This is a genomic window from Xenorhabdus indica, assembly GCF_014467235.1.
GTDB classification, from domain to species: Bacteria; Pseudomonadota; Gammaproteobacteria; order Enterobacterales; family Enterobacteriaceae; genus Xenorhabdus; species Xenorhabdus indica.
The window spans coordinates 234,869-292,539 of the sequence record NZ_NKHP01000002.1; the positions used below are offsets into that span (position 1 = coordinate 234,869).

The following is a 57,671-nucleotide window of genomic DNA, read 5'->3' on the forward strand; positions in this document are numbered from 1 at the left end:
AACAAAGGCCGCAGACTGGCGCGATGATAAACGCTCTTTGGTCTGTCCAGCAAATTGTGGGTCCTGCATTTTGAGGGATAACACGTAGGCACAGCGATCCCAGATATCATCTGCGGAAAGTTTAACACCGCGAGGCAGTATATTGCGGAATTCACAGAACTCACGCATTGCATCCAACAACCCTTGACGCAAGCCATTGACATGGGTTCCACCTTGTATCGTCGGGATCAGGTTAACATAGCTTTCTCCCAACAACTCGCCACCTTCAGGCAGCCAGAGCAATGCCCAGTCAACCGCTTCAGTTTCACCGCTGAGAGTGCCCACAAATGGCGATTGTGGTAATGTCACCAGCCCATTGACGGCTTCCAGCAAGTAATCTGTCAGACCATCGGCATAACACCATTTTTGTGCTGTTCCTGACAGATTGTCCTTAAAGACAATCTCCACGCCCGGACACAAGACCGCCTTTGCTTTCAGAAGGTGGGTCAAGCGCGAAGTCGAGAAGCGAGGAGTATCGAAATAACTTTCATCCGGCCAGAAATGAACACTGGTGCCTGTATTACGTTTTCCGCAGCTCCCGATAACTTCCAGCTCCTGTACCTTATCGCCATTTTCAAAAGCGATCTGATGAACCTGGCTGTTACGACGAACGGTCACTTCGACTCGTTTGGACAGAGCATTAACTACTGAAATCCCCACGCCATGCAATCCACCGGAAAATTGGTAGTTTTTATTGGAAAATTTGCCACCTGCATGCAGACGGGTCAGGATCAACTCAACTGCGGATACTTTTTCTTCAGGATGGATATCAACCGGCATACCACGGCCATCATCTATCACTTCCAGAGACTGATCGCTGTGGAGGATCACTTCAATATGCTTCGCGTGACCAGCTAGCGCTTCGTCCACACTATTATCGATCACTTCCTGTGCCAGATGATTCGGGCGGGCTGTGTCGGTATACATTCCTGGACGACGACGAACTGGCTCCAGGCCACTGAGGACTTCAATGGCCTCTGCGTTATAACTAGATTGAGTCATGTTGTAATTCTGTCGGTTGCTTCATGATTTAAAGAGGGTCAATCAGTATTGATTACCCTGCGTTTCCTGGGTTACCGATTTATGGGTTGCGGCCTCACCCGAAAATCCATTGGGTAGATACTGTTGATAATACCAGTCACTTACTTGTTTTTGGCAATTTTTTTACTATCGCCACTGGTTAGCCCCAAGAAGTCAATAATTTGAGGAAAATAGTATTCGAAACCAATAAAAGCATGATTCCCACCTGATTCGACCGTCTGCCTGCACTGCATCAGGTATGCAACTGCCTGACGGTAATCCAGCACTTCATCCCCGGTTTGTTGCAATAACCAGATAAGATCCGGTGACTCCAACGGGTCAATGTGCATCACTTTGAGATCATAGATGTGGCTTTGTTCAAGAGCATACCGCTCTTTGGTATAGGGGTTTACGTTTTCCCCGAGATACTCCTGAAGAATATCGAATGGACGAACCGCAGGATTGACGACTACGGCTGGCAGGCCAAAACATTGTGAAAGCCAAATAGCCAGATAGCCACCGAGTGAAGAACCGACCAAACCAATCTGTTCCCCGGCACGACTTATTACCAGTTCTTCCAGCAAGGCGGCTGCATCTTCAGGATAAGGGGGTAATTGTGGCACCAACATATCTATTTCAGGATGCTGTTGGTGCAGCCATGTTTTCAGCGTATTGGCTTTCTCTGATTGTGGCGAACTGTTAAAACCATGTAGATAAAGTAACGTTGACATTAATACCCGTCCGAATCTAAATCCGGGCAAAATGCATTATTCTTGAGCCTGTGAAGCTGCGTTTGCAATTTCGCTTCTCCCTCGCCAGTCACAGACAATTCAAGATAACGCCAACCCGGGGCCACTGTATCAAGCATAAAATTAGTACAATGTGGTTTAAATTGCACACAAGTTGATGGCGTCGCCATAACACGAATACCATTCCACATCTCATCCAGCTCCTGATGAATATGCCCACACAGTATTGTTTTCACCTGCGGTTTATTTTTCAAGAATTCTGCTAATGCAGGAGCATTACGTAAACAGTGTTGATCCAACCAGGTGCAACCCGATAGTACAGGATGGTGGTGCAACATGACAATCGCATAACGATCACTGTGCTCATCCAGACATTTTGTCATCCACTCAAGCTGGTAATCCGTTAATTCACCATGAGGAACTCCCTGCACTTGACTATCCAGCATGATTAATTGCCAGTGTTGACCAATGAATATTTGCTTAGAAAGAGGGAGCCCCGCTGCTGTCAGTACATCAACCATCGCAGGCTGATAATCATGATTACCAGGTAACCAAACGCAAGGGGCAGGCAAACGGGCAACGCCTTCAACAAAATGTTGATAAGCACCGATAGTTTGATCCTGAACCAAATCACCTGTAACAACTACCAAATCGAGATCGAGATTCTGCTCAAGGATCGCATCCAGCACAGCATGATAACTGCGATAGGTATTAACGCCTAGCAGTGAGTCACCTTTATTGGCGAAAAGGTGCATGTCGGTGATTTGCAATATTCTTGCTGTGGCGCCTTTTGCCACAGGTATTTCAAGCAGGCTTTCCAAATGGTTTCCTTTTCCTGTCGATCATAGGGGATTATTCTAACGTGCTTTTTCACATAAGATCTGCTGACTGGGGCACACTTCGCGTTTCCCAAGACAAATGAGAGATTATCTCTCCAACCACGCTTTTTTGAGTTTTTCATGGTGCAACGTCAGCCACTGTATTGCAATAACGGAAGCCGCATTATCGATAATTCCCTCTTCTACCCATTGGTAAGCCTGTTCACGACTGACAGTCAGCACCCGGATATCTTCATTTTCACCTTCCAGACCATGAATACCAAAAGCAGTAGAAGAATCGACCTCCCCAACAAAAATATGCATACGCTCTGTTGTTCCTCCGGGGCTTGAAAGGTAACTCAATGCTGGTTGACAACGTTTGACCTCAATACCCGCTTCCTCCATCGCCTCACGGCGAACAACCTGTTCGGCAACTTCCCCTTCTTCGATCATGCCTGCAATCACTTCCAGTAACCACGGCGTTTGACTGGTTTCAATTGCCGGAATGCGGATTTGTTCAATCAGAACCACTTCATCACGTATCGGATCATAAGGTAACAAAACGCCTGCATGCCCTCGCTCAAACACTTCACGTTTAATGGGTTCACTCCATCCTCCACAAAACAGACGGTGTCTGAATTGATATTCCGTCATTTTAAAAAAACCACGATAGAGCGGCTTGCGGGAAATAACTTCAACATCTTGTTTTGTAAAAGTACGTGGTTTTTTAGACGATAGGGATTTTGCAGAAACAAGCGGTGAGGCAAAATCTTCACGCATAAAGACTCCTGATTGTTATCTTTTATTTATCTATTATTAAAATGTATTTTGTCATATTGGTCTAAATAAATTCGTTTTGAAGATACAAACAGACCAGAAAATAAGGCAATATGGCACAAACAGCCACCCTATCCTGCAAGTATTCTCTGCTAGAATCTGTAATATTGTTTTTTATGCAGAGGCAAATTAGGCAAAATAGCTGCACAACAAGGAACGCAAATGAAAAAATTGCTATCTCTTTTTATCGCTATAAATCTGGTAGGTTTCAGTACCTCAAGCCATGCAGAAGATCTATTGCAAATTTACAAACAGGCAAAAGAAACTAATCCTGAATTGCTTAAGGCACTGGCTGACCGCAATTCGGTTTTTGAAGGAATTAATATAGCCCGTAGTCCTTTGTTACCTCAATTAGAACTGGGGGCGGGAGTTAACTATGGCAAAAATTTTCGCAAGAACAAACAAGAAAACTATGGTACTAATGCAGACTTAACTCTGAGCCAGACAATTTTTAATATGTCCACATGGAACAAACTGAGTCAGGCTGAAAAGAATGCAGGAATTGCCGATATTACTTACCAAAAAACCCAGCAACAATTAATTCTGGATACTGCCAACGCCTATTTTGATGTTCTGAGTAAGATTGATTCTCTGACTTATACCGACGCCCAGAAAGCCTCACTGTATCGACAATTAGATCAAACAACTCAACGCTTCAATGTAGGGCTGGCCGCCATTACTGACGTGCAGAACTCCCGTGCCCAATATGACACCATTCTGGCACAGGAAGTTTCTGATCGTAACGACCTGGACAATTCTCTGGAAAAATTACGTCTGATTACCGGAGTTTATTATCCACAGTTGGCTTCATTAAATGTTGAACGCTTCAAGACAAATAAGCCAGAACCTGCCGAAGTTATACTAAAAGAAGCTGAAGCCCGCAATCTGAGCTTGTTATCCGCACGTTTGACGCAAGATTTGAAACGCGAGCAAATTAAAGACGCACAGACTGGCTACATGCCAACCATCAAATTAACGGCAAGTACAGGGGTCGGTAATAAACATTACCGTAATGGAGAATACAGCAATCAATATTCTGGAAGCAATTCTGTCGGTGTATCCTTAAATCTGCCACTTTATAATGGCGGAGCAACCCGTTCTCAAGTTGAACAGGCCAAATACGATTTTGTCGCCAGTAGCCAAGAACTGGAAAATACTTACCGCAAAGTAATTCAGGATGTACGTTCTTCTACCAATAATATTGCGGCCTCTATCAGTAGTATTGAAGCTAACAAACAAGCTGTGCTCTCTGCCGAAAGCTCATTACACTCCACAGAGGCCGGTTATCATGTAGGAACCCGTACCATCGTTGATGTACTGAATTCCACCTCTAAGCTGTACGAGACAAAGCGGAGACTCTCTAAAGTACGTTATGATTATCTGCTCAATCTGTTAATTAATCAGCAGGCCCGCGGTACTTTAAGTGAAGAGGATCTGGCGGCACTGAATAACCTGTTAGGTGCACAGGTTCCAACTTCCGCTAGCAGTATTATTAAAGAGATGAAAACGCCATCAATTCGATGAATTAATGCGCTATCGTTTTCAATTAAAAAACGTTATATTAAAGACGCTATACTAATAAAGCAGCCCGCCGTTGTGTGGGCTATTTTTTAATAAGATCCCCAGGAGCCGTCCCATTGCGCATCATTGGTGGGATTCGCTCTTAATCTGATACCTTTAAGATGGATGCCCCCTATGACAATGAAACGGACAAAAGAGATTAACCGTGATAATTTTCGTAAAGCATGGCGAAATTATCGTCTTGCACCTGTGGCACTCGCTGTCAGTGCGGTTTTCATGCTTTCTGCCTGTGAACAGAACGATGAAACGGTATCGCTTTATACCAATGCCGATGAGTGTTCCAAGGCAAATCCTTCTCAAAGTGAACAATGCACTATCGCTTATAACAACGCCCTGAAAGAAGCGGAAAAAACGGCACCGAAATACGCAACCCGTGAAGACTGTGTTGCTGAGTTTGGTGAACAACAATGTACTCAGGCCCCCGCACAGGCCGGTGTTGGTAATCAGGCTCAGGCACAAAGCAGCAGCGGTAGCTTCTGGATGCCGTTGATGGCAGGCTACATGATGGGTCGTTTGATGGGCGGAAACTCAGCTCCTTCACAACCGCTGTTCTCATCAAAATCTGCCAGTAGCCCGGCTAATGGCAAGTTTGTTGATGCAACAGGTAAGAGTTATGGCCCGGCTACGGCTGGCGGTCGTACCATGTCTGTACCCAAAACAGCAATGGCACCAAAACCAGCAACCACATCGACCATTACGCGTGGTGGGTTCGGTGATACAGTAGCAAAACAATCCAGTATGCAGCGTTCATCTGCTGGTTCAAGCTCCAGCTCTTCCCGTTCAATGGGCGGTTAAGTCAAGGTGAGTGATTAAATAAAGATGAAACGCATTAATATTAATGAGCGCCCGGACTGGCGCGAAAAAGCAACAGAATATGGTTTCAATTTCCACACCATGTATGGTCAACCCTACTGGAGTGAAGAGGCTTATTATCAATTCAGTCTGAGCCAGATTGAAGAAATTGAAGGCGTCACCGAAGAACTGCATCAGATGTGTTTGCAGGTTGTGGAAAAAGTCGTCAACAATGAAGAACTGCTGACTAAATTTCAGATCCCTAAGCATTGTTGGGAATTTGTCCGTTCTTCATGGGTAACCAGCCAACCTTCACTCTATTCCCGCCTGGATTTAGTCTATGATGGCCAGAATCCACCAAAATTACTGGAAAACAATGCAGATACCCCGACATCGCTGTATGAGTCTGCTTTCTTCCAATGGATCTGGCTGGAAGACCAGATGAATGCCGGCAATCTGCCCTCAAATGCAGATCAGTTCAATAGCTTGCAAGAAAAATTGATTGAGCGTTTTGAACTGTTACGTGAAAAACACGGGTTTGGCCTGCTGCATATGGCCTGTTGTCAGGATAGTGAAGAGGATCGTGGCACAATCCAATATCTACAGGATTGTGCTTCAGAAGCGGGTATGGCAACGGAATTCCTGTTTATTGAGGAAATTGGGCTTGGCGAAAAGGGGCAGTTTACGGATTTGCAGGATCAAGTGATCAGCAATCTGTTTAAGCTGTATCCGTGGGAATTCATGCTGCGTGAAATCTTCTCGACCAAATTGGCTGATGCGGGAGTCCGTTGGCTAGAGCCTGCATGGAAGAGCATTATTTCCAACAAGGCGTTACTGCCAATGCTGTGGAAAATGTTCCCAGATCACCCAAATCTGTTGCCTGCTTATTTTGCCGATGAACGTCCGGCAGAGATGAACAGCTATGTAATTAAGCCTTTCTTCTCCCGTGAAGGAGCCAATATTCGTATTATCGAAAATGGCCGGGAAATTGCCAACGCCGATGGCCCATATGGTGAAGAAGGTATGATCGTTCAGCAGTTCCATTCCCTGCCGAAATTCGGCGATAGTCATGCGCTGGTAGGTAGCTGGTTAGTCAATGATCAAGCGGCGGGTATCTGTATTCGTGAAGATCGTGAATTAATCACACAAGATCTGTCCCGTTTCTACCCGCACATTATTCTGGATTAAGTTATTTATCCAAATTGGATTGTCAACATACTCAAAGAGCCGTCTTCAATACCTTCAACAGGCGTCGAAATTGGCTCTTTTTTATCCCATGTTCCCAACACATAGAAAAGTGGCAGAAAGTGTTCTGATGTCGGGTGAGATAACTTACCATCTTCTCTGTCCAGAGCCTGCAATAAAGGATGTGGTTCCTCAAGGCTGGTCAAATTTTCGCGCACAAACTGTTCAAAAGACAGAGCCCACGAATAAGGCTCAGCTCCCAACTGCTCTGCAAGCTGATTATGCACGACATTCCCGCTTCCTATGATCATAACGCCTTCATCACGGAGCATAGATAATTTCTTACCCATCTCATAATAGAAAGAAGTGGATTGATTACGATCTATACTCAGTTGGATAACAGGAATAGCCGCATCAGGATACATTTTAGCTAATATTCCCCAGGAGCCGTGATCTAAACCCCATTCTTCAAAATCCGTTTCGACCTCAATGGGTTCAAGAATATCCTGTACCAATACAGCCAGTTCAGGAAAACCTTTCGCTGGATATTGTTTCTCATGTAACTCTCTGGGAAAGTTGCCAAAATCATGGATAGTTCTTGGTTGGGCCATTGCTGTCACAGCAGTGCCATTTGTATACCAATGCGCAGAAATCACCAGAATTGCCCTTGGTGTGGGTAACTTTTGTCCCAATTCGAACCAGGAACGTGAATAACAGTTGTCTTCAATGGCATTCACTGGACTACCATGACCAATGAATAATGCGGGTATTCTCAGGAGACTCATTTTCGTCCCTCATGCGGCAAATCAAACATGATAGTTATGATAATGACAAAAAAATTATGGCAAGATTATGAAGCTTCGTCCTTGAATGTGACCAATCAAAAAATAATGGAGCACTTCAAAAATACTGAAAGGCCACAGGGTGTGGACTGCGGCCTTACAAGCGTACATGCGATATAACTGATATATTCTACCCCGTCCGACCCTTTATGCCGAACTATTTTTACCCCTCATCCGTCAATTTGCAGTTTTATTGGCTGTGTATTGAGAATTATGGGGTATTCCATGCTAGTTGGAAGGCAATTTCAGTAGAAAAAAACAACTATGCTGAGTCAGCTAACCGCTTTTTCCATCTTAATACGATAATCAACCAGATCGTCAATGGTGACCACTGGCATATCGTGCTGTTTTGCAAACTTAATAACCTCAGGCGCTCTGGCCATTGAGCCATCATCGTTTGTCAGTTCACACAGCACCCCGGCTGGTTTGAAACCCGCGAGTTTCATCAAATCAATCGTCGCTTCGGTATGGCCACGGCGGGTTAACACCCCCCCATTCTGTGCCCGCAGAGGGAAAACATGCCCAGGGCGATTCAGATCATTCGGTTGCGCGCCATCAGCTATGGCTGCACGAATGGTAGTAATACGATCTGCGGCAGAAACGCCGGTTGTTACTCCCTGTGCAGCTTCAATAGTGACAGTGAAAGCTGTCTGATATTGGCTGGAGTTGTTTTCGACCATCATAGGTAACTGCAATTGCTGACGGCGTTTTTCCGTCATACAAAGACACACAATCCCGCTGCCATGACGGATAGTTAATGCCATTTGTTCCACAGTCATAGTTTCGGCAACGAAAATCATATCACCTTCATTTTCACGATTTTCATCGTCCAGTACCATTACACCATGGCCTGCACGCAAAGCAGCTATCGCACGTTCGACACGTTCAAATGGCGTACCATAAGAAGAAAGTAGCGTCTGATTCATGGTAAAAAAACCTCTTTTAAAATGTATGGATTACCAGAATCAGGGCGATTTTGAGGAGTTGATATTGCTTAAAAATACAGCAATAAAAACAACAGACGAGCGCAAGCGCCCGGTTGATACTGTTATTCTCTCCCATCCGGACTATCACCGTCGGCTCCAGAATCACACTGGATCTGCTGACCTCTGTTTTATCCTCAGTTGTTATGATAATCAGTTACGAAAATTAGTTTCTGACAACCAATTTTTGACAACACGTTTCTATCAAAAAAGGATAATGACAAACAGAGCGCTCGCGGGCTTCATGAAATCACCAAAAGTCATTTCACTTTACCGCCGGTAGGGACTTTCACCCTGCCCTGAGATAAACAATTTGACTATAACGTTTATAATTCATCAGAGCAATCGACAAAAGCAAATATAAAACCGATCTCTCAATCAATTGTGCTTTTGTCATCAGGTATTAAAATAGCAACAACACACTGTTTTGTTATTCATTTAACAGCCCTGTCATTTAAACAGCGCAGCCATTAAAAGGATGATCATCATGCTCGATCCCAAAAAAATTGAACAAATTGCCCGCCAGATCCACAGTGCTATGCCGAAAGGCGTAAAAGAGTTCGGTGATGATGTAGAGAAGAAATTGCGTACTATATTGCAATCCCAACTGAGTAAACTGGATCTCGTCAATCGTGAAGAGTTTGATATCCAGACTCAGGTATTACTGCGTACTCGTGAAAAATTGGTTAGTATGGAACAGCGCCTGAGTGAACTGGAAGCCCGTCTCGAAAGCCAACAACCAAGTGCTGAAAAGAAAGCGGAATAACGGTATTGAGGAGAATTGCTACAAGAGACAATTCTCCTGCTTATTCAGGCAATGCCGTTTATGTCATAAATTAAATAACGAAAGGAACATAACGGCATTATGATGCGGGTAATCTTACTGATTTTTAATTATTTTGATGATGTTGGTCGTTGAGATCCCATCTTCAAAGTTTAATACCTTCACTTCTCCACCAGCAGCCCAGACTTCTTTGCTACCGGCAATCTCTTCTGGCTTATAATCCCCGCCTTTGACCAGAATATCAGGCAAAATTCCCGCAATTAAGCGCTGTGGTGTATCTTCTTCAAATGCCACGACCCAATCCACCGATTCCAGCGCAGACAATACGAGCATCCGTTGTTCCAGTGGATTCACTGGACGTGTTTTCCCTTTCAGGCGCTTGGTTGAAGCATCACTGTTCACTGCCACGATCAGACGATCGCCCAGTTTACGAGCATTGGACAAATAAGATACATGACCCGCATGAAGAATATCAAAACAACCATTAGTCATCACAATACGCTCACCGCGCTGACGCGCCTGTTCGACGACTTCTTTCAGACGTGATTCATCCATCACACCAAAGCCCGTTTCTGCACGACCGCGTACTGCGTTTTCCAGCTCTACCTGAGACACAGTAGATGTTCCCAATTTTCCAACCACGACCCCGGCGGCTGCGTTAGCAAGATAACAGGCCTCCGCCAATGGCTTTCCTGCTGCGATTGCCGCTGCCAAAACACCAATCACTGTGTCACCAGCCCCCGTTACATCAAAAACTTCTTGTGCCTGCGTTGGTAAATGCAGCGGTGGCTGTCCCACACATAGCAGGCTCATGCCTCGTTCAGAGCGGGTGATCAACAGGGCTTTCAGCTCCAGATCCTGCACCAGTTGCGTGCCTTTCTGTACCAGCTCGTCATCATCTTTGCAATGACCAACCACAGCTTCAAATTCTGACATATTTGGTGTCAATAATGTTGCACCACGGTAACGTTCAAAGTCGTTGCCTTTGGGGTCGATCAAAACAGGAACACCTGCTTCATTCGCCAATTTAATCATTGCCTGAACCTGATTCAACGCTCCCTTGGCATAATCTGAAAGCACCAGCGCTCCGATATTTGGCAAGGATTGCTGGATTTTTTCCAACATTGGCTGTGCGTCTACGTTCTGGAACCCTTCTTCAAAATCCAGACGGATCAGTTGCTGATTACGGGATAAAATACGTAGCTTCGTGATGGTTGGATGCGTTGCCACAGGAACAAAATCACACTGAACTTTTACGCTGCTGAGTTTTTCGCTCAATGCCCGCGCAGCATCATCAATACCCGTCAATCCCACTAAATGTGAGTGGGCACCCAGTGACGCGATATTCATGGCGACGTTAGCCGCTCCTCCCGGACGCTCCTCAATGGTATCGACCTTAACGACAGGAACCGGAGCTTCCGGTGAAATGCGGCTGGTTGGGCCGTACCAATAACGATCTAACATGACATCGCCAACAACCAAAACACCTGCGCGGTGAAAATCAGGGAGTGCTACGTTCATCCCATGCTCCAAATATCAAAATAAATTGTTGCGGATATTACCATAACCAACCTAAATACCAGCAAGAACCTCAGAAAAAGCCTATTCCTCTCTGGTTTATTCTGCCCGATTAGCACCAAGCCACTTCTGCCAGCTATTGTGTACCCGTGTTTTCTGCTGGCTGAAACGTTCAACAGAGACACGATTGGATAACGCCTGCAAAGTAAGATGATGCAGTTCATTGCGCAAACTGATATAAGCCTGTGTTAATGCCACTGCTTCCTGTTTATCCATAATATTGTGTTCAGCCATGAGTTCAAAAATGCGAACATTATCAGACCAGCGGGTCAATTTGGCATTTTCCTGTGCATAACGCAGTACCTGATATTGAGCGATAAATTCAATATCAGTGATCCCACCGGGATCGGCTTTAATATCAAACTGGTCATGTTGATGACTTCCCAAATGTCGGTACATTTTTTCGCGCATCTCACGTACCTGCTGACGCAGTAGATCAGGATCACGCGGCATACATAAGGTTTCCCGACGAATGCGTTCAAAATCCGCCCGCATTTTTTCATCGCCAAATACCATACGGGCCCGAATCAGTGCCTGATGTTCCCACGTCCACGCTTCGTTTTTCTGATAATCATCAAAAGCCTCAAGAGTACTGACCAACATCCCTGATTCACCGGACGGACGCAAACGGGCATCAACTTCATACAACACACCCGACGCTGTTCGGGTACTGAACAAGTGAATAATGCGCTGAGCAAGACGCAAATAGAATTGACGGGCATCAATAGAACGAGCACCATCAGTCATTACACCCATCGGACAATCCAGTAAAAATACCAGATCCAAATCAGAACCATAACCCAGTTCCCAACCGCCCAATTTACCATAACCAATAATGGCAAAACCAAGCCCCTGACGCTGAGATAAATGCGTCGGTACACCATAACGTTTTACCATCTGATGCCAGGCCTGTTGGACTACCGCACCGATAATCGCTTCTGCCAGATAAGTCAGGTGATCACTGACTTTCATAATCGGCAGAGCTCCTGCTATATCTTCTGCGGCTATCCGTAATAATTGCGCCTGTTTGAATTGCCTCAACGCCTCCAGCAATTGTTCTTCATCATCTTCCGGGATGCGCAATAAATATTGATACAGTTCATCCCGATAAGCCTCCAGGGGCAAAGGCTCGTACAGCGAGGTAGGATCGAGTAATTCATCTAATAATAAAGGATGACGACTAAGCTGGCTGGCAATCATCGGAGAAGCGGCACACAGACGGATAACGTGGGTCATCACCTGTTCTGATTCCAGCATCAGCTCCAGATAAGTGGTTCGGCTGACAATACTGAGCAGCAAAGGAATAACCCGCTCCAACACAGTATTTGTATCTTCCCTTGCCCCCCTTTTCTTTGTCGCGATCTTTACCAAAAGGCGTGGCATCAAATGATCCAGCACATCACGCCCCCGTGGGCCAATGGTGCGTTTACTGATGTCGTGACGTAACAATGCAACCATATCGAGCATTTTTTGGGCTTCAGACTCATTCAGATGAGGAACAAGCACCATCAGTTCATCCCTGTTCAGGCTTTCCTGCCATAAACTTTTAAACGGTACATGTGCAGCTTCCTCATTATTTTCTTCCGCTTCATCTCCTATCAGGTGCTGAAAAATGTCCCGGACAGCAGACATTTTTTTTGCTGCTTCCACGACTAATTCATTCCAGTCAGCAAATCCCATGCCCCAGGATAAACGGGCACGATCCAGTTCATTTTCCGGTAAAGTTTGTGTCTGTTGATCACGAATAGATTGCAGCAGATTCTCCAACCGACGCAAAAACAGGTAACTTTCTTCCAGTTTCCTGACCTGCTCTGGCGTCAATAACGCCAATGTTTCGATGGATTTCAGTGTCAGTAATAATGAGCGGGATTGCAGGCTGGGTTCTCGACCTCCACGAATCAATTGAAATACCTGCGTGATAAATTCAATTTCCCGTATCCCTCCCGCCCCCAGTTTAATATTGTCTTTTAAACCCCGTCGGCGCACTTCCCGTTCAATCATGCCTTTCATATTGCGTAAAGATTGGATCACGCTGAAATCAATGTAACGACGAAATATAAATGGCCTCAACATTTGACGTAGTTCATAACAATATGCCTGATCATCAGGCCCCAAAATCCGGGCCTTTATCAAAGCGTAACGCTCCCAGTCCCGTCCCTGTTCCTGATAATAATCCTCCAGCGCCGGAAAGCTGAACACCAATGGCCCACTGTCACCAAACGGACGTAATCGCATATCAACACGATAAACAAAACCATCCACCGTCTGTTGATCCAATACCTTGATAAGTTTCTGACCCAATCGGGTAAAAAACTGGGAGTTATCCATCTCGCGGCGACCACCTTGTGTCACCCCATTTTCTGGATACGCAAAAATCAGATCGATATCAGAGGAAAAATTAAGTTCTCCTCCTCCCAATTTCCCCATGCCAAGGATCAACAACGGCTGCGTTACACCCGCTTGATCAGTCGGTGTTCCCCAATCCTGACAACAATGCCGATACAACCAATCGCGGGCAGCGATAATCAAACTTTCAGCTAACACACTTAACTGTTGCAGCGTTTGCTCTGTCGTGCTTATTTGCAGCGCTTGCAACCATGCGATTCTCACCAGCATCTTGTGACGAAAAAGACGCAGAGCCCGCATCAGTGAATTTTCATCACCAACCACTGACAAAGTCTGATTCAACCAATCTGCGTAGTGTTGCCACTCATCAGGCTGAGGGGGATTCTGACGCATTTCAACCAACCATGCAGGATGTGACAGTATGTTTTCTGCGACAAAATCACTCAGTATCAATGCTGCCTGTTCATGAGGTGCAAAGACTTCTGTTGTTTCTGTCGCTTGCTGGAAATTCGCAATAACCTGTTGTAATCGTTGAGTTAAAATTGATGAAAGTGGCAACATAAGTCAGGTTTCCCTTTTTTAATTGTTATTGAGCCATCAACCACTGAGTCAACGCCAATTTGCATTGCAACCATTTTGCGCTGTAACACAATACTTCTGCATCATCGGTAGAAAGCGCCTCTTTTAATTCAGATAATAAACCCAGTGCCGGAACCGTTGCTCCTTGCTTTTCAGTCAGAAGTTTTACCCATTCCAGAGTCTGTTCTAATCCTGTTTTTCCTGCGGCTATTCCTGCCAGCCACTCTTCTTCCTGCGCCTGCCACTGCTCCAGAATTCCGGCAAGAAGAACAGATAACGGTTGCTGCCATTCGAGTGTTTCAGTTGTTTTTCCTTCCTCCCACTTGGCAGGAGATTTATGACTGGCAAGAGCATATCCCCGCGCAGCTTTACTCTTGTTCGCCAACCGCAAGCCACCCTGTATTGCCAGTTCATCTGCTAATAACAACACATCTGACACATTGCCTGTTTTCAACTCCAGTTCAAACTCACAAATTGGCGAGGTTCTCTCTCCAGCCCGGATTTCCCCCTGATCCAACACAACTTCAATTTCACTCTGGCCATAATTCACAACCCATTTTTCACGGCAAAAATTTGTACTGAACAACTCAGTCAATTGAGCCTGCAATCGGGTAAGGTCAGTATTCTCAGGCCAGATTTCAGCAGGAAAGCGAGCTAAATCCAGTTCTGGCTGCGGAAGAGGAACATTAAATTCCGGCCGCTGATGGAGACCTCCGATAACTCGCCCCGCTGTTTTGATAGTCATCTCATACTGTTCATCAAAACCACGGATACGTAATCCCATATCCCAACGGCGCAATTGATTATTCTGTGTTTCAAAGTAAATATTAGTTAAATGTTGTGGTGACGTGTAATGATTAGGAAGCTGAAACAACTGGTGACGAATTGCCAATATCGTTTCGGGTTTTACAGACAGTTTCAACTCTACCTCTATAGAACGCATATTTTTTCTCTCTCAATTAACACAGGGCGGATCATGTTTAATCCTAACCACCACTTTTTCAGGAACAGGAAAAATAAACCACAACTGTGTGTTATCTCAACAATGATTGTGTTATTTCAACAATGGCTGTGTTATCTCAATAAGAATTGTGTGACATCGCCAAGTAATCGTATTACTCCGGCAAAAAAACGCTAACAATGCCTGTATTCGGTCAGTTAAATGAGGATTCATTCTGGTTTACTGATTGCACCCGCAAACTTTACTCTTTACTATCAGTTTGCAACCCTATCAGTTTGTAACCCATACACCAAAAACAGTAGAAGACAGAATGCAAAAATTACATCGATTACTTATTTTATTACTCGGTCTTACACTTCCATTATCCGTGTATGCTGAGGAAAAACGTTACGTCTCTGATGAATTATCAGCTTACATTCGCAGCGGCCCCAGTAATCAACATCGCATTATGGGTTCATTAAATGCCGGTGCTGAGGTTATTCTGGTCAATCCAAAATCAGAGAATGGCTATTCACAAGTAAGGGATAACAAAGGGCGTACAAGCTGGATCTTAACCAGTGAGCTCAGCGCTATTCCTAGCCTGCGTGAACGCATTCCCGCCATGGAGCAGAAGATCAAAACTCTGACCGAACAATTGGCTAATATTGATAATAGCTGGAATCAACGCACCGCAGAAATGCAGAACAAAGTGGCGGCCAGCGATAAAATCATCAATGATTTAAAAACAGAGAATGCAAAGCTCCAGAGCAAGTTGACTGTAGCGGAGAAAAAAGTCGAAATTGCCAACTTACAACTGGATGATAAGCAAAGAGCCATTATTTTGCAGTGGTTCATGTATGGGGGTGCAGTTGCAGGTATTGGCTTATTGTTAGGTCTTGTACTGCCACATATCGTTCCACGTCGTAAACGCAAAGATCGTTGGATGAGCTGATTTAAAGGCGGTAAGTTTAAGGACACTAGAGTGAAAGTTTATTTGGTTGGTGGTGCCGTTCGTGATCAACTGCTGGATCTGCCGATTACAGAAAGAGACTGGGTTGTCGTTGGTGGCAGCCCGCAAGAGCTGTTATCTCAGGGATACCAACAGGTTGGAAAAGATTTTCCGGTTTTTCTGCATCCCAATACGCATGAAGAATATGCGCTGGCACGGACAGAGAGAAAATCCGGTCAGGGGTATACCGGCTTTACCTGTTACTCGGCTCCCGATGTTACTTTGGAAGAAGATCTGTTACGTCGGGATCTGACCATTAATGCCATTGCACAAACTCCTGAAGGCGAATTGATCGACCCTTATCACGGTACAGAAGATCTTAAATATCGTATCCTGCGTCATGTTTCGGAAGCGTTTTCAGAAGACCCACTACGTGTACTGCGTCTGGCACGTTTTGCTGCCCGATTTGCTCATTTAGGCTTTTCCATTGCGAAAGAAACGCAAACACTGATCTCTGCAATGACAGCGAGCGGTGAGTTATCATCGTTAACCCCTGAACGGGTTTGGCGGGAAACTGAAAAAGCACTCGCCTCACAATCTCCCCACGTTTATTTCCAGGTCTTACGTGATTGTGGTGCTCTGGCGCTTCTTTTCCCTGAAATCGATAATCTGTTTGGTGTGACTTCTATGACGAAGGATATGGGGATTCATTCTCTGAATATCCTGCAAATATCCACTCAACTGAGCACTGATATCGATATCCGCTTCGCCTCACTTTGCACTCACACCGGAAACAAACAGATTAAGCAGATGTGCGAACGGTTACGCATACCTAATTCAGCACGTGACCTTGCCGGTATCGTGGCGCAATATTATGACTGGGTACATACTGCTGAACAATTATCGGCAGAAAAATTGCTAATACTGTTCAATACCATTGACGCGTGGCGAAAACCTCAACGTATCGAGCAATTAGCTGTCTGTAGCAAAGCCGATGCTTTTGCCTGTACAGGGCTAAAAACGTCTGTTTATCCACCTGAAAAATATTTGCGGGAAGCCTTTGCGATTGCCAGTCAGGTTAATGTTCAACAGATCATTGCCCGTGGTTTTCAGGGGGCTGAAATCCGTACAGAGTTAGAGCGACAACGCCAACTCGCCATTACTAACTGGCAACAAAATCAGCATTAATTCGCTCTGCGTTCAATCATGACACCCACACTTTTTGCTTGTGCTACTGCGCCTGGTTTACTGACTTTAATTCTGACCCACGGCGCCTTAAACTGCTCCAGCAAAATATCAGCCACTTCTTCTGCCACACGTTCAACTAAAGCAAATCGCTGATTTTCCACATGCCGGATCACTGTTTCACTGACTTTGGCATAGTCCAGACAGTACTCAACATCATCACTGGAAGCTGCACGTTTATTGTCCCAACCTATTTCGATATCAAACACCAGCTTTTGCTTAATTGTTTGTTCCCAATCATATACGCCAATGGTAGTAATGACGCTTAATTGTTCAATAAATACGATATCCATCACGCCGTTTCTCCGTTTTTCGGTTCACCGGATACCACTTCCGGCTAAATGTGCGTATTATCCATTGTTATAGTAAAGAAAACGACCTTTATTCATTGGAGATATCTTATGAGTGCTATCGCGCTTGGTATGATCATCTTCGCGTATCTGTGTGGCTCTATATCCAGCGCGATATTGATCTGTCGTCTGGCAGGATTACCCGATCCCCGCCAGCATGGTTCCGGTAATCCGGGAGCAACAAATGTCCTGCGTATTGGCGGCAAAGCTGCCGCGCTGGCAGTACTGATCTGCGATGTATTGAAAGGCATGATCCCTGTTTGGCTGGCATATAAACTCGATGTTCAACCTTTTTATTTAGGCATTATCGCCATCGCTGCCTGTTTAGGACATATTTACCCAATCTTTTTCCATTTCAAAGGAGGCAAAGGTGTCGCCACCGCATTCGGCTCTATTGCTGCCATTGGTTGGGATTTAATGGGATTGGTTGCCGGGACATGGGTACTGACCGTATTATTGAGCGGCTACTCCTCATTAGGTGCAATCATTGGTGCCCTCGTCGTGCCTTTCTACGTCTGGTGGTTCAAACCGGAATTCACCTTTCCTGTCGCAATGCTTTCATGTCTGATACTTATGCGACACCATGATAATATCCAACGTCTCTGGCGAGGTCAGGAAAGCCGCATCTGGCAAAAACTGAAAAAGAAACAGGAAATGACAGATAAAGAGAAACTCCAGGCAGCTAAAGAAAAAGAAGAACAACAAGATGAGTGATACATACAGCCCCAACAAGGGGCTGTTTCTATCCTGTTTCACGCCTTCCAGAGATAACAAACCCCAAGGGCCAACTTGTGTATATTTGGCTCAGAGAACACCCTCGAAGACCGAAAACGTTATATATCTGCTAAACTTCAAACAACTAATAACATAAGTGACAACTATCACCTGTGAAGGGGGTTATATGAAAGCACTTGTTTATCACGGAGCCGGAAAAAAACTCTGGGAAGAAAAAGCGCCACCCCAACTCATCGAACCAACAGATGCTATCATCCGCATCGTCAAAACAACAATCTGTGGCACAGATCTGCATATCCTCAAAGGAGACGTTCCTACTGTCGAGCAAGGCCGGACATTAGGACATGAAGGTATTGGGATCGTTGAGTCAGTTGGAGAATCCGTCCGCAATATCAAGGTCGGTGATAAAGTGATTATTTCCTGTATCACCGTCTGCGGTAGTTGTATTCATTGTAAACGTCAGCTTTATGCGCACTGTAAAGATGGAGGCTGGATCCTGGGGCATAAGATTGATGGCACACAGGCAGAAAAAGTACGTATTCCCCATGCTGATAATAGTCTTCATCGCCTGCCGGATGGTGTCGATGAAGAAGCGGCCTTAATGCTGAGTGACATTCTGCCAACAGGCTTTGAAATTGGTGTTATTAATGGCAGAGTTCAACCCGGAAATACTATCGCCTTGATTGGTGCAGGGCCTGTCGGACTATCGGCACTACTGGCATCACAATTCTACTCTCCGGCACACATCATCATGATCGATAATGATGATAACCGTCTTAGCGTCGCTCAGCAGCTCGGCGCTAACACAATTATCAATCCGACACGACAAAATGTAGCAGAAATCATCAACAAACTGACTGGTGGCTTTGGTGTAGACGTTGCCATTGAGTGTGTGGGTATCCCTGCAACTTTCAAGATATGTCAGGACATCATTGCTGCGGGTGGGTTTATTGCTAATGTGGGAGTCCACGGTAAATCCGTCGATTTACATCTGGAAAATCTCTGGATCAAAAACATCACTATTACCACTGGACTGGTCAATACAAGCAGTACTCCCATGCTACTGAAAAGCATTCAATCCGGCCGAATCGCACCTGAAAAGCTGGTCACTCATTATTATCCATTGAATGAAATAGAAACCGCTTATGACGTATTTAGTCATGCGGCCCAAGAAAAAGCATTGAAAATCGTCTTGTCAGCATAATTGATATAATTGATATAGCAGGAGTGTAGTTAAGCTACACTCCTGCTCAATCCCCGCTTTGAGGTCGTCCAAAATTGGCTTTTAGGTATTACAGTTGCTTGAGAATTAGTATTTAACCTTATCTAGTCGTTATCTAGTCGGGAGATAAAACATAAACAGCTATTTATTATTCAACAACTGTTTCATGTCCTGTTTTTCAGCTTTTTCCGCCAGCATTGGAAAATCTTTCACTGTCCAATAGCGTTGTGGCACAGGTAGGTTTTTCATCTTATCCGTTGGCCATAACTGGAATTCTGCTAACTTATCCAGCGAGAAATGTTGATAATACTCAGGCAAAGAGAGACGTAAAGCAGACTTTTCTTTATCAAATGGCATTAATGGATAACGATCATCCTGGGTTTCATAGTTCCTGCGCAGCAACAGAAATTTTTTAGAAACACGCCGATAACTGTTCCACCATATACCATCAACCTCATCAAACATCTTTTTTGTACCTGCTCTATTGTAAGTACCCAGTTCATGTAATGCGATTGGCAGGATATTTGCGATAGCAACAGAGAATTGACTTACAGAAGATGCCTGACCTTGCAAAATCAGCGTCAGTGCCAATCTCGCGCCCAACAGATTGGAATAGAGATCTTCTGGGGAAAACGCCGAAACAGCTTCTGAGAATCCGGGAATAGACTGATAGCCGTACCATTGGGCAATTTCATGCCAGGCGGCTAACTGAAAAGCGAGTTTCGCGGCCAGGTAAGCACTCAGAGTATAACGTTCAGTGGTATCTTCCGGCGGTGTGAATGCAAAAAAGTGGATTTTACGCGCTGCAAGTTCATTATCCAGCGTCAACACCCACTCTTGCCCAAGATGAGCATAAATCTGGCTAAAGAAATAAAGGGTATAGTCTGCGGTATCTCTTACATGAGCAATATCAATAAACCCGCCTTTCTCGGTATATAGCAAACCGATTTTTTCATTACTGAACCCCAATAACGCAGCACTCGCTCCCAAAACACTATCGTTATAGTGGTGTTCTCCCAATTTTTCAGCTTCAACAATATTGTCGATACTATAGAGAGGAATAGGGATCCCCAATGCTTCTGCTTTCAGGTTGTAACCGAATACACAGCACGCTCTTAACCCCTCAGGAGGATCAAGAGGGCTCAGAACTGGCCAATCGGTTTCCGCCTGTTCTTGTGTGTCACTTCTGAGCATCGGCTCGACAGGCGTAGGTGTAACGGGGGCTGATTTACTTTGGCACGCTATCAACAGAAAACTTAAAAACAATGTTGCTAGAAACAGTGTTACCAATTGCTTCAAAATGCTTCTCCAACCTGAAAATAGAACCCGGTACTGTCTTTTCCGATACCAAAATCTAACCTGACGTTCATACGTGGTTTAAACTCAAAACGATAGCCCACGCCAATTGAAGGGAGCCAATGCCTGTTACCCAATTTTGAAGGGGTATCACTCAATGTTCCCGTACCTATCCAACCAACAATACCGTGGCGCCAGTCCAGCTTATGCCTTAACTCCAATTGAGTGGTGAAGATGTTTTTGTCACGATAGCGCCCTTCATAGTAGCCACGCATACGCCGACTATTTCCCAGCAGGGATAACTGGTTCCACGGTACATCACCTGCACTAAAACGGGCATAATTATCAAAGGCTAGCACAGTTTTTTCAGATAGCTGGTGATAAGTCGAAAACTGTAATTGAGTGATATGAAAATGATGATCTGCCCCTAATTCAGGGGAAAAATAGGTATAAATAAGCTCAATAGTTTGACCATGTTGAGGGTTAGGCAAAAAATCCCGTGTGTCATAACTAAAATATGCACTGACACCAGAACTTATGACAGAAGAACCACCAACGGACTGTGCAAAATATTTCTTCGCCTTAGCATCGGTGTCATTGGCATTGACGGATGAGAAATTCCAGCCTAATCCCATGTAGGTTGCATCAGCAACGCGATAAAGCACACGGGGGCGAATATCAAACTCCTGCGAGCGATAGCTTTCTTTATTGCGATTCTCCTTCCCGACACGATAACCTTGCCCCCAATAATAGGTAGGGATGTTATTGAGCGTACCGGAAATAAATAACCTCCATTGATCATTGGCAAGAAAATTGTAATTGGTAAAATTCAGGCCAAATGCACCCGTGGATGATCCAAAACCACTAAGCCCCAGAGAAGAATTTTGACTGATATGATCGCTACTGTCAGGGCGATAAAGCCCAACCACCGCCACGCCTATCCCCACACCCATTTCAGGCGTATAAAATGGGCCGGGCAACACCCCCCAGTCAATCTTCTTGCTGGCATCGAATTGATTACTGCCACCTAACTCTTCAAGCCAGCCATCAATTTTTTGCCGATCAGGCAAGATATCTGCGTAAACTGATGTGGCTGTAAAAAGAAGAAGGCTGGATATCACCAGCCTTTTGAGCGTCATAAGGTTCAACATTAAAAACGAAACTCACCAGAAACGTAGAAGCTGTTTCGGTTACCGAAGCCAACTTCAGATAATATATTGAAATTACGGGTGACTTCGAAACGAGCACCGACAGTGTTATTCCATTTATGGGCAAGATGTTGTTTGACGTCGAATTTGATGTCGGTCATGCCAGAAACCAAACTAAATGCTTCTGACAACTGAGGCGGGAGATCTAGATTACTGACATCACCTTTAAAACGTTGAGTAATGTCCTGATACATAGCACCAACCCATACCTGAACTTTGCTATTACCCTGACCAGTGAATAATGGTTTGAAAACAAATTCATAACCAATACGAGGTGTGACGACAAATGCACTGATATCACCGTCTAAAACATCCAGATTAGTACGTGTATAGTTAGCATCTAATGTGGCAAAGAACTGGTTATATCCACCAGCAACCGTTGCACCTCCGCCATAAGTTTTCCCTCTAAAATTCAGTTCGAAAGGAATATCTTTATAGGTATCAGCATCACCAAGGACAATAACTCTGTCCAAATTTGTGTGAGATTTACCTTTAGTTTTCCCATAAACACCATATACATTCAAAAAAGGTAAAACCCAAGTATCCAGTTTCAGTAAATGGGTTTCATTTCTGCTCCGAGTATCACCAGCATTAACAACAGTATTTTTTTCAAAAACTTTGAATATTGGATTAGTAAATCCAAACTTAATACTATCCACAATAACATTCTGGCGCAGGTTCATATAACCATAACTGACACCAAATGGCTCAGGAAGATCATAGCCTTTGGCACGAGCTTCATCCCCCCAAATCGGCAGAATACGCGATTCTGATTTTGCAGAGCGGGACAAACTACCATCGCTATTCGTTTGCGGTACACCAGATTCAGTCATCGTCAATGAAAACAGTGGGCGCTCATTTTCTGCATAACTGTATGAAGTTACAAGACAGAATGTAGCGGCTAACAATTTGCTGAAGTTAGTTAAGGTCATAATACACTCAAAGGAAAATGAAAGACTCGGCAGACTAGCATAAGCCATCTTATCCATTCTTAACTAAAAATGCTTATAAATTAATAAATTACTGAAAATATTTTAATGAGTGACTTTTATACAAATAATTTCAGACTGGTTATTTTTTACTCTGATAATTCTATCTGCTCTCAATAAATTGACTGGATCTGGGTAAGTAACTATTCCTGATATCTATACCAATCTAACTTCAAGATGCGTGTGATTTCTCCCCGCTTCGCGGGGAGAAATCAGGTTTCCGAAGCCTTAGGGAAACGGATTGCTGCGGCTTTGGATCAACTGGGTTACATTCCTAACCGTGTGCCGGATATTCTCTCCAATTCCACCAGCCGGACAATCGGGGTGCTACTTCCTTCATTAACCAACCAGGTATTCGCCGAAGTTATCCGCGGTATTGAACATGTGACAAACTGTCATGGCTATCAGACGATGCTCGCGCATTATGGCTACTCAGCACAGAAAGAAGAAGAGCGTCTGCTCTCCCTGCTTTCCTATAATATTGATGGCCTGATCTTGGCCGAACGAACACATACTCCCAAGACCCTGAAAATATTGGAAACCACGGGTATCCCCGTTGTAGAACTGATGGACAGTGTATCGCCTTGTCTTGATGTTGCTGTTGGTATTGATAATTTTGAAGCAGCACGTCAGATGACAGAATCCATGCTCGGACGTGGTTGCCAGAATGTTGTCTACCTCGGCGCCCGACAAAATGAAAGAACGTTGATCCGTTTAGAAGGATATGAAATGGCAATGCGCAGTGCAGGATTACAACCAAGAAAAGTGATGACACCTGCCAGCTCATCATACTCATTGGGAGCCCGACTCTTACAGGAAACTTACCTGAAATACCCAGATGTCGACGGCCTGTTCTGTACCAATGACGATATCGCAATTGGAGCAATATTTGAATGTCAGCGTCAGGGGATCAAAGTACCGGGAGACATCGCTGTAGCGGGTTTCCATGGACATGATGTCGGTCAGGTAATGACCCCCAAACTTGCCAGCGTATTGACCCCCCGTAACCAAATAGGACGCAAGGCAGCAGAGGCATTGCTTGCCCGTCTGAAGGGCGAAAAACCAGAACAAACCCTTATTGACGTTGGCTTTACACTTTCATTAGGTGAAAGTGTTTAATTTTTGTAGCTTAAAATGATATTTTCCCATCTTCAATTGCGATAGGCCTCACATTTTCCTTTTTTAGCAATCTTGATTGATTGCTCCCTGTCCTTTGCTACTGATAATGTTGCTAATAAATAGTTACCGGTAACATTTCACGGGTAATATTTCACAAAGAAAATATTGCAGTTCAATCACAAGGACGACCAATTGACAAAATCTGCACAAAGGAGTTTGATGATGAGCGATATCCAGCAGCCAAACCATGTTTTTATATTGATGGGGGTATCCGGCAGTGGTAAATCTGCCGTTGCCAATGGTATTACCCGTAAACTGGATGCTGCATTTTTAGATGGAGATTTCCTTCATCCCCGCGCCAATATTAAGAAGATGGCAGAAGGCCATGCCTTGAATGACGATGATCGTCAACCGTGGCTGGAAGCGCTTAATGATGCCATTTTTGCCATGCAACGTACCAATAACATCTCTTTGCTGGTCTGTTCTGCCCTGAAAAAACGCTACCGGGATATTCTGCGTAACGGTAACAAAAACTTGTCATTCCTGTATATGCAGGGGGATTTTGAATTAATTGAAAGCCGCCTGAAAGCACGCAAAGGACATTTTTTCAAACCACAAATGTTGATCTCCCAATTTGAAGCATTAGAAGAACCGACAATTGATGAGAAAGATATCCATCTTATTGATATCAAACCAGCTCTTGATGAAGTAATTAAAAACACAATTAAAACAATCCACCATATTACCGAGGCGTATTAATGAGTACATTAACGCTGGTGCTGACATCTGTCGGCTCTGTTCTTCTGCTGCTGTTTTTGGTGATGAAAGCCCGAATGCACGCCTTTATCGCTTTGATGTTGGTTTCAATGGGAGCCGGTATTTTTTCCGGGATGCCAGTAGAAAAAATCGCTCAAACTATGCAAAACGGTATGTCAGGCACATTGGGCTTCCTTGCTATTGTAGTCGCACTAGGGGCCATGTTTGGCAAAATCCTGCATGAAACTGGCGCACTAGATCAAATCGCCGTGAAGTTACTAGGCAGCTTCGGTGAAAAACGGGCTAATTATGCGCTAGGTATTGCAGGCCTTATCTGTGCATTACCCCTGTTTTTTGATGTAGCGATTGTACTGTTGATCGGCGTGGTTTTTGCTGTTGCACGTCGGACTGGCGGTAATGTGGTAAAACTGGCAGTTCCATTATTTGCCGGTGTGGCAGCAGCGGCGGCGTTTCTGGTGCCGGGGCCAACTCCAATGATGCTGGCGTCTCAAATGGGAGCAGATTTTGGCTGGATGATCCTGATTGGCCTGAGCGCAGCAATTCCCGGTATGTTACTGGCTGGCCCCGCATACGGTAATTTCATCAGCAAATATGTCACTCTGGATTTACCCAAAGATCTGGGCACACCAAGCATTGGTAAGAACCAAATGCCTTCTTTTGCCTTCAGTTTGGTGCTGGTACTATTTCCATTAGTATTAGTCGGATTGAAAACCATTGGTGCCCGTTTTGTTGATCAACAATCTGCACTGTATCAGTGGCTGGAATTTATCGGTCATCCTTTCACCGCGATTTTAATTGCTTGTCTGGTGGCAATTTATGGCCTGGCAATTCGTCGTGGCATGAGCAAAGAAAAAGTAATGGATGTCTGCTCTGCGGCAATCCAACCAGCGGGAATTATCTTACTGGTTACAGGTGCGGGCGGTGTCTTCAAACAAGTGTTGATTGATTCCGGTGTAGGGCCGGCGTTGGGTAACGCATTGGTTGGTGCCGGCCTGCCAATCGCATTGGCATGTTTTATTCTGGCAGGCGCTGTACGTGTGATACAGGGTTCAGCCACTGTCGCCTGTCTGACCACTGTCGGCCTGATATTACCTGTTATCGGTGAACTGGGTTATTCCGGCGCACAAATGGCAGCACTCTCTGTATGTATCGCTGGAGGCTCATTAATCTTCAGCCATGTCAATGATTCTGGTTTCTGGTTGTTCGGTAAATTTACCGGAGCAACAGAAGGACAGACCTTAAAAACATGGACAATCATGGAAACTATCTTAGGTACAACAGGAGCAATTGTCGGCATGATCTATTTCGCGATGCTATGATGTGCTAACGGTTTTTTAGACTATCATGATAAAAAATAATCCACATTGTAATTAATACAGTGCGGATTATTTAAGAGTAACCATATTACTCGTATTTATTGGCAATCACTTCCCGTATTCCTGTACTTGTGAAATCAATTCCTTATTGCCATTAAATACTTTATGTAAATAACGATTATAGCCAGCACCTAATTCGGAATAACCTTTAAGATGATCGATCAGTTTGCCGGTATTAAGTGGCATCTGTGCTATTCTCTGCCTTGCACGTGAAGTACGCAGTGACTCATAAGCACGATGCGTATTCATATTTTTCATATAGGCGACAACAGAAGCTTCAATCGAATCATAAACTGAATAACCTTTAATTTTCCCTTTAGCATTGCCGCATGAGCGACAACGCATTCCAAACAGGTTATTGTTTTTCTGCGCCAGTTCTGATGTTCCCCAGCCTGATTCTGCGGCAGCCTGAGTCACAACAAAATGGGTCGGAATAATATCAACTCTACTCAATAAATTATGCCAATCGACCCATTTTAGTGAGGTACAAGTCATTTTGTAATCCATGCAGATCTTCTGCAATCGCCTGATATCCTGTGCAGACCAGTTATGTGATTTATGGTGCGACAGGAGCCATGTGCGGTCTTGCATAATCTGTTGATTATGCTTATCAATTACAGGGACAACAATATTTAAAAACGCTTTCTTCCTGGGCGTACCTGAAGGGTATTTCCGTAAATCAGGCAAATGATGCTTTATGCCACTGTGAGAATACTCTTTCACTTTTGAGCTATTGGTTGAAGCATTGCTCAATCCAGTAAAGATTAAAGAGAGAAAGAAAGCGAAGACCGCAGTTGTCCTCATCATCATTCGAGAGGGCATTTGCTTCTCCTCGTTTTATTACTCTGGATAAAAAACACACGAATATTAACAAAGCAATCAATATATAGCTATCTTTATTCGTGGTTCGTAAGGTTAATTACGTAACGAATATTAGCACGTTACTGACAATAATCTATATTTTTTACTTAATACCGTAAATAAGTGTAATAATTATTGGGATTTTATCTGGCAAATAGTGTTATTTATTACATGTTTCCCTACTATTTTACATCTAAAATAAAGAATATTTGATTCACAATATTATGATTAACTCATTTATTTTTAATAAAAAAATCATTTCGCACCCATCTTAAATTATCAATGCAGAAATTAATTTAGTTATGTGAATCATTAGATATAATTTTATCTATTTTTAGTTATCTATTTTAGTGGTTAATCATGTTTTAATAGTGAGATTAAATAAATAAGGACACAATATTAAGAATAATATCACGCTCACAATAACGGATATATTAAGCGTAAAAATAAAAAAATAAATTCTTATTGGAAAGTAATCAGGGGGCCTAAGCCCCCTGATTAGACATAATGAAAAGTCACCGTAAAACTATAACCATTTGTCTACACCACCGTGGCGTGAGCATGCGCCTTTACGCGATTTACTCTTACTATAAGTTCCGTCTTTACAAAGCGCAGTATTCACACCTTTTTTAGCTTTAGTTTTTCCTTTCTTCGTTGATTTCTTACTGTTTTCACCGGCTTTCTTTTCTAACGAACTCATTTTACTTTTGGTCGTTTTGACACTCTTTTCCACTGTTGTGCCCGTTTTGGTCGTGTGATCTGTTGATACCGTGGGCGCTGCAATTACTGCACTTGAAAACAACACCAGTAATGCTGCAACTGATAACTTCAAGCTTTTCATAATATGTATCCTCTGGTTAGAGTATTTAACCCGAAATCAACTCTTGTAGTTTGGAGTATAACGTTGAATGATGCGTTTACAAATTTGATATAAACAACGATTATCATTTTAAGGCTCATAAAAACAGTTCTCTAATTATGCTGTATTTAGTAAGAATACTCCTTAAACCAATTTCATTGAATCATAAAATTTAAAATTGATATCAGTTCAATTTTATTTCTACCAGAAAAATCTATTGATTAAATGAAAATAATAAAAATAAAAGAATAATATGCTCGAATCTCCATAATGTATTCACTTCTCGACCAACGGGTTAAAACAGCCCAAAATGGAGCTTGGTATATATTTTATTTAAACAGATAAATACTGTGAAGGATTACCACAATAAAGCCAAAGCCAAGGACTAAGATGTTTCTTTTTTGCTAACACAGCGCGAACCTGAACAGTATGAGCAACCGCATCAAAACCATAGATCATAACTTCTAAACGTGCTGCGAACTCCTCAATAATATCCAGATTCTTTTGGGGTTTCGTCTATCTTTCAGCACCATAAATTAATTTTATCAATATTACAGAGTTGATACATAATTGACCGTAATGTTGATAAAAGCTTCCCTGACCTGTTCACCTGGTTGTTCTCTATTGATTCATAAAATCAGAAGTAACATCTTCACCATCAAACCAGCTCTCTCAAAATAGAAAGCCTCCTGATTAAGTTCATTGGAATGAATAGATTTCTTATGGGATAAGTCAATGGGATATATATTGCTTGATTTGTCTTAGTTCCATCGGAATACCAGATAGTATTACTCTTTCAACCAACACCTTGCCAACACCTTGCCCTTCACCACTTTTGCGAGCATGATCGCAATACCTTTATACCTATACCTTTATCCCTTAATCAAACAACTTACATGCCTACAATCAAAGAACTACAAGTTGCGATCTCAAACCTTTCTGTATGGCGCAAGGGTGATCAACGTGCGCCACATAAGCCGTTATTGTTGTTGTATGTACTCTCTCAATACCAGAAAGGTCATGAACGACTGTTTGATTATGGAGAGGAGATCCACCAGCCATTACTGAATCTCCTTAATCATTTTGGCCCAAGACGTAAAAATCACTATCCCACCTTACCTTTCTGGCGACTGCGTAGTGATGGTTTTTGGGAGTTGCAAAATACAGAACTTTGCACACCACAAAAAGGCAGCAAAGAGCCACCAAAACGCGAGCTGATTGAATTCAACGTCAAAGGTGGTTTCGATCAACAAAGCTATCAGTTGTTACGCAATAAACCCGCCTTAATCGATAAATTAGCGCAACAAATCCTTAGTGAACATTTCCCTGATAGCGTACAGGAATTACTCGCCAATCAATTGGATTTCTCTTTAAGTGATATCCGTAAAATGCGCGATCCCCATTTCCGCCAGCAGATACTGCGCGCCTATATATTGCTTCCTCAAAACAGAGACTATTACCCTTTGGAAGGCTTTATTAACTGGCATCGTAGCCAGGTCTTTAAACAGTAATTCGCAAGAATTAAAAAGGGAGCCAAACACTCCCTTTCATTCTAATTAAATCCCGGATCACTGACCCGCTTTCAGTTTTTGGAAATAGTTTTCATACAGGACATTAACACCGCCAACGTCGCTCTGCCATTCCCCTTTTTGGATCATGGCTTCATCAGGATACAGTGATTTATCCCCTGACACAGCCGCTGGCAGCAGTTTCTTCGCGGCCAGATTTGGTGTCGGGTAGCCAATTTTTTCGGCAACCTGCGCCGCAATTTCAGGACGCAGCAGGAAATTAATCAGCTTCATCGCTCCATCGACATTCTTAGCATTTGCCGGAATAGCCAGGCTATCCATCCAAAAAATTCCGCCTTCTTTTGGCCAGATAATATCGATAGGTGTTCCAGCCTGGCGCGCAACATAAGCAGAGCCCGTCCACATCATGCCGACATCAACTTCACCTTCCATAAATGGATTAGCAGGGTTATCAGAATTGAATGCCAGTACATTTGGCATTAGCTTTTGCAGTTCATTATACGCCGCTTCAATCTCTTTCGGATCGGTTGTATTACCGGAGTAGCCCAGTTTTAACAGCGCGATCTGGAAAACTTCACGTGCATCATCCGTCAATACCAAACTATTTTTATACTCAGGTTTCCAGAAATCAGCCCAGGAAGTAATGGTTTTGAGATCGATACTGTCGCTGTTGACACCAATAGCAGTCGCTCCCCAAATATAAGGGATGGAATATTCGTTTTTCGGATCAAAAGACTTATGCAGCAGATTAGGATCAAGATTGTGGAAGTTGCTGAGTTTGCTTGTATCGATTTTTTGCAACATTCCTTCTTTACTCATTTTGGAGATAAAGTAAGTGGATGGCACAACTAAATCATAAGCCCCATCTTTATAGGTTTTCAGCTTGGTATACATACTCTCATTAGATTCATAGGTGGAATAAATCACCTTGATCCCAGTTTCTTTAGTGAACTGGTTGAGCAAACCAGGCGGAACATATTCAGTCCAGTTGTAGAAATAGAGTGTCTTGCCATCATCAGCGGCAGCTGCATTCACCGAACCAATGCTTAATGCCATCATCCCAGCGGCTAACAGATAGAACCACTTTTTCATGCTGTTTTTCATGTAGTGTTTCCCCCGCAGTTAGTGCGTAATTATCGCGTTATTACCGTATATAGCAGGTTCGACATGAACCTACCCCAAAAAAACGGCTATTATAAGAGCGTCATTTCATGGGGTAAAGCCACTTATTCCTTGTTAAATCAGAGATTGAGAAAGAAACTCTGGTTAATTGGGATAAAAATGATGTTATTAGTGAAGTAAAAGCGCAGCCAACTTGTGACTACGCTTAAATTAAAGTTAAGACTTACCCGTACGATCACGCATCACAAATTGGCTAATCAGCACTAATACCAGTGACATAGCCAATAAAATAGCAGCTAATGCGTTTACTTCCGGTGAAACTCCCACTTTTACCATTGAATAGATCTTAAGTGGCAGGATTTCATAACTCGGCCCCGTCACAAATGAAGAAACAACGACATCATCCATCGACAGGGTAAAACTCAGCAACCATCCCGCCATGACTGCCGGCATCGCCAGCGGCAGGATAATCTTACGCAAGATAGTCAGTTCACTCGCCCCCAAATCGCGGGCTGCTTCCAGCATTTTGACATCAAAATCTTTCAGGCGGGAATAGACAGTTACCACCACAAACGGTAAACAAAAAGTGATGTGAGAAAACAGTAGTGACCAGAATCCCAGTGAAACGCCCAGCAGCATGAACAGCACCAGCAATGAAATCGCCATCACAATATCCGGCGACATCATCACCACAAACAGCATACCGCTAACAAACTTTTTGCCACGGAATGAATAACGATACAGGGCAACCGCGGTTAATGAACCAATCATCGTGGCGAATGTGGCGGAAACAACTGCCATTGTCAGAGAATGCCCTGCGGCTTGCAACAGGCTGTCATTACTAAATAACAGGCTGTACCATTCTGTCGTGAACCCCTGCCAGCTAATACCAAAGCGTGACTGGTTAAACGAACTTACCAGCAGAATAATAATCGGGATATACAGGTAAGCGTAAACGATAGTCATAAAACCACCGCGCAACAGGCGTCCGATCATTCCAGTTCCACCTTCTTGTTCAGCAGCTTAGCCGCACGATAGTAAATCCATAACATCAGCCCCATAACCAGCGTCAGACAGATACTGGTTGCCGCACCAAACGGCCAGTCGCGAATGTTGAGGAACTGACTTTTAATCACATTACCGATCAACAGGTTTTTCGCCCCCCCCATCAAATCAGCCACATAGAACAGCCCCATCGCAGGCAACAACACTAACAGGCAGCCAGCAATAATACCCGGCATAGTCAGCGGAATGATGATACGGACAAAAGTCTGCAATTTCCCTGCGCCCAGATCACGTGCCGCTTCCAGACAAGATTTATCCAGCTTCTCAATACTGGAATAGAGAGGCATTACCATAAATGGCAGCAAAATATAAACCAGACCCAACACCACAGCTTCGGGGGTATACATAAGGCGCAGCGGTTTATCGATAATCCCAGTCCACAGCAGAAAATCATTCATATAACCGCGGGTACTGAGAAACATCTTCAAACCATAAATACGAATTAAAGAGTTCGTCCAGAATGGCAGGATAAGCAGGAACAATAGCAGCGGGCGCAGCTTTTTCGGCATCCGCGCCATAAAAAAGGCAAATGGATAACCAATCACCAGACAACACAACGTTGCAACGATAGCCATATTCAGCGAGTGTATCAGCACCTCGGCGTATAGCGGATCGAACAAGCGGGTATAGTTATCCAGCGAAAAGACCATCTGTACCAGATTAGCATCATCACGAGTCAGAAAGCTGGTTCCGATAATCATCAAGTTCGGCAGAAAAACAAACAATATCAGCCAAAAAACCATGCCTGTAATGACAATATTCTGGAATAGTTTACGCGTCTTCTTCATCGACCAGCACAACCTCCCAGCTTTCTACCCAAGTGACAGCAATCTTCTGGTTCAGGGAATGGTCAACATCGGGATCATCTTCATTGAAGAACTCACTCACCATAACCATTTTACCGTTTTCCATCTCGACCACGGAGTCCAGCGTCATACCTTTGTAATTACGTTCACGTACATAACCAATCAGACCTGACACCTGCTCACCATTGTTGATCTCCTCTACACGCAAATCTTCCGGGCGTAGCAGTACCTTCAATGTTTGTCCGGCGGTTACTGGCAGAGGCGTGAAGATGTCACATTCATGACCTTCCACGTCAGCGCGTATGCGTTGCTCATCAACACGATACAACACGTTGGCATCAAAGATATTGATTTCACCGATAAAACGGGCAACAAACAGATTCTTTGGCTCTTCATAGATCTCTCTGGGTGTGCCATCCTGTTCAATATGTCCATCACGCATAACCACAATACGGTCAGACATCACCAGTGCTTCTTCCTGATCATGCGTCACGAAGATAAAGGTGATACCAAGTTTACGCTGGAGCGCTTTCAACTCGTTCTGCATCTGCTTACGCAGCTTATAATCGAGCGCTGACAGCGATTCATCCAGCAGAAGAACCTTCGGTTTGTTAACAACCGCGCGGGCAATCGCCACTCGTTGCTGCTGCCCGCCGGAAAGCTGAGCGGGCTTACGCTGAGCAAACTCTTCAAGCTGTACCATGCGTAATGCTTCTTCAACACGCGGAGCAATCTCTTTTTCCGGTGTTTTTTGCATACGTAGCCCAAAGGCAACATTTTCAAATACGGTCATGTGGGGGAACAGGGCATAACTCTGGAAGACCGTATTCACGTGACGGTGCTCCGCCGGAATATCGGTAATATCCTGCCCTTCCAGTAAAATTTTGCCACTATCGGCATCTTCCAGCCCGGCAATCAGACGAAGTACTGTGGTTTTACCACAACCGGATGGCCCAAGAATGGTTAAGAACTCGCCATCATTGATTGTCAGATCGAGCTGTGAAATAACTTGTTTGCCGTCGAAGCCCTTACTCAAGGCTTTTAGTTCAACGAGCGGTATCAGAGAGGTATTCTCAGTCATTTATGCTATCATCTATCCCTTGGAATAATGCAGATAGAACCGCCACGGGAAAAGACTGTGTCAGCTAGCAGGAGGCATCATTTCTCCGCTGAAGCTCAAAGCCAGTGGCGCCGGTTGAAATTACGAAGCGCGCATAATAAACGCAGTACGCCGAAATTGAAAGCTGAAATAATGGCAATAAGCCATTTTTTATTAACATTTCATAAATGACGACATTTCATGCCATTCTGAACCCAAATTACCCAGTTGGAAATGATTTCTTATTGATTAGTTTTTAAACTAAAAATATTTTTTCTTTCAATAAATTACCCAAACCATCAAAACCTTCCTTCACCTCAATCGTTTCATTACCCTGCTCACTAAAGCCACCAACCGATGCCGATATCCTCCTTTCGTCACAACATCCTGATGCCTTTTTCATATCAATGATTGTCATACAAAAACAAAACGCTTTTCTGATAATATAAGATATTCATTTATTAGAGTTATTTTTTATTATTTTAATAATGCATTTTATAATTAATTATTTTTACTAAAATTCTAATCATTAAGATCGCTATCACCCTCTATGAGAATAATCAAAAACCTTACTTTATTCTTTAATACCTTAAAGATACTTTCCAAACAATACAGATAATTAGCAATATCTGTCTGCATTGTTAAAAATCAAAAAACCAAGTCCTTCACTACTTTCTCTTATTTCAATAGAGACATATTGTTCATAGTTTGTTGTTATCCTTGCTAATTTAGGAAATATTAATGTAATTTCATAACAAAATTTAAAATACCTTCCATAATAAACCTCCATTAAATATTATCAGGAAGTATATAATTTATGTTATCTCTATTAATTTGATCGGTTAACTCCTGAATTTTGATGCATCCACTACAATAAAATATAGAAATTATTCATGACTAGAAGATATCAGGTATAGAGATGAGAACTATCCAGAAATATATTCAGAAATCCAAGAAATTAAAGACATTCAATCTATAGATTTCAAACCTCAAATTGAACGATATTACCAATAATAATAGTGTAGAAACGATACTTAATAAAATTCATCTCCGATTTCGTTCGAATTAAAAAAACTAGCGGTAATCCCTTGTGTCACTGTCTGCGGAATAATCGCGCCTTTATGTTGGATCACAACCCCTGCGAGCTGATGCCCCATTAATGCTGAATCATGAATCGATTTCCCATTTAACAGCCCCGCGATAAAACCCGCATTAAACGCATCACCTGCCGAAGTGGTATCAACAACAGGTGTAACAGGTTGAGTCTTAATATGTTGTGTGGCATAGCAGCCACTTAAGTCACGATAAAAACAACCCTGTTCACCCGCTTTGATAATGGCTTGTTTAACCCCCATGCTCTTCAGGCGATGAAAACTTTCTTCAGTTGACATATCGCCCCATAGACTCGCTTCATCATCGTCAGTGACTAACGCAATATCAGTGATAACATACATTTGCTGATAACACTCACGGGCTTGTGTTTTATTTCCCCATAAGGCCGGACGATAGTTACTGTCAAAGAAAATCACTTTTCCTTCAGAAGATAACTTTTTCAAATCAATGAGCAGCAATTGGCGATCATGTTCGGGCAAAATAGCCAGGCTGATCCCACTGAGGTAGAGCACATCCATGTACTGTAATTGCTGACGCAATCTGGGATAATCAGGATTCTGCAAGAGATAACGTGCCGCCGAGTTATTACGCCAGTAAAGAAACGTGCGCTCACCTTTTTCATCAAGCTGGATCAGGTATAAACCGGGCTGATGTGCATTATCACGCAACACTAACGATGTATTAATTCCCTCTTGCTGCCAAGATGAGATCATGCCTTCGCTCAAGGGATCAGTACCCATCACCGTGACGAAATGGACATCAAACTTCTTGCCCCCAGCACGAGCCAGATAAACTGCACTATTCAGCACATCACCGCCATAACTCTGTGTCATAGCACCAAATGGGATGCCATTTAGCTCAATCATACATTCGCCAATCAGAGCAATTTTCCGCCTCTGCATCTTTTAATCCTTCACAGCCTGAAAATAACGTTCCGCATTATTGAAGCAGATATCCCGAACTATCTGCCCCAACATTTTTTCATCATGGGGAATTTCGCCATTTTCGACCCAGTTCCCTAACATACTACAGAGAATACGACGAAAGTATTCATGGCGGGTATAGGATAAGAAACTGCGTGAATCTGTCAGCATACCGACAAACTGGCTTAATAAGCCTAATTGGGAGAGTTGCTCTAATTGACGCTGCATACCGTCTTTTTGATCGTTAAACCACCAGCCCGATCCAAATTGGATTTTACCACCAGGATTTTTCCCACCTTGCGCAAGGCTTCCGCCCTGAAAGTTGCCCGTCATCGTTGCGATCACTTCATTATCGCGAGGATTTAAGCAATAAAGGATGGTCTTCGGTAATTGGTCTGTTTTATCCATCTCATCCAGCAAGCGTGATAATGGGTAAGCGATAGGATTATCCCCGATAGAATCAAAGCCGCTGTCTGGCCCTAACCGATTAAACATACGTGTGTTGTTATTACGCAAGGCGCCAATATGTATTTGCATCACCCAACCGCGTTTTGCGTATTGCTTGCCTAACCAGACCAACACCGCTGTTGTGAATTGTGCTACTTCTAATTCACTGAGTAATTGCTCTTGTCTGCGCTTTTGCAAAATAATATCTAACACTTTTTCGTCAGGTATCGGTGCATAACGCAATTGTTCAATCCCATGATCCGATGCTACACAACCGTGATCCTGAAAGTGTTTGAGACGACGCTCTAATGCCTGCAATAAATCAGCAAAACGCCCGATAGCGACATCTGCGGCTTCTTCTAACCGTTCGAGATAGTCACAAAAATCTGGCAACTCAATTTTAAAGACTTTATCCGGGCGCCAGCTTGGCAATATTTTGATGGTAAAGTCTTTATCTTTGACGATCTGTTGATGATATTCGAGAGAATCAATGGGATCATCCGTTGTTCCTGCCATTCGTACCTGCATTTGCTGCATAATGCCGCGGGCTGAAAATTCACCTTGAGAAAGTTTCTCGTTCGCCTCATGCCAGATAGCCTCTGCGGTATCAGGCCCAAATAATTTTCCGTTAATGCCAAATGGGCGTCGCAACTCCAGATGTGTCCAGTGATAAAGTGGATTGCCGATCGTCAGGGGAACCGTGTTCGCCCATGCGAGGTATTTTTCGTAATCACTGCTTTCCGTACCGGTAATGAGCACTTCTTCAATTCCTGCCGCACGCATCGCACGCCATTTATAATGATCGTCCTCCAGCCAGATTTGACCAAGATTATGGAAACTGCGGTTTTGCGCAATCTCTTTTGGGTTGAGATGACAGTGATAATCATAGATAGGCATCGACGCAGCGTAATCATGATAAAGGCGGCGGGCAACGTCATTATTTAACAGAAAATCTTCACACATAAAGGTTTTCATTACATTTCCTCTATGGTCAAAGGGCTGCAACCGCTTGGCGGGCGCCAACATTGAGTAAGTTCTGGTAGGCTTTGGTGACGTTATCGATAAAGTCACGGTTTTTGGCTAATTCCTTACCGAAGATCGATTCAATTGCCAGTAGCTCTTTCACCACATCTTCCGCCACAGCAACAGAATAATCGTATTTGGCAAAAATCGCCGCAAAGGTCTCTTTTAATGGATCACGCACATCAATGGGTTGACCTTGCTCATCCACGCCGCTGATATAACGCATCCAACCTGCTACACCGAGCGCTAAACAGCGATAATCACTTCCCCTCAAAAGGTGCCATTCAATGGAATCAATCATGCGCTGTGGCAATTTCTGGCTGCCATCGGTCGCAATTTGCCTTGTCTGGTGTTTTAACGCAGGGTTAGTGAACCGTTCAATCAATTTATCCGCGTAAGCCATTAAGTCGCTATCTTCTGGCATCGACAGTGTTGGCGCTTGTTCGTTTAGCATCAGTGCGTACACTGCCTGACGATAATCAGCATTTTTCATGGTATCGGAGATATACGCATAGCCGCCCAAATAGCCCAGATAGGCCAGAAATGAATGAGCACCATTTAACATGCGCAATTTCATCATTTCAAATGGCGCCACATCATCCACAAATTGTGCACCAGCCCGATCCCAATCTGGACGCCCATTCACGAAGTTATCCTCAATCACCCATTGACGGAAAGGTTCACAGGCAATAGCACACGGATCTTCAACACCTAGCTGTTGGGCAATTTCGGTTAACGTTTCTGGTGTAGCAGCCGGCACAATGCGATCCACCATCGTGCAGGGAAATGTCACTTGCTTTTCTATCCATTGTGCCAATTTTTTGTCCTGCAAACGTGCCAGACCTAACACGGCCTCACGGGCAACATGCCCATTTTCCCGGACGTTATCGCACGATAAAATCGTCACGGCAGGCAGGCTTCGTTCAAAACGCAATTTTAATGCCGCCGTGATATATCCTATGGCTGATCTCGGCACAGCAGGATTAGCAATATCTTTAATAATCCATTCATTATTTGGATCCAAACGCCCTGTTGTAGCATCGGTACAATAGCCTTTTTCAGTGATTGTTAAAGAGATGATTGCGACATCAGGGTTCGCCATTTTTTCGATAATTGCCTGAGTACCATCAATTAACGGGTGCATCCCTTCTTTCATTGAGCCAATAATTTTTAATGTGGTTTTTCCCTGCCCTTTCTCTGAGACGGTATAGCGCATGGATTGTTTTTTAAGATTTTCGATCAGTGAAACACCGTTTAGCGTCAGGTTCACTTCACAGTATCCCCAATCACTGTCCGTTTGTTCTAATACGTGATGGGTATAAAGCGCCTGATGCGCACGATGGAATGCACCGCAGCCTAAATGCACAATACGGGAAGTCAGGCGTTCGGTTGTCCAGTGAGGGCATGGGACTGAGGTTATCGCAGTGACAAGATTTTTTTCCATCATGGCACGATGGATACCCAGCTCAAGGCCACGAATTTCAGCCAGCCCTTTCAGACGGCCGATTGCGGAATAGCCGGGGTTAATTTTCTTTTTCAAATCATCAAGTATTTGATGACCGTGATCAGGCCGCATTGGAATAAGGTGATTTTCACTCATTGCCAACCTGCGATGCTCTTCTTCCGCAACCGCTTTGATCACTTCATACATATCTACATCACCAGCAAGATGTGCCGCTTCGTGGAACGTGAATGGGTTTTCTTCACGTACAGTTGAACGCAAGTGGAGGAAATAGATACGGGAAGCAAATGATTTGATCATCTTCACCAAATCATTATCCGCGCGCACACCGTAAGATCCGGTGCACATCGTATAACCATTGGCATCACTGTCTATCGTTTCGGCTATCCAACGCATATCCTCTATTGTAGAAATAATGCGTGGCAGGCCTAAGATCTCACGAGGGGGATCATCAGGATGAACGGCCATTTTGATGCCGATTTCCTCCGCAACCGGAATGATCTTTTGCAAGAAATAAGCAAAATGTTCACGCAATTTGGCCTTATCAATTCCTTTATAACGTTTTAAGTGTTGGCGAAATTGTTCTAAGGTATAACCTTCCTCTGCACCAGGCAGACCAGCGATGATCGTATTTGTCAGTTTTTGTTTTTCTTCTTCCGTCATTGAAGTGAAGCGTGATTGTGCTTGCACAATTTCATCATCGGAATACGCCTTCTCTGCGCCATGACGTTGCAAAATATGGATATCAAAAACAGCAAATTCGATTTGATCAAAGCGCAATGCTTTTGAGCCATCAGGTAATTCATATTCAAGATCAGTACGTGTCCAATCCAGAACAGGCATAAAGTTGTAGCATATTGTTTTGACCCCGCAAGTAGCGAGGTTACGCAAGGTTTGTTGATAGTTTTCGATCCATCGATCGTACTCCCCGGTATGCGTCTTGATATCTTCATGAATGGGAACACTTTCTACAACTGTCCACTCAAGTTGACAGGCTTCAATCAGTGCCTTACGCTGTTTTATCTCCTTGATAGGCCAGATTTCACCATTAGGAATATGGTGTAATGCCGTCACAATCCCTGTTGCTCCCGCCTGACGGATATCCGCTAATGAAACAGGATCTTCAGGCCCATACCAACGCCAGGTTTGTTTCATCATTCCCCCTATAACTAATTCAAGACTAATTCAGGTAACCATAAACTCAATTGCGGCAGATATGTCACCAGCGCCAGCGCCGAGATCAGCGCAACATACATCGGGAGCAGTGGCTTCAGTACCTTATCAATGCTCACATCCCCCACAGAGCAACCCACAAATAAGGCACTGCCTACGGGCGGAGTACAAATTCCAATGGCCAGATTAAACGTCATAATGATGCCAAAATGAACAGGATCGATCCCCATGTTCATCGCAACAGGCAAGAAAATCGGTGTGAAGATCAAAATGGCAGGTGTCATATCCATAAAGGTCCCCACAATTAGCAGGATGATATTAATGACCAGCAAGATGGTCAGCGGATTATCAGACACCATCATCAACGCATCCGCAATCAGATACGGCAGATCAGCATTGGCCATCGCCCAGGACATGCCCATTGATACACCAATCAGCAGTAAAACAATCGATGTGGTCACGGCAGAATCAAGAATAATTTTGGGCAGTTGTTTGAAACTCACTTCACGATAGATAATCACTGCGAGAATAAAACTGTAGAGAACGGCAATAGCTGATGCCTCTGTCGCCGTGAAGATCCCGGCAATAATCCCGCCCATAATCACCACAATGAGCATTAATGACGGTATTGCTTGCCACGCTGTAGCAAAAAATTCTCTCCAGGTTGGCCGGGGTGAAACAGGATAGCGCTTCCTCTTGGCAATAATGGCAGACACGGCCATGAGTGAAATCCCCATAATAATGCCGGGGATATAACCTGCCAGGAACAAGGCAGCAATAGAGGTTCCCCCCGAAACCAGCGAGTACACAATCAAGGTATTGCTAGGCGGGATCAGCAAACCAGAAGGACAAGAAGCGATATTTACAGCAGCAGACAACTCAGGATCGTAGCCTTCTTTTCTCTGCATCGGCGCCATTGTTCCCCCGACCGCAGCCGCGGATGCTACGGCCGAGCCTGAAATTGCCCCGAACAACATGTTCGCCATGATATTGACGTGCATTAATGATCCCGGCAAACGGCCGCCTATCACTTTAGCCAGATTGATCAAACGTGCAGCTATCCCGCCTTGATTCATCATATTTCCAGCAAGGATAAAGAACGGGATCGCCAATAAAGAGAAGTTATCGACTCCCGCAGCCATACGCTGTGCGACAACCGTGATCGCAGATTCCAGCGGCAATGTCATCGTAATGGCGACTAACGAAGATAAGCCGATTGCAAAAGAAACGGGGACACTCAATGCCAGTAATAGTGCAAATGTGCCAAAGAGTGCGGCAATGACAGACCAATCCATACTCTAACCTCTTATCTACCCTTCATCTTTCAAGTGAATGATTCTCAGACATAACGGGTGGTTGACCAGAAAAATGCTGAACAATTGAGATCACATCAACAAGCGCATAGAAAATCATCAATATTCCGCTAACAGGCAAACATAAATAGATGTATCCCATCTGCCAGCCTAATACAGGTGTGATTTGACCATTTTCCAGTGTCGATAAAACAAGCAGGCTGCCACCATAAAGCAGCACAATGGAAGAAAATGAAATAATTGCTGCCTGAATAATCAGGCCAATAATACTTTTCTTTATTCCTGTTAATTTCATCATCAACAGTTCGATAGCAAGATGACGATGTTGCCCGGTGGTATATGCAGCGCCAATCATTGCGACCCACATAAAAAGATAACGTGCTAATTCATCTGTCTCAGTGCTCGGTGCATCTAAGACATAACGTGAAATCACCTGCCATGACACACATAAAACCAGAAAGGCCAGCAGGCAGATGGTAAAAAACGCCAAACTTTTATTGGTCATCTCTACAAAGTTTTTCATTTATCCCATTCCTGTCATTTTGGTTTACCAACTAAAAGACCACATAGAAATTATAATCTATACTGATCGCACTAAAGACATTGAAATAAGTATCTGAAAAAGAGAGTAATAGATCACAAAACAAAAAAGGTAAACCAATAACATCTATTTTTGTGATATTGGAATACCAATTTTGATCTTTGCCTAACATGTGAAAAACTGATTATTATTTACCCAAATGAGAAAATAACAAAAACCTATCTTCATCTCTGGAGAACCAATCATGCAGAACAACAAACGACAGGTTTTAGGTATAGTCAGTATGGCGACTGGCGTAATGCTTATGCTGAGCGCATCTCAGGCTTTCGCCGTGACGACACTGAAACTTAGCCATAACCAGAACCGAGACCATGCCGTCCATAAAGCCATGACCGAGTTCGCTAATGAAGTGAAAGAAAAAACCAACGGGGAAGTCCGTATTCGCATCTATTCTGATTCTCAATTGGGCAACCAACGTGAATCCATCGAGTTGATGCAAAACGGCGCTTTAGATATTGCTAAATCCAATGCGGCAGAATTAGAAGCCTTCTCTCCGGCTTATTCCATTTTTAACCTGCCCTATTTATTCCGTGATAAAGCGCACTATCAACACGTCATCAATAGTGATATCGGTAAAGAAATCCTCGATTCAAGTCAAAATATCGGGTTTATTGGCCTCACTTACTATGATGCAGGTGCACGCAGTTTTTATGCGAAAAAACCGATTAGAACGCCTGAAGATCTAAAAGGCTTGAAAATTCGCGTACAACCTAGTCCGACGGCCATTACAATGGTGAAAAGGTTAAAAGCGAGTCCAACACCATTAGCTTATGGTGAACTCTATACCGCATTGCAACAAGGGGTTGTGGATGCGGCTGAGAACAACATGACTTCTTTCACGTTAAGCCGCCATAGTGAAGTGACAAAATTCTTTTCCCTGGATGAACATACGATGATCCCTGATGTTCTGTTAATATCAAACAACTCGTTGAATAAATTAACCACTGAACAGCAAGAGATTGTAAAAAAAGCAGCGCTGAACTCCTCAAAATACATGATTCAACTTTGGGAGAAATCAGAACAGGAACAGCGTGCAAAAGCAGAAAAACAAGGTGTTGAGTTTATTGTCGTGGATAAGACCCTTTTTCAAAAGGCGGTTAACCCCATGTATGACGATATTGCTAAAACTCAACCGAAATTATTCGAAATGGTAAATAGAGTGCGTAAAATAGAATGATTTTCTCTCAAGACCCGCTGTTGCAACAAGAATAGGTGGTTATATTTCTGGCATTGATGTCTTAGAATAACATCATTTTTAGTCGTTCCACTTAAGTACATTACCTTACGGCGGCATTAATGATGAACTTTGCAGACCCCAAGCGTCCCTATCATGAAGTAGCTCAATCATTACGTCAGATGATTATAGATATGGATTATTCTCCCGGTGATCGTTTACCTACAGAACGTGAAATTGCAGAAAAGTTCGGCGTTTCTCGTACCCTTATTCGTGAAGCGTTAATTGTACTGGAATTGGAAAACCTCATTGAAGTACGCAAAAGCTCAGGTATTTATCTCATCCAACTGCCATGCTCTTATCCAAGCGATACGACTATCAATGCCGCCGGGCCTTTTGAGTTATTACAAGCGCGACAATTATTGGAAAGTAATATCGCTGAGTTTGCAGCGCTTCAGGTGACTCCGGTCGATATTGCCAATATGCGCAATGCATTAGAAAAAGAGAAAAAAGATCTGATTTCGGGAGCAAGTGAATCCGGTGATAGGGAATTTCATTTAGCCATCGCGCAGGCAACGCATAACAGTATGCTGGTTGAATTACTTAAGCAATCTTGGGAATGGCGTGAGAATAACCCTATGTGGATGAAACTACATAGCCGAATTACCAATACTGACTATCGTAAAGCGTGGCTGAGTGATCATCAGGCAATTTTGGCGGCTATGATCAAAAAAGATCCCGCGGCAGCGAAGCAAACAATGTGGCAACATTTAGAAAATGTGAAACAGAGTTTGCTTGAGTTATCCGATGTGGATGATCCTAATTTTGATGGGTATTTGTTTGCGTCGTATCCGGTGGGGATTGGGAAATGAATTTTTGACGCTGAGCTGACTGAAAATCTCAAGACCTCGGAAGATCTGAGCCAGCTTTTCCGCTTCTTTAAAAATGACCGTTTTGAAACCACTTTTCAGGCTGAATTCTGGCTGCTTATCTGGGGTATGAAAAGTAACAGCCTAAATCTGGTTCTAATCCCTGAATACCATTTCCTTTAATTGAAATACTCCTTCGGTTAACATTATTTTTATTATTAATAAGTTGCATTGGAATTAAAATAACCAAGATCGCCATCACCATTTCATAAAATAACCCAAGTCCTCACTTTACATGCTAACTCTTTGGCGATACATTCCCAATAATACAGATAATTGACATTATTTACCCTCATCACAAAAAATAATTAATAGCTATAAAACAATCTGGTAATAAAAATCATATTAGTTCGCTTTATTACCAAGATTAAATTATTCCGGTAAAGATTTAATATTAAAAAACCCAATTAATTGGCTTATTAAATAATAAAAATAACATAAATTCATTTGATGTTATTTTTTTACTTAAAAAGCTGAATCGTAATGGTATTGCCATCCCACATGGCCCCCATACAACCCGCAACAACGTACTGAAAACCGGCGTACAAGTGATACAATTTCCGAACGGGATCGACTGGGGCGATAACCAAACCGTCTACCTTGTTATCGGCATTGCGGCAAAATCCGACGAACACCTTAATCTGCTGCATCAGTTGATCCCGATCATTGGTGATGAAAACCGCGCCAGCCGGATGGCAAAAACCACCGATGTAAATGAACTCTATCATTTATTAACGAACACCAAATCCGCCTATGTTCTGGATAACTCCACGCTCACATTGGATATTGACGCACATGACCTGACAACCTTGCAGGCAATAAACATCGCTCGGCTACAACAAGCCAATGCAGTGAATGAAAAATTTATGGCCGATGTCTTTACCAAGCCACCCATACACCTTGGCCAAGGTATCTGGCTCAGTGACAGTTCGCAGGGCAATTTGCACAATGCAATTGCTATCTCCCGCCCCAAAACGCCTTTTACTGTTGATAAACAACCCGTTGGATTGTTATTAACCATCGCTTGCGCAGACGATCAACTGCACGGTTTTCTAGATAATCTCAGCACCCTGCTACAACAAGGTAAAGGTGAGTACCTGTTGCGTGCCAAAAATAGCACAGCCATCGTAGAACGACTGACAATGGATGTAGCACAAGAAACGATACTGCCTCAAAAAAACGCACTGACTGCGGATTTTATCCTACCCAATAAACATGGCCTGCATACCCGTCCCAGCGCACTTCTGGTTAACACCATCAAACAATTCCATAGCCAAATCACCATCACCTATCTTGATGGAAACAGCACTCCCGTTGATGGGAGTAAGCTAATGCAAGTTGCAGGCTTAGGCGTTAAACAGGGCGAACGGATTCGCTTTACCGCGGTCGGCTCCGATGCCAAAGAGGCCCTGCTCGCCATTGAATCTCTTATTAACAAAAACATGGGCGAGGAAATGGCATGAACAAAAAAGTCGCGACGATCACTCTGAACCCTGCTTATGATCTGATTGGACGGGTTGAAAACATCAAAACCGGCGAAGTCAATCTCATCCAGACCGTGGGATTATATCCGGCAGGCAAAGGCATCAACGTTGGCAAGATCCTAAAAACACTCGGTATCGACGTCACCGTAGGGGGTTTTCTGGGCAAAGAAAGCCAAAGTACCTTTCAAAAACACTTTGCAGAACTGGGTATTGTCAATCGATTTCAGGTTGTAGAGGGACGAACACGCACCAACGTCAAACTGACTGAACAGAATGGCTTGGTTACTGATTTCAACTTTTCAGGATCCAGCGTCAGCAAAGAAGAGTGGCAACATTTCGCCAAAGATTCCATCCAATGGCTGAGTGAATTCAATATGGTGTGCGTAAGCGGCAGCCTGCCAACGGGTGTAGAACTGGATGACTTCACTGAATGGATGCAACGCCTACGCGAAACCTGTATGTGCGTGGTATTTGATAGCAGTCGAGAAGCCCTGACTGCCGGGCTCAAGGCTCTACCGTGGATGGTCAAACCCAACCGCCGCGAACTGGAAATCTGGGCGGGGCGGCCTTTACCAACATTCGAAGATATCATCACTGCCGCCCATCAACTGCGTGCTACGGAAATCTCGCATGTCGTCGTTTCATTGGGCGAAGAAGGCGCGGTTTTGGTCAATTCAGCGGGAATCTGGCTCGCTAAACCACCGCATTGTGAAATCGTCAGCACTGTTGGCGCTGGTGATGCAATGGTCGGCGGACTGATTTACGGCCTGATGATGGGGCAAGACAGTGAGCACACATTACGCCTTGCTACCGCCATCTCCGCCATGACTGTCAGCCAAAGCAACATTGGGAACATCGACCGTCAACAACTCGCCCGACTCATGGCAAAAGTCGAACTGACTGCGTTCCCCACTTATCCATCGAAAAACAACAATAAGAAGAGAACATCATGAAAACACTCATTATCAGCAACGATAAACAAGGACAGGCGCGCGCTTACCTCGCTAAACATATATTGGAAAATACAGCCGTCAGGCATGAACTTTCTCTTGTTACCGATGTGGACAATGCCGAGCTGGTGATCATTATCGGTGAATCTGCACCAACCTCACTTAACCTGCAAGGCAAAAAAACCTTCACAGGCCCTGCTGAACAAGCGATCCGTGAACCGGAAGCATTTATCCATCATGCCAAAACACAAGCCAATATTTACCAACAGCAAAATATCGTCAGCACGGATCAACAAAACCCCATCAATATCATCGCCATCACCGCCTGTCCGACAGGTGTTGCCCATACATTTATGGCAGCCAAAGCACTGGAGACCGAAGCCAAAAACCGTGGCTGGCCGATCAAAGTAGAAACTCGTGGCTCCGTGGGAACCAACAACGCGATTACCGACGTAGAAATTGCAGCAGCGGATTTGGTGATTGTAGCGGCAGATATTGATATAGATCTCTCGCCATTCTCTGGCAAACGCCTCTATCGTACCTCCACCGGCGCAGCCTTGAAAAGAACCGCTCAAGAACTGGATAACGCATTGACCGAAGCCGAGATTTACACAGCCACAGGCAACACTTCCACCGCCAACGCTTTCAATCCGTCCACCAATAAAAAACAGGACAGCCTCAGTATCTATCAACACTTGATGACCGGCGTATCCTACATGTTGCCGATGGTTGTCGCAGGCGGATTGTGCATTGCACTGTCATTTGTATTCGGCATTGAGGCCTTCAAAGAACCCGGCACATTAGCATCAGCACTCATGCAAATCGGTGGCGGCTCTGCACTTGCTTTAATGGTGCCCATACTTGCAGGTTATATCGCCTATTCCATCACAGGACGCACCGGATTAGCGCCCGGACTTATTGGCGGTATGCTTGCTGTCAGCACTGGCGCGGGATTTCTCGGTGGTATTATCGCAGGCTTCCTTGCGGGCTACGTTGCCAAACTCCTGACAACCAAACTGCATCTACCGCAAAGCATGGAGGCATTAAAACCGATTTTAATCATCCCATTAGTCGCAGCGTTAGTCACCGGATTAACCATGATTTATATCGTGGGTAAACCCGTAGCCACAATTATGGAATGGCTGACCCACTGGCTGAAATCAATGGGAACCACCAACGCGGTGATCCTTGGCATGATTCTTGGCGGCATGATGTGTACGGATATGGGCGGTCCGGTTAACAAAGCGGCCTATGCGTTTGGTGTCGGGTTGTTAAGTGCACAGACCTATGGCCCCATGGCGGCAATTATGGCCGCGGGGATGGTTCCACCATTAGCAATGTGGCTGGCAACCATGATTGCACTGAATAAATTTGAGCAAAGTGAGCGCGAAGGTGGAAAAGCGGCACTGGTATTGGGGTTGTGTTTTATTACCGAAGGGGCGATCCCCTTTGCGGCGAAAGATCCGGTTAGAGTATTGCCAAGTTGTATTCTAGGTGGTGCAGTGACGGGGGCGCTTTCGATGTACTTTGGTGTGCAACTTATGGCACCACATGGTGGATTGTTTGTATTATTAATTCCGGGAGCGATTACGCCTGTATTGACTTATTTAGGCGCTATTTTGGTTGGTGCAATACTCGCGAGTGGCGTTTATGGGGTGGTAAAGAGAAAGGAGATTGGGGTATAACCATCATTATTCGTGGCATATCTTTTATTATACCACCATTTCAAATGTATCTGAGTCTTTCATGGATTTTTTATCAGCACTATGCCAGAAGACAGAATAAATTTTGTAGTTATTTTATTTTAATACGGTACGAGAAGAAGGTCATGGCGAGTTCAGAGCAACTTAAAACGTTATTGCAATCTCATCTGGAAAAAGATGACGACAGATTTATGTCTGTCACTTTGCAAATCGCTGCTCATGAAGCTCGCCAAGGACATGGTAAACTCGCCCAAGAACCGAGAGACATTGTTCACGTCGCCAAAAAGAAAGCTCAACATAACCTAAATGCACCAATATCAATAGATAAAGGTATACAAGATACCAGTGGTCTATTATTTACTTCTTATCCTAAGAATAATCGAGATGCAGAAGATGAAACAGCCTCCACAGATATTGATTTATATACACCAATACAAAATGAAATGAAAATTATATTCACCTATCTTTCTAAAAAAACAACAAAGCTATTTAACTGAAAAATTCCCATCGTAAAAATACCATTCTACTGCCCTTTTAACCAACTCCTCCGTAGCATCAATATATTCTCCATGATTACCATCTCTACTAAGAATAATCGGTATCTCACTACATCCCAGAATAAAATGTTCAACACTAATATCTTTAAGCTGAGAAATAATCGATTTCAATAACTGATATGCCTTTTTCCCATTTCCACTTTTATATGCCAAAATACTTTCCATAATAATTTCCTGTTGAATATCATCAGGAATAACAAATTTTATATTCTCTTTTGTCAATCTATTTTGATAAAGCTCTGTTTTTATCGTTCCTGTCGTAGCCAGAATAGCAATATTATTCATTCCTTCATTGACAACTTTATTACAAGTAATATCAATCATATTAAGAAAAGGAACGTTGGTTTCTACTTTTAATTCCTCATACCAATAATGCGCGGTATTACAGGGCATAATAATACACTGAGCACCTGCATCTTCTAAGATTCTTAATGTGGCTATCATTTGTTTTAATGGTGACTTTTCCCCAGAGAGAATATTCTTTGTCCTGTCAGGTATATCAGGAAAAGAAATGGCAATAACAGGAATATGTTCCTGATCGCAATTTGCTGATGTATTTTTAATTATCTTTGCCATTGCATCTACCGTTGCTGCCGGTCCCATACCGCCGAGTATTCCAATAATTTTTTTCATACACCACCTCAGAAAATAATTATTATGCTGACACAGCAATTACAGTTAGTAATTGCAATATTTCTATTTGCTATATTGAATTTGCACAAGGCTTTTCATTTATTGAAATCAACACGAGTGACTTTATAGGGCAGATTTTATATTTAATAATATTGAGCTAAAATGGTTATATGATGCTATAAAGAAATATATCCCTATCATCTTTCAGCAAGGGAATACAGTAAGCCCTGATTCAATCCTCTTGGTTGGTAATCGCTTTTTCTTATGATTCCGGCTTAGAATTATTCTATTTTTCCTCCATTTTATTTTCTTCCATTTTAGCAATCACCGCAGTAGAAATACTGTTACCAACCACATTGGTTGCTGTACGCCCCATATCAAGGAGCTGGTCGATGGCAAGGATCAGCAAGATACCCGCTTCAGGCAGCTTAAACATAGGAAGGGTTGCAGCAACGACCACAACAGAAGCACGCGCGACACCAGCTATACCTTTGCTGGTGATCATAAGCGTCAACATGATCAGGAATTGTTCTGTGATACTCAGATCAATATTGTAAGCCTGTGCAATAAATAGAATGGCAAAGGATTGATACATCATCGAGCCATCAAGGTTAAAGGAGTAACCCAGAGGCAATACGAAGCTAGAGATTTTTTTCGGGACACCAAAGCTATTCAGTGCATTCACCGTTTTTGGGTAAGCGGATTCGCTGCTCGCTGTGGCAAAGGCCAGTGTCACTGGCTCCCTAATCAACCTCAGTAATGAAAATATCTTCTTGCCGAGAAAAAGAAATCCAACAATAGATAAAACCACCCAGAGTAAAAATAACCCAAGGTAAAAAAGACCAATAAGTTTGCCATAATCATAAAGCAGACCTAACCCTTGCACTGTAATGGCCGAAGCAATAGCAGCAAAGACCGCAATCGGCGCCAATGACATAACGTAATCAGTAATGCGGAACATGACATGCGCTAAATCTTCAATCATAGTTACAAGAGGGCTTTTTTCCTGGCTTTTCCGGCAAATATATGACAGCGCCAAGCCAAAAAAGAGAGAAAAAATCAGGATCTGTAAGATCTCATTGTTCGCCATAGCCGCGGCAAAACTGCTAGGAAATATATGGCTAATAAAGTTTTTCAGAGAAAATCCGCGGGTATTGAGGCCAATATCGATATTTGTCTGTTGAGGTATAGCGATATTCAACCCAATACCCGGCTGGAACAGGTTAACTATCAGCATACCAATACTAATCGAAACCAAGCCAGCGATAATAAACCATATGATCGCCCTGATGGTGATCCGCCCTACCGATGATGAACCACCGATTGACATTAATCCGGTAACAATCGTAGCAAATATGAGTGGGGCAATAATCATCTTTATCAGACGAAGGAATACATCAGTAATGATGTTGATATAGGAGGCAACTTCTTTTGTCTGACCAGCATCAAGGTATTGATGAAACCCCCAACCCGTTATCACTCCAAGCAGAATAGCAATAATGAGCTGCTGCATAAGTTTTTGCCTATTCATACTAACTCCTCATTCTCTGTAAACACTAGAATCAGTTATTCTGTTTCCTGAATTTCACTCCAATAACTATTTCATTTTTTTAACTTTTAATGAAATGCAAATGAGGGATGAGACATGCAAGATACGCATTCATGTTGGAGATTGATATATCGCTATAAATGATTATTTAATATTTTCTTTAAACACAAATTGAACAGGACTTAAATAAATTAAGCAGTGATTTTTAAAACAGTCAGATCGGGATATTGGTGCCAACCGTTTTACATTTTCAGTATACAAAAAATAGGTAAGAGCTACACATATAATATACTCCCTCAGATAACCATCATGGCATATGGTATTTTAGAATAACCACTTAGTCATAAAAAAGTGATTGAAACAGAGGAAAAAGTTAAAGAAAAAGTCCTTAATTTAGTAACAAAGGTGATTATCCTATTTTGGTTTTTCATTTAAGTATCAATCAGTTATTGGTTGTTATTCACATTTAATAAAAATCCATGAAAATGTATTAGGAGATTTATCGAAAAACATTGTTGTAATTGTTTTGATATGATCACACTATAAAATAGTTTACTTAATTTACATCATCATGGATTTTAAGATTATTAATAGCGAGAGGGATTAACAAATTATTCGAATTATATTTTCTTGATACAAGATATACCGAATGTTATTTTTACATTCATAGACAAATATGATTGATAACAGTTTATAAATTTAACTATCGGGTAAGCTCCCATTGATCAAATTGTTCCTTAATCTCTTTAATGGAATTCAGTCTTATCTTGGGTATGGTCAGTTGTTCAAACATTGCAGCATAGCGTTTCCTGCTTTTTGGTGTAACAACAGTAATATGCCTGAGCATTTTCCATTTGATAGAGTCTTTACCTCCTTCTAAAGCACCATAACGATTACTTTGAAGCAGAGTTCTATTTACGTAACGTAACAAACTTGATGGCATTGAGATATCTAATAAAATAATCCCCGTTGCTCTGGATAAGCGTTGTGGCAGGCATCTTGCGTAATTCCCATCAATTATCCAACTTTCCTCTTTTATTGCCATATCATGCAGTGAGATAAATTCTTCTACGGTGCGTTCCTGCCAATTTGTATTTGGTAAATGGAAAAGCTGATCCAAATGAATGACTTTCAAATTACATTTTGTGGAGATTGCATTAGCAAGTGTAGACTTACCACTATTCGAAGGCCCCATAATGCAGATTCTATTTCCTAAATCTGAAAGTTGCATAACATACTCCAGTGTTGTTAATCGGGGGTGACAACCATGCTGACAGAGGAGGCATACTGTTTCCACTACTTATGGTGACGATGCCAAACGACGAGCAGCCTCAATAACAGAGGTTCTGCGTCTAGCCTGCTCTTGCCGATCATCAGAACCAGTTAGCATACGTGCCACTTGGGGGACAGCCGACCACCAGCCGGCCAATGCCAACACCAGAAAGATCAGATGATCGGGTTCTAAGGTTCGTGTAACTGTACCTTGAAGTTGACCATCGACTATGGCTTGGATTTTGTAACCATAATATTCACGTCTCTGCTTCTCATCCGGAACTTCACCGTCGAAAATCAATCCTTCCCAACGCATTAGACGACTAAGTTCGGGATGCTCACAATGGTAGTCGTAAGCCCTGCCAGCGTATTCCCCAATATCTTCGGCTGCGAAAGACAGAATAGGTACGGCTTGCGCTACTTTAGCTAATTCTCTACGCAGCACAGCCGAGAATAGCGCTCGCTTGTCACCGAAATAATTATAAATACGTTCCTTATTCACTCCAGCTAACTTAGCAATTTTTTCGACCGTTGTACCATCAGGACCGAATCGGGCGAACTCTATCACCGCAGCTTCCAAAATCTTACGCTTTGTTCCTTCGATATCCCAAGCCATTGTGAATACTTTCTCATCTATCAGTTGTTATCGTCGCTAAAATAATACTATAATAAACTCCAACGCTCTAGTTGGAGTTTAAATTATGAAGCATACCATACTAATTTGTGGTTACGGTCCAGGAATCTCTCACGCCGTTGCGCAGCGTTTTGGTAAAGCTGGACATTCCGTTGCCCTTATCGCTCGTAATGCACAACGTTTGACCTCTGCCGTGGAGGAATTTGCCGCCGAGGGCATCCAAGCTTGGGCTTTTCCCGCTAACCTAAATGATATTGAGGAGATGAAACTAATTGTTACAGAGGTACGTTCTGCATTGGGGCCAATCGGCATCCTGCACTGGAACGCTTTCCTTGACATTGAAGGCAATCTACTGTCTACCTTACCTTCAGATCTGAGCAAAAGTTTCGAGATCCGTGTTACTAGCTATATTGCCGCCGTTCAGGCGTGCTTACCCGACCTAAAAGCACACAAAGGGTCCGTACTCACTACCAGCGGTATCATGGCTCTCAGTGATCCTAAAATCGACATTTTTGCTACCGGATATGCTGCGCTTGCTATCAGTGTAGCTGCCCAACACAAAGCTACCAGAATCCTGACTCACACTCTTGCACCATACGACATCCATGTGGGCGAAGTAATTGTCAATGGTTTTGTCAACAGAACACCGGGAGGGGTCGGCAAGAATAATACAATCGAACCGGCAGATATCGCCGAACAGTTCTGGAAACTGTATACAACACGGCAAACTCATTCCATCATTTTCGGTGCAACGATACCAATATCGGAGACAGTAGCTCATGAGTAACCAAACACATAACATAGGGAAGCTGAATGATACAGGAAGCAAATCAGCATCACTCGATCAGATCCACACCGCAAATCGTAGTGTTGTTATTTTACTAGCTACTATCGCCCTGTTCGTTCTGACACAGCTTTATCTGGCAATTCCTCTGCTCACACATGTTGGTCAGGATTTCGGTTCAACAAATCCAGAGAGTGTCACATTTGCTCTCGCGACAAGTTTTAGTCTGGCTTATGCCTGTGGTTTCCTCATTTGGGGACCGATATCAGATCAATATGGTCGCCGACCAGTGATGCTAGTGGGATTGATTGTATTGTCGATCGCCACATTCGCATGTTCCTTCGCCCCATCATTATCATGGCTAGCAGGGCTGCGTATATTGCAAGGTCTGGCAGCATCCAGTTTTGCACCGATAGCATTAGCCTATCTTACCGAAGCAGTACCGATACGCTATCGTGCTACTGCTATTGGTACTATGTCCACATCATTTCTTATAGCGGGCATCTTCGGGCAGGTGTTAGCCGCTTGGATAGTACTACAATGGAATTGGGGTTGGGTATTTATAGTGACTGGGGGATGTCTGGCAGTTGCTATTCCGCTATTTGCAGCAATGGTCAAAGAGCCACCGCGTGCTGTTGTTGATGGACATCTGGGGCATCGCTTTGTGGCATTAGGCAGAATTATCATCCGACCAGCAGTATTACTTCTATCGTGTGCCCATATCACGCTACTACTGTCATTTGTCGCCATGTACACAGCATTGGGTTCTCATTTGTGGATGCTGAACATTACTCCAGACAAGGTTATTTTACTACGCTTAATTGGGCTACCCGGTATGTTTGCAGCACTACTAGTTGGACCACTTTCTGCCCGATTTAGCATGCCGATTATCTCGATTATTGGTTACGTAACTGCAGCATCAGGTCTGGCACTAGAAGCAATGTTGTCGCAATCCTTGCTCAGCATCGCCGCCAGTAGCTTGATTTTCGTCACTGGTATAGCTCTTGCCGTTCCGGCAATGATCACTCAGTTTGGTTCTATAGCAGCATCCAATCGTGGCGCAGGCATGGCCTTAAATGGGTTCATTCTGTTCATCGGTGCTAGCATCGGCCCGCTCATTGCAACAGGGATACCCAGTTTTGTTACGTTATTAGTTGGAGCTGCGTTGATGCTTCTTTTAGCCGTCTTTTGTGTTACTGGTAGTGCGTTACTTACATCTTCCTTGAAGAAACCCTAGAACTCACTATCTTCAGCTTTAGCCATTCGATGCAAATCACTGCATTTTACTTGAACGCTGATGTCCAGCGTTCTTACTTGGCTAGCCATTATTCAGTAATTTTTCTGCATCCTATCATATTTTCCCCTGCTTTTAATTGACTAATGCTCATTATATACAGGATAACTTCCACTATTTCTCCCATTTATTTGTGCAACAATATCAACCATCATGCATTAAAGTAATAATAATTTAGCCAGTACAACGGATTTACGTTCTGATGGAATATACATAATCATGATTTCTCCATCGTCCTATCAATATTTTTAATAAGGATGTCAATGATAATGACAAAAGTAAAAATCAATAAGATTAGTTTTTTATGAGTGAACATAAAATTATCGCGATTATGTATTATCATTTTATTTGATATATCTTTAGACATTCCCAAAAAAATGGAACATTTATGTTTTTATCCTATTGAAAATAATGAATAACTTACCTTAGCAGATTACTGATTATTTTAATGAATTAATATCTACCCCTAAATTAAAAATTTGAATAAATATAATTAACATGGCTTTTAATAATATCTATTTAAATATATTTTCAAAAATAGAAACATTTTTATATAAAAGTGATATAACAAGAAGAATTCATAAACAGGAGGGAATGATATGACTTTGAATTGGCTAATCGAACGCTGCAATACATTTAATAAAACTGAAGCAATTATTTTTAATAATAACCGATATTTTTACTCAGAGTTATATTCTGATACTATTGAAGTTATAAATTACTTAAAAGACATTGGTCTCCCTGAGGGAGCGATTGTATCTGTAGAAGGAGAGTTTTCTCCAAAAACTTTGGCTATTATTCTGGCACTTGTTAATAACAATAATGTTATCGTTCCAATTGGCAATATTCCAGAAATAAAACTCAATGAATATTTAGATGTTTCTCAAGTTGAAGTAAGAATTAAAGTTAGTAATAACGATTATGAACTAAACGATACTGGTCGTATTGCTGAACATGAATTATATAAAAAAATATATGATGTAAAACATTCTGGTTTAGTGCTTTTTAGTTCAGGCACTACTGGGCAACCAAAAGCGTCTGTATTAGACTTCAATAAATTAATCGATAAACATTTAGAAAGAAAAATTCCCAGAAGAATACTTTCATTTCTTTCCGTAGACCATATTGGTGGTATTAATACTCTATTACATACCATTAGTCATGGGGGAACATTAATTATTCCTCTACTACGTACACCTGAAAGTGTATTCAATGCCATAGAAAAATGGGCTGTAGAAGTATTGCCCACTACCCCTACCTTTTTAAATATGGTTCTTATATCAAGAGTTATTGAAAAAACAAATACATCAAGCCTTAAATTAATTACTTATGGCACTGAACCAATGCCTCCTGTTACTTTAAAAAGGATTAGCGAAAAATTACCAAACGTTAAGTTAAAGCAAACATATGGTCTATCTGAAGTAGGCATTTTACAAACTAAATCTAAAAATAATAATGAATTATGGATTAAACTTGGCAATAATGGATTTAAATACAAAGTCCTATCTAACATTCTGTGGATAAAATCAGACTATGCTATGTTAGGATATTTAAATGCTCAATCACCTTTTGATGAAGAGGGATACTTCAATACTGAAGACGTTGTTGAAGTTGATGGAGATTATGTAAAGATATTAGGAAGAAGATCAGAGATTATTAATGTTGGAGGTGAAAAAGTTTATCCGCATGAGGTAGAGAATATCCTTTTGCAAGCTAACAATATAGCTGATGCAACAGTAATAGGATTTCCAAACACAATTACAGGAATGGGAATTAAAGCTATTGTACATTTGAGTAAACCTGAAAATTATGATGATCTAAGATCTCGATTATATGTTCACTGCAAGAACTTTCTTGAAGAATTTAAAATTCCAATGACTTATGAGGTTTCAATAACACCCCACTATTCTAGTCGATTTAAAAAAATGCGTTCTTCACTGAAAATAAAGGAGCATAAGAATGCTACCACCTAAAACTGTAGTCATCAGCGGTGGCAGCAAAGGACTTGGAGCTACAATGGCTTCAGCCTTTCTTAATAAAGGTTATCGTGTTGCTACTTTTAGCCGTCATTCAAATGAGTTTATAACTCAAAAACAATTGTCTGATGCTAATTTTTTCTATTGGGAATCTGTTGATGTTAATGATTTGAGTAAAATAAAATCATTTGTCAATAATGTAAAATCAAAATTTGGTCACATCGATATTTTGATAAATAATATTGCAAAACTAACTGAAGGGTTATTAATTTTTTCTTCGGACAATGAGATTATTTCTTTACTTAATACAAACATACTAGCACCCATAATACTGACAAGAGAATGTAGTAAGAGCATGCTGAAGAGGAATACAGGAGTTATTCTCAATGTTTCTTCTATAAATGCAATAAAGGGTCATAAAGGTGTATCATTATATTCAGCAACCAAAGCCGCTCTTGATGGTATGACTCGTAGCTTAGCGCGTGAATTTGGCCCTGCTAATATAAGAATTAACTCACTAGTACCAGGTTTTTTTGATAGTGAGATGGTGTCTTACCTTTCTGAAAACAGACGTAAACAGATATTGAAAAGAACACCTATTGGTCGCTTATCAAAAATTGAAGAAATTAGTAAAGTAGCATTGTTTATTTGTTCAGATGAAGCTGCATTTATTACAGGTCAAAATATTGTTGTTGATGGAGGAATATCATGTTAAAAGAGTTAAATATAGTTAAAGAAATAATAATAAAAGAAGTAAAATTTATTTTTAATCAAGCTAAAATTAGAGATGATTATAATAACATTTTAATAGATGAGAGTTCAAATCTGATTGACGATTTGGCTTTTACATCACTTATGATTGCCCGTTTAATTATGGAGTTAAATGAAAGATTAAAAGTTAAACCGTTTGGTAATGATTATTATTTTTCAGACATAAGAAATGTGCAAGATATTATTAATGCATATATAAATACTATAGAAAGCGATAATATCTAAT

General features: G+C 42.8%; 52 protein-coding genes, 1 pseudogene and 1 riboswitch (1 of these 54 cut by a window edge). Of the genes and pseudogenes, 23 read left to right on the top strand and 30 right to left on the bottom strand.

Annotated elements, in window-relative coordinates; genetic code table 11:
* The 4 genes from parE to nudF form a co-directional block, all read right to left on the bottom strand.
* Nucleotides 1-1,041 carry the 5' portion of a DNA topoisomerase IV subunit B gene (gene parE / locus Xind_RS02670; protein ID WP_047679313.1) on the bottom strand. It extends 855 nt beyond the left edge of the window, so only the first 1,041 of its 1,896 coding nucleotides appear in the window; its start codon is at nt 1,039-1,041; the stop codon falls past the left edge of the window.
* 140 nt (nt 1,042-1,181) lie between these two features.
* Entirely contained in the window at nt 1,182-1,790 is a 609-nt protein-coding gene (yqiA, locus tag Xind_RS02675; protein WP_187649413.1) for an esterase YqiA, read from the bottom strand.
* The gene (cpdA, locus tag Xind_RS02680; protein WP_187649414.1) at nt 1,790-2,629 is read right to left on the bottom strand and encodes a 3',5'-cyclic-AMP phosphodiesterase; all 840 of its coding nucleotides are present in this window, start codon (nt 2,627-2,629) and stop codon (nt 1,790-1,792) included. Before cpdA ends, yqiA begins: the two co-directional genes overlap by 1 nt.
* Nucleotides 2,630-2,734: 105 nt before the next feature.
* Entirely contained in the window at nt 2,735-3,406 is a 672-nt protein-coding gene (gene nudF, locus Xind_RS02685) for an ADP-ribose diphosphatase (RefSeq protein ID WP_187649415.1), read from the bottom strand.
* 219 nt (nt 3,407-3,625) lie between these two features.
* Here nudF and tolC point away from each other — a divergent pair, with 219 nt between their 5' ends.
* The 3 genes from tolC (at nt 3,626) to Xind_RS02700 (ending at nt 7,024) form a co-directional block, all read left to right on the top strand.
* Nucleotides 3,626-4,987: an outer membrane channel protein TolC gene (tolC, locus tag Xind_RS02690; protein ID WP_047679305.1), complete on the top strand. Its 1,362-nt coding sequence runs from the start codon at nt 3,626-3,628 to the stop codon at nt 4,985-4,987.
* Between the two features lie 171 nt (nt 4,988-5,158).
* Nucleotides 5,159-5,839 (top strand): DUF1190 family protein, encoded by a 681-nt coding sequence (locus Xind_RS02695; RefSeq protein ID WP_047679303.1) that lies wholly within the window; start codon nt 5,159-5,161, stop codon nt 5,837-5,839.
* 24 nt (nt 5,840-5,863) lie between these two features.
* Nucleotides 5,864-7,024, top strand: a complete 1,161-nt coding sequence (locus Xind_RS02700) for a glutathionylspermidine synthase family protein (RefSeq protein ID WP_047679301.1) — start codon at nt 5,864-5,866, stop codon at nt 7,022-7,024.
* Nucleotides 7,025-7,029: 5 nt separating this feature from the next.
* On the opposite strand, the gene ygiD is transcribed toward Xind_RS02700, so the two are convergent.
* On the bottom strand, nt 7,030-7,806 hold the full coding sequence (ygiD, locus tag Xind_RS02705) for a 4,5-DOPA-extradiol-dioxygenase (RefSeq protein WP_047679299.1): 777 nt from the start codon (nt 7,804-7,806) through the stop codon (nt 7,030-7,032).
* A gap of 329 nt (nt 7,807-8,135) precedes the next feature.
* On the bottom strand, nt 8,136-8,789 hold the full coding sequence (gene ribB, locus Xind_RS02710) for a 3,4-dihydroxy-2-butanone-4-phosphate synthase (protein WP_047679297.1): 654 nt from the start codon (nt 8,787-8,789) through the stop codon (nt 8,136-8,138).
* Between the two features lie 120 nt (nt 8,790-8,909).
* A riboswitch (FMN riboswitch) is annotated at nt 8,910-9,157 on the bottom strand.
* 176 nt (nt 9,158-9,333) lie between these two features.
* Between ribB and ubiK the strand changes: the two genes are divergently transcribed.
* Nucleotides 9,334-9,612, top strand: coding sequence for a ubiquinone biosynthesis accessory factor UbiK (gene ubiK, locus Xind_RS02715; RefSeq protein WP_047679293.1), 279 nt, complete (start codon nt 9,334-9,336; stop codon nt 9,610-9,612).
* Nucleotides 9,613-9,726: 114 nt separating this feature from the next.
* Here ubiK and hldE read toward each other — a convergent pair whose 3' ends face one another.
* From hldE to Xind_RS02730, 3 genes are all read right to left on the bottom strand, one after another.
* A complete protein-coding gene (hldE, locus tag Xind_RS02720; protein ID WP_047679291.1) occupies nt 9,727-11,151 on the bottom strand; it encodes a bifunctional D-glycero-beta-D-manno-heptose-7-phosphate kinase/D-glycero-beta-D-manno-heptose 1-phosphate adenylyltransferase HldE in 1,425 nt (474 codons plus the stop codon).
* Nucleotides 11,152-11,247: 96 nt separating this feature from the next.
* Nucleotides 11,248-14,115 carry a bifunctional [glutamate--ammonia ligase]-adenylyl-L-tyrosine phosphorylase/[glutamate--ammonia-ligase] adenylyltransferase gene (glnE, locus tag Xind_RS02725; protein WP_047679289.1) on the bottom strand — a complete coding sequence of 956 codons (2,868 nt, stop codon included), beginning with the start codon at nt 14,113-14,115 and terminating at the stop codon, nt 11,248-11,250.
* Nucleotides 14,116-14,140: 25 nt separating this feature from the next.
* Nucleotides 14,141-15,076, bottom strand: coding sequence for a CYTH domain-containing protein (locus tag Xind_RS02730; protein WP_047679287.1), 936 nt, complete (start codon nt 15,074-15,076; stop codon nt 14,141-14,143).
* A gap of 328 nt (nt 15,077-15,404) precedes the next feature.
* Between Xind_RS02730 and Xind_RS02735 the strand changes: the two genes are divergently transcribed.
* On the top strand, nt 15,405-16,025 hold the full coding sequence (locus tag Xind_RS02735; protein WP_047679285.1) for a TIGR04211 family SH3 domain-containing protein: 621 nt from the start codon (nt 15,405-15,407) through the stop codon (nt 16,023-16,025).
* A gap of 30 nt (nt 16,026-16,055) precedes the next feature.
* On the top strand, nt 16,056-17,210 hold the full coding sequence (locus tag Xind_RS02740) for a multifunctional CCA addition/repair protein (RefSeq protein WP_187649416.1): 1,155 nt from the start codon (nt 16,056-16,058) through the stop codon (nt 17,208-17,210).
* Here the strand turns inward: Xind_RS02740 and folB are convergent.
* A complete protein-coding gene (folB, locus tag Xind_RS02745) occupies nt 17,207-17,560 on the bottom strand; it encodes a bifunctional dihydroneopterin aldolase/7,8-dihydroneopterin epimerase (protein WP_156115322.1) in 354 nt (117 codons plus the stop codon). The two genes, Xind_RS02740 and folB, sit on opposite strands and share 4 nt — an antisense overlap.
* Nucleotides 17,561-17,668: 108 nt before the next feature.
* Here folB and plsY point away from each other — a divergent pair, with 108 nt between their 5' ends.
* Both plsY and Xind_RS02755 read left to right on the top strand, forming a co-directional pair.
* Entirely contained in the window at nt 17,669-18,331 is a 663-nt protein-coding gene (plsY, locus tag Xind_RS02750; protein WP_047679279.1) for a glycerol-3-phosphate 1-O-acyltransferase PlsY, read from the top strand.
* A gap of 187 nt (nt 18,332-18,518) precedes the next feature.
* Entirely contained in the window at nt 18,519-19,556 is a 1,038-nt protein-coding gene (locus Xind_RS02755) for a zinc-dependent alcohol dehydrogenase family protein (protein ID WP_047679278.1), read from the top strand.
* Between the two features lie 159 nt (nt 19,557-19,715).
* On the opposite strand, the gene Xind_RS02760 is transcribed toward Xind_RS02755, so the two are convergent.
* From Xind_RS02760 to Xind_RS02770, 3 genes are read right to left on the bottom strand one after another with little or no spacing between them, the layout of a single operon-like run.
* Entirely contained in the window at nt 19,716-20,873 is a 1,158-nt protein-coding gene (locus Xind_RS02760) for a DUF4056 domain-containing protein (protein WP_420856056.1), read from the bottom strand.
* Nucleotides 20,870-22,021 carry a BamA/TamA family outer membrane protein gene (locus Xind_RS02765; RefSeq protein WP_187649417.1) on the bottom strand — a complete coding sequence of 384 codons (1,152 nt, stop codon included), beginning with the start codon at nt 22,019-22,021 and terminating at the stop codon, nt 20,870-20,872. Before Xind_RS02765 ends, Xind_RS02760 begins: the two co-directional genes overlap by 4 nt.
* Nucleotides 22,021-23,010, bottom strand: a complete 990-nt coding sequence (locus tag Xind_RS02770) for a hypothetical protein (protein WP_187649418.1) — start codon at nt 23,008-23,010, stop codon at nt 22,021-22,023. The genes Xind_RS02765 and Xind_RS02770 overlap by 1 nt, the downstream gene beginning before the upstream one ends.
* A gap of 234 nt (nt 23,011-23,244) precedes the next feature.
* Here Xind_RS02770 and gntR point away from each other — a divergent pair, with 234 nt between their 5' ends.
* The 3 genes from gntR to gntU all read left to right on the top strand — a co-directional run bounded on the left by gntR (nt 23,245) and on the right by gntU (nt 26,282).
* Nucleotides 23,245-24,186 carry a gluconate operon transcriptional repressor GntR gene (gntR, locus tag Xind_RS02775; RefSeq protein WP_187649419.1) on the top strand — a complete coding sequence of 314 codons (942 nt, stop codon included), beginning with the start codon at nt 23,245-23,247 and terminating at the stop codon, nt 24,184-24,186.
* A 222-nt stretch (nt 24,187-24,408) separates the two neighbouring features.
* Nucleotides 24,409-24,945 carry a gluconokinase gene (gntK, locus tag Xind_RS02780; RefSeq protein WP_187649461.1) on the top strand — a complete coding sequence of 179 codons (537 nt, stop codon included), beginning with the start codon at nt 24,409-24,411 and terminating at the stop codon, nt 24,943-24,945.
* On the top strand, nt 24,945-26,282 hold the full coding sequence (gene gntU, locus Xind_RS02785) for a gluconate transporter (protein WP_187649420.1): 1,338 nt from the start codon (nt 24,945-24,947) through the stop codon (nt 26,280-26,282). The genes gntK and gntU overlap by 1 nt, the downstream gene beginning before the upstream one ends.
* A 105-nt stretch (nt 26,283-26,387) precedes the next feature.
* Here gntU and Xind_RS02790 read toward each other — a convergent pair whose 3' ends face one another.
* Nucleotides 26,388-27,161, bottom strand: a complete 774-nt coding sequence (locus Xind_RS02790) for a protein bax (RefSeq protein WP_047679267.1) — start codon at nt 27,159-27,161, stop codon at nt 26,388-26,390.
* A 565-nt stretch (nt 27,162-27,726) separates the two neighbouring features.
* Nucleotides 27,727-28,041 carry a DUF3761 domain-containing protein gene (locus Xind_RS02795; protein ID WP_047679266.1) on the bottom strand — a complete coding sequence of 105 codons (315 nt, stop codon included), beginning with the start codon at nt 28,039-28,041 and terminating at the stop codon, nt 27,727-27,729.
* 914 nt (nt 28,042-28,955) lie between these two features.
* On the opposite strand from Xind_RS02795, the gene Xind_RS02800 reads away from it, so the two are divergent.
* Nucleotides 28,956-29,570, top strand: a complete 615-nt coding sequence (locus tag Xind_RS02800) for a phosphorothioated DNA-binding restriction endonuclease (RefSeq protein ID WP_047679265.1) — start codon at nt 28,956-28,958, stop codon at nt 29,568-29,570.
* A 57-nt stretch (nt 29,571-29,627) separates the two neighbouring features.
* Here Xind_RS02800 and potD read toward each other — a convergent pair whose 3' ends face one another.
* From potD to Xind_RS02855, 11 genes and pseudogenes are all read right to left on the bottom strand, one after another.
* Nucleotides 29,628-30,680, bottom strand: coding sequence for a spermidine/putrescine ABC transporter substrate-binding protein PotD (gene potD, locus Xind_RS02805; protein WP_047679502.1), 1,053 nt, complete (start codon nt 30,678-30,680; stop codon nt 29,628-29,630).
* A 246-nt stretch (nt 30,681-30,926) separates the two neighbouring features.
* A complete protein-coding gene (gene potC, locus Xind_RS02810; protein ID WP_047679264.1) occupies nt 30,927-31,706 on the bottom strand; it encodes a spermidine/putrescine ABC transporter permease PotC in 780 nt (259 codons plus the stop codon).
* A complete protein-coding gene (gene potB, locus Xind_RS02815; protein ID WP_047679263.1) occupies nt 31,703-32,563 on the bottom strand; it encodes a spermidine/putrescine ABC transporter permease PotB in 861 nt (286 codons plus the stop codon). The genes potC and potB overlap by 4 nt, the downstream gene beginning before the upstream one ends.
* The gene (potA, locus tag Xind_RS02820) at nt 32,547-33,662 is read right to left on the bottom strand and encodes a spermidine/putrescine ABC transporter ATP-binding protein PotA (RefSeq protein WP_187649421.1); all 1,116 of its coding nucleotides are present in this window, start codon (nt 33,660-33,662) and stop codon (nt 32,547-32,549) included. The genes potB and potA overlap by 17 nt, the downstream gene beginning before the upstream one ends.
* 274 nt (nt 33,663-33,936) lie before the next feature.
* The gene (locus tag Xind_RS02825) at nt 33,937-34,098 is read right to left on the bottom strand and encodes a hypothetical protein (RefSeq protein WP_187649422.1); all 162 of its coding nucleotides are present in this window, start codon (nt 34,096-34,098) and stop codon (nt 33,937-33,939) included.
* Nucleotides 34,099-34,714: 616 nt separating this feature from the next.
* Nucleotides 34,715-35,695: a sugar kinase gene (locus tag Xind_RS02830; RefSeq protein ID WP_187649423.1), complete on the bottom strand. Its 981-nt coding sequence runs from the start codon at nt 35,693-35,695 to the stop codon at nt 34,715-34,717.
* Between the two features lie 3 nt (nt 35,696-35,698).
* Nucleotides 35,699-37,138: a glucuronate isomerase gene (gene uxaC / locus Xind_RS02835; protein WP_187649424.1), complete on the bottom strand. Its 1,440-nt coding sequence runs from the start codon at nt 37,136-37,138 to the stop codon at nt 35,699-35,701.
* Nucleotides 37,139-37,154: 16 nt separating this feature from the next.
* Nucleotides 37,155-38,630, bottom strand: coding sequence for a fructuronate reductase (locus Xind_RS02840; protein WP_187649462.1), 1,476 nt, complete (start codon nt 38,628-38,630; stop codon nt 37,155-37,157).
* Nucleotides 38,622-39,803, bottom strand: a pseudogene (uxuA, locus tag Xind_RS02845) (mannonate dehydratase); the annotation flags it as partial. The pseudogene uxuA and the gene Xind_RS02840, both read right to left, overlap by 9 nt.
* A 14-nt stretch (nt 39,804-39,817) precedes the next feature.
* Complete coding sequence (locus Xind_RS02850) at nt 39,818-41,116, bottom strand: TRAP transporter large permease (protein WP_047679255.1); 1,299 nt, start codon at nt 41,114-41,116, stop codon at nt 39,818-39,820.
* 22 nt (nt 41,117-41,138) lie between these two features.
* On the bottom strand, nt 41,139-41,657 hold the full coding sequence (locus Xind_RS02855; protein WP_047679253.1) for a TRAP transporter small permease: 519 nt from the start codon (nt 41,655-41,657) through the stop codon (nt 41,139-41,141).
* A 262-nt stretch (nt 41,658-41,919) separates the two neighbouring features.
* On the opposite strand from Xind_RS02855, the gene Xind_RS02860 reads away from it, so the two are divergent.
* From Xind_RS02860 to Xind_RS02885, 6 genes are all read left to right on the top strand, one after another.
* The gene (locus tag Xind_RS02860) at nt 41,920-42,912 is read left to right on the top strand and encodes a TRAP transporter substrate-binding protein (protein ID WP_187649425.1); all 993 of its coding nucleotides are present in this window, start codon (nt 41,920-41,922) and stop codon (nt 42,910-42,912) included.
* Nucleotides 42,913-43,031: 119 nt separating this feature from the next.
* Nucleotides 43,032-43,781, top strand: coding sequence for an FCD domain-containing protein (locus tag Xind_RS02865; RefSeq protein WP_047679251.1), 750 nt, complete (start codon nt 43,032-43,034; stop codon nt 43,779-43,781).
* 551 nt (nt 43,782-44,332) lie between these two features.
* Nucleotides 44,333-45,301: a fused PTS fructose transporter subunit IIA/HPr protein gene (fruB, locus tag Xind_RS02870; protein ID WP_338114330.1), complete on the top strand. Its 969-nt coding sequence runs from the start codon at nt 44,333-44,335 to the stop codon at nt 45,299-45,301.
* Complete coding sequence (gene fruK / locus Xind_RS02875) at nt 45,298-46,275, top strand: 1-phosphofructokinase (RefSeq protein ID WP_187649426.1); 978 nt, start codon at nt 45,298-45,300, stop codon at nt 46,273-46,275. Before fruB ends, fruK begins: the two co-directional genes overlap by 4 nt.
* Nucleotides 46,272-47,957 carry a PTS fructose transporter subunit IIBC gene (gene fruA, locus Xind_RS02880; RefSeq protein WP_187649427.1) on the top strand — a complete coding sequence of 562 codons (1,686 nt, stop codon included), beginning with the start codon at nt 46,272-46,274 and terminating at the stop codon, nt 47,955-47,957. Before fruK ends, fruA begins: the two co-directional genes overlap by 4 nt.
* A 143-nt stretch (nt 47,958-48,100) precedes the next feature.
* Nucleotides 48,101-48,472, top strand: a complete 372-nt coding sequence (locus Xind_RS02885; RefSeq protein WP_222941698.1) for a hypothetical protein — start codon at nt 48,101-48,103, stop codon at nt 48,470-48,472.
* On the opposite strand, the gene cuyB is transcribed toward Xind_RS02885, so the two are convergent.
* From cuyB to Xind_RS02905, 4 genes are all read right to left on the bottom strand, one after another.
* A complete protein-coding gene (cuyB, locus tag Xind_RS02890) occupies nt 48,461-49,165 on the bottom strand; it encodes a cysteate racemase (RefSeq protein WP_187649428.1) in 705 nt (234 codons plus the stop codon). The two genes, Xind_RS02885 and cuyB, sit on opposite strands and share 12 nt — an antisense overlap.
* Nucleotides 49,166-49,451: 286 nt before the next feature.
* On the bottom strand, nt 49,452-50,696 hold the full coding sequence (locus Xind_RS02895; protein ID WP_047679490.1) for a dicarboxylate/amino acid:cation symporter: 1,245 nt from the start codon (nt 50,694-50,696) through the stop codon (nt 49,452-49,454).
* 721 nt (nt 50,697-51,417) lie between these two features.
* Nucleotides 51,418-51,945, bottom strand: a complete 528-nt coding sequence (locus tag Xind_RS02900) for a P-loop NTPase family protein (RefSeq protein ID WP_047679242.1) — start codon at nt 51,943-51,945, stop codon at nt 51,418-51,420.
* 69 nt (nt 51,946-52,014) lie between these two features.
* Complete coding sequence (locus tag Xind_RS02905) at nt 52,015-52,602, bottom strand: TetR/AcrR family transcriptional regulator (protein ID WP_047679241.1); 588 nt, start codon at nt 52,600-52,602, stop codon at nt 52,015-52,017.
* A gap of 85 nt (nt 52,603-52,687) precedes the next feature.
* Here Xind_RS02905 and Xind_RS02910 point away from each other — a divergent pair, with 85 nt between their 5' ends.
* From Xind_RS02910 to Xind_RS02930, 5 genes are all read left to right on the top strand, one after another.
* Nucleotides 52,688-53,407 (top strand): SDR family NAD(P)-dependent oxidoreductase, encoded by a 720-nt coding sequence (locus tag Xind_RS02910; protein ID WP_187649429.1) that lies wholly within the window; start codon nt 52,688-52,690, stop codon nt 53,405-53,407.
* Nucleotides 53,400-54,641, top strand: coding sequence for an MFS transporter (locus tag Xind_RS02915; RefSeq protein ID WP_072032483.1), 1,242 nt, complete (start codon nt 53,400-53,402; stop codon nt 54,639-54,641). Before Xind_RS02910 ends, Xind_RS02915 begins: the two co-directional genes overlap by 8 nt.
* 656 nt (nt 54,642-55,297) lie before the next feature.
* Nucleotides 55,298-56,671: a long-chain fatty acid--CoA ligase gene (locus tag Xind_RS02920; protein ID WP_187649430.1), complete on the top strand. Its 1,374-nt coding sequence runs from the start codon at nt 55,298-55,300 to the stop codon at nt 56,669-56,671.
* Nucleotides 56,658-57,389: an SDR family NAD(P)-dependent oxidoreductase gene (locus Xind_RS02925; protein WP_047679231.1), complete on the top strand. Its 732-nt coding sequence runs from the start codon at nt 56,658-56,660 to the stop codon at nt 57,387-57,389. Before Xind_RS02920 ends, Xind_RS02925 begins: the two co-directional genes overlap by 14 nt.
* The gene (locus Xind_RS02930) at nt 57,383-57,670 is read left to right on the top strand and encodes a phosphopantetheine-binding protein (RefSeq protein ID WP_187649431.1); all 288 of its coding nucleotides are present in this window, start codon (nt 57,383-57,385) and stop codon (nt 57,668-57,670) included. Before Xind_RS02925 ends, Xind_RS02930 begins: the two co-directional genes overlap by 7 nt.
* The last annotated feature ends 1 nt before the right edge of the window (nt 57,671 follow it).

Excerpts from the sequence above, each read along its gene's own strand:
- Xind_RS02925 (WP_047679231.1), top strand. The coding sequence starts at position 56,658 with ATGCTACCACCTAAAACTGTAGTCATCAGCGGTGGCAGCAAAGGACTT.
- Xind_RS02800 (WP_047679265.1), top strand. The coding sequence starts at position 28,956 with ATGCCTACAATCAAAGAACTACAAGTTGCGATCTCAAACCTTTCTGTA.
- Xind_RS02915 (WP_072032483.1), top strand. The coding sequence starts at position 53,400 with ATGAGTAACCAAACACATAACATAGGGAAGCTGAATGATACAGGAAGC.
- Xind_RS02795 (WP_047679266.1), bottom strand. The coding sequence starts at position 28,041 with ATGAAAAGCTTGAAGTTATCAGTTGCAGCATTACTGGTGTTGTTTTCA.
- glnE (WP_047679289.1), bottom strand. The coding sequence starts at position 14,115 with ATGTTGCCACTTTCATCAATTTTAACTCAACGATTACAACAGGTTATT.
- ubiK (WP_047679293.1), top strand. The coding sequence starts at position 9,334 with ATGCTCGATCCCAAAAAAATTGAACAAATTGCCCGCCAGATCCACAGT.
- Xind_RS02755 (WP_047679278.1), top strand. The coding sequence starts at position 18,519 with ATGAAAGCACTTGTTTATCACGGAGCCGGAAAAAAACTCTGGGAAGAA.
- potA (WP_187649421.1), bottom strand. The coding sequence starts at position 33,662 with ATGACTGAGAATACCTCTCTGATACCGCTCGTTGAACTAAAAGCCTTG.
- gntU (WP_187649420.1), top strand. The coding sequence starts at position 24,945 with ATGAGTACATTAACGCTGGTGCTGACATCTGTCGGCTCTGTTCTTCTG.
- Xind_RS02850 (WP_047679255.1), bottom strand. The coding sequence starts at position 41,116 with ATGGATTGGTCTGTCATTGCCGCACTCTTTGGCACATTTGCACTATTA.
- potD (WP_047679502.1), bottom strand. The coding sequence starts at position 30,680 with ATGAAAAAGTGGTTCTATCTGTTAGCCGCTGGGATGATGGCATTAAGC.
- fruK (WP_187649426.1), top strand. The coding sequence starts at position 45,298 with ATGAACAAAAAAGTCGCGACGATCACTCTGAACCCTGCTTATGATCTG.
- potC (WP_047679264.1), bottom strand. The coding sequence starts at position 31,706 with ATGATCGGACGCCTGTTGCGCGGTGGTTTTATGACTATCGTTTACGCT.
- gntR (WP_187649419.1), top strand. The coding sequence starts at position 23,245 with ATGCGTGTGATTTCTCCCCGCTTCGCGGGGAGAAATCAGGTTTCCGAA.
- Xind_RS02905 (WP_047679241.1), bottom strand. The coding sequence starts at position 52,602 with ATGGCTTGGGATATCGAAGGAACAAAGCGTAAGATTTTGGAAGCTGCG.
- potB (WP_047679263.1), bottom strand. The coding sequence starts at position 32,563 with ATGAAGAAGACGCGTAAACTATTCCAGAATATTGTCATTACAGGCATG.
- folB (WP_156115322.1), bottom strand. The coding sequence starts at position 17,560 with ATGGATATCGTATTTATTGAACAATTAAGCGTCATTACTACCATTGGC.
- yqiA (WP_187649413.1), bottom strand. The coding sequence starts at position 1,790 with ATGTCAACGTTACTTTATCTACATGGTTTTAACAGTTCGCCACAATCA.
- hldE (WP_047679291.1), bottom strand. The coding sequence starts at position 11,151 with ATGAACGTAGCACTCCCTGATTTTCACCGCGCAGGTGTTTTGGTTGTT.
- nudF (WP_187649415.1), bottom strand. The coding sequence starts at position 3,406 with ATGCGTGAAGATTTTGCCTCACCGCTTGTTTCTGCAAAATCCCTATCG.
- Xind_RS02860 (WP_187649425.1), top strand. The coding sequence starts at position 41,920 with ATGCAGAACAACAAACGACAGGTTTTAGGTATAGTCAGTATGGCGACT.
- ygiD (WP_047679299.1), bottom strand. The coding sequence starts at position 7,806 with ATGAGTCTCCTGAGAATACCCGCATTATTCATTGGTCATGGTAGTCCA.
- cuyB (WP_187649428.1), bottom strand. The coding sequence starts at position 49,165 with ATGAAAAAAATTATTGGAATACTCGGCGGTATGGGACCGGCAGCAACG.
- tolC (WP_047679305.1), top strand. The coding sequence starts at position 3,626 with ATGAAAAAATTGCTATCTCTTTTTATCGCTATAAATCTGGTAGGTTTC.
- ribB (WP_047679297.1), bottom strand. The coding sequence starts at position 8,789 with ATGAATCAGACGCTACTTTCTTCTTATGGTACGCCATTTGAACGTGTC.
- Xind_RS02865 (WP_047679251.1), top strand. The coding sequence starts at position 43,032 with ATGATGAACTTTGCAGACCCCAAGCGTCCCTATCATGAAGTAGCTCAA.
- Xind_RS02765 (WP_187649417.1), bottom strand. The coding sequence starts at position 22,021 with ATGTTGAACCTTATGACGCTCAAAAGGCTGGTGATATCCAGCCTTCTT.
- Xind_RS02730 (WP_047679287.1), bottom strand. The coding sequence starts at position 15,076 with ATGCGTTCTATAGAGGTAGAGTTGAAACTGTCTGTAAAACCCGAAACG.
- Xind_RS02885 (WP_222941698.1), top strand. The coding sequence starts at position 48,101 with ATGGCGAGTTCAGAGCAACTTAAAACGTTATTGCAATCTCATCTGGAA.
- Xind_RS02695 (WP_047679303.1), top strand. The coding sequence starts at position 5,159 with ATGACAATGAAACGGACAAAAGAGATTAACCGTGATAATTTTCGTAAA.
- uxaC (WP_187649424.1), bottom strand. The coding sequence starts at position 37,138 with ATGAAAACCTTTATGTGTGAAGATTTTCTGTTAAATAATGACGTTGCC.
- Xind_RS02920 (WP_187649430.1), top strand. The coding sequence starts at position 55,298 with ATGACTTTGAATTGGCTAATCGAACGCTGCAATACATTTAATAAAACT.
- Xind_RS02830 (WP_187649423.1), bottom strand. The coding sequence starts at position 35,695 with ATGCAGAGGCGGAAAATTGCTCTGATTGGCGAATGTATGATTGAGCTA.
- Xind_RS02700 (WP_047679301.1), top strand. The coding sequence starts at position 5,864 with ATGAAACGCATTAATATTAATGAGCGCCCGGACTGGCGCGAAAAAGCA.
- gntK (WP_187649461.1), top strand. The coding sequence starts at position 24,409 with ATGAGCGATATCCAGCAGCCAAACCATGTTTTTATATTGATGGGGGTA.
- Xind_RS02825 (WP_187649422.1), bottom strand. The coding sequence starts at position 34,098 with ATGACAATCATTGATATGAAAAAGGCATCAGGATGTTGTGACGAAAGG.
- Xind_RS02840 (WP_187649462.1), bottom strand. The coding sequence starts at position 38,630 with ATGGAAAAAAATCTTGTCACTGCGATAACCTCAGTCCCATGCCCTCAC.
- Xind_RS02900 (WP_047679242.1), bottom strand. The coding sequence starts at position 51,945 with ATGCAACTTTCAGATTTAGGAAATAGAATCTGCATTATGGGGCCTTCG.
- Xind_RS02735 (WP_047679285.1), top strand. The coding sequence starts at position 15,405 with ATGCAAAAATTACATCGATTACTTATTTTATTACTCGGTCTTACACTT.
- fruA (WP_187649427.1), top strand. The coding sequence starts at position 46,272 with ATGAAAACACTCATTATCAGCAACGATAAACAAGGACAGGCGCGCGCT.
- Xind_RS02855 (WP_047679253.1), bottom strand. The coding sequence starts at position 41,657 with ATGAAAAACTTTGTAGAGATGACCAATAAAAGTTTGGCGTTTTTTACC.
- Xind_RS02930 (WP_187649431.1), top strand. The coding sequence starts at position 57,383 with ATGTTAAAAGAGTTAAATATAGTTAAAGAAATAATAATAAAAGAAGTA.
- plsY (WP_047679279.1), top strand. The coding sequence starts at position 17,669 with ATGAGTGCTATCGCGCTTGGTATGATCATCTTCGCGTATCTGTGTGGC.
- Xind_RS02910 (WP_187649429.1), top strand. The coding sequence starts at position 52,688 with ATGAAGCATACCATACTAATTTGTGGTTACGGTCCAGGAATCTCTCAC.
- Xind_RS02790 (WP_047679267.1), bottom strand. The coding sequence starts at position 27,161 with ATGCCCTCTCGAATGATGATGAGGACAACTGCGGTCTTCGCTTTCTTT.
- Xind_RS02895 (WP_047679490.1), bottom strand. The coding sequence starts at position 50,696 with ATGAATAGGCAAAAACTTATGCAGCAGCTCATTATTGCTATTCTGCTT.
- Xind_RS02770 (WP_187649418.1), bottom strand. The coding sequence starts at position 23,010 with ATGACCTTAACTAACTTCAGCAAATTGTTAGCCGCTACATTCTGTCTT.